Source organism: Pseudooceanicola nitratireducens, assembly GCF_900109195.1.
In the GTDB taxonomy this organism is placed as follows: domain Bacteria; phylum Pseudomonadota; class Alphaproteobacteria; order Rhodobacterales; family Rhodobacteraceae; genus Pseudooceanicola; species Pseudooceanicola nitratireducens.
In genome coordinates, this window is the sequence record NZ_FNZG01000001.1 from 1 (window position 1) to 56,626 (window position 56,626).

General features: G+C 65.3%; 51 protein-coding genes, 1 tRNA gene and 2 rRNA genes (1 of these 54 cut by a window edge). 32 read left to right on the top strand and 22 right to left on the bottom strand.

Annotated features, from left to right (window positions below; all coding sequences use genetic code 11):
- From BMX99_RS00005 to BMX99_RS00015, 3 genes are all read left to right on the top strand, one after another.
- Positions 1-714 (top strand): 23S ribosomal RNA (locus tag BMX99_RS00005); the annotation flags it as partial.
- 99 nt (positions 715-813) lie between these two features.
- Positions 814-928, top strand: a 5S ribosomal RNA gene (gene rrf / locus BMX99_RS00010).
- 160 nt (positions 929-1,088) lie between these two features.
- Positions 1,089-1,165: transfer RNA gene (locus BMX99_RS00015), tRNA-Met, on the top strand.
- A gap of 181 nt (positions 1,166-1,346) precedes the next feature.
- Here BMX99_RS00015 and BMX99_RS00020 read toward each other — a convergent pair.
- The 8 genes from BMX99_RS00020 to BMX99_RS00055 all read right to left on the bottom strand — a co-directional run bounded on the left by BMX99_RS00020 (position 1,347) and on the right by BMX99_RS00055 (position 8,960).
- The gene (locus tag BMX99_RS00020) at positions 1,347-1,760 is read right to left on the bottom strand and encodes a VOC family protein (protein WP_093445765.1); all 414 of its coding nucleotides are present in this window, start codon (positions 1,758-1,760) and stop codon (positions 1,347-1,349) included.
- A 71-nt stretch (positions 1,761-1,831) separates the two neighbouring features.
- A complete protein-coding gene (locus tag BMX99_RS00025; protein ID WP_093445766.1) occupies positions 1,832-3,067 on the bottom strand; it encodes a pyridoxal phosphate-dependent aminotransferase in 1,236 nt (411 codons plus the stop codon).
- Positions 3,068-3,143: 76 nt separating this feature from the next.
- On the bottom strand, positions 3,144-4,316 hold the full coding sequence (locus BMX99_RS00030; protein WP_093445767.1) for a M24 family metallopeptidase: 1,173 nt from the start codon (positions 4,314-4,316) through the stop codon (positions 3,144-3,146).
- Between the two features lies 1 nt (position 4,317).
- On the bottom strand, positions 4,318-5,412 hold the full coding sequence (locus BMX99_RS00035) for a mandelate racemase/muconate lactonizing enzyme family protein (protein ID WP_212632884.1): 1,095 nt from the start codon (positions 5,410-5,412) through the stop codon (positions 4,318-4,320).
- Between the two features lies 1 nt (position 5,413).
- Positions 5,414-6,571 (bottom strand): M20 family metallopeptidase, encoded by a 1,158-nt coding sequence (locus tag BMX99_RS00040; RefSeq protein ID WP_093445769.1) that lies wholly within the window; start codon positions 6,569-6,571, stop codon positions 5,414-5,416.
- 18 nt (positions 6,572-6,589) lie between these two features.
- A complete protein-coding gene (locus BMX99_RS00045; protein ID WP_093445770.1) occupies positions 6,590-7,333 on the bottom strand; it encodes an amino acid ABC transporter ATP-binding protein in 744 nt (247 codons plus the stop codon).
- Positions 7,323-8,072 (bottom strand): amino acid ABC transporter permease, encoded by a 750-nt coding sequence (locus BMX99_RS00050; protein WP_093445771.1) that lies wholly within the window; start codon positions 8,070-8,072, stop codon positions 7,323-7,325. Before BMX99_RS00050 ends, BMX99_RS00045 begins: the two co-directional genes overlap by 11 nt.
- Before the next feature lie 66 nt (positions 8,073-8,138).
- Complete coding sequence (locus tag BMX99_RS00055) at positions 8,139-8,960, bottom strand: ABC transporter substrate-binding protein (protein WP_093445772.1); 822 nt, start codon at positions 8,958-8,960, stop codon at positions 8,139-8,141.
- A 286-nt stretch (positions 8,961-9,246) separates the two neighbouring features.
- Here BMX99_RS00055 and BMX99_RS00060 point away from each other — a divergent pair, with 286 nt between their 5' ends.
- The 9 genes from BMX99_RS00060 (at position 9,247) to BMX99_RS00100 (ending at position 16,301) form a co-directional block, all read left to right on the top strand.
- Complete coding sequence (locus BMX99_RS00060; protein ID WP_093445773.1) at positions 9,247-10,143, top strand: GntR family transcriptional regulator; 897 nt, start codon at positions 9,247-9,249, stop codon at positions 10,141-10,143.
- Positions 10,140-11,336: a glutamine amidotransferase-related protein gene (locus BMX99_RS00065; protein ID WP_093445774.1), complete on the top strand. Its 1,197-nt coding sequence runs from the start codon at positions 10,140-10,142 to the stop codon at positions 11,334-11,336. The genes BMX99_RS00060 and BMX99_RS00065 overlap by 4 nt, the downstream gene beginning before the upstream one ends.
- Positions 11,337-11,361: 25 nt before the next feature.
- Positions 11,362-12,309 carry a 2-hydroxyacid dehydrogenase gene (locus BMX99_RS00070; protein ID WP_093445775.1) on the top strand — a complete coding sequence of 316 codons (948 nt, stop codon included), beginning with the start codon at positions 11,362-11,364 and terminating at the stop codon, positions 12,307-12,309.
- A gap of 120 nt (positions 12,310-12,429) precedes the next feature.
- Positions 12,430-13,503 carry a siderophore-interacting protein gene (locus BMX99_RS00075; protein ID WP_093445776.1) on the top strand — a complete coding sequence of 358 codons (1,074 nt, stop codon included), beginning with the start codon at positions 12,430-12,432 and terminating at the stop codon, positions 13,501-13,503.
- 117 nt (positions 13,504-13,620) lie between these two features.
- The gene (gene rpiB / locus BMX99_RS00080; protein ID WP_093445777.1) at positions 13,621-14,064 is read left to right on the top strand and encodes a ribose 5-phosphate isomerase B; all 444 of its coding nucleotides are present in this window, start codon (positions 13,621-13,623) and stop codon (positions 14,062-14,064) included.
- An 89-nt stretch (positions 14,065-14,153) separates the two neighbouring features.
- Positions 14,154-15,029, top strand: coding sequence for a phosphoserine phosphatase SerB (gene serB / locus BMX99_RS00085; protein ID WP_093445778.1), 876 nt, complete (start codon positions 14,154-14,156; stop codon positions 15,027-15,029).
- 82 nt (positions 15,030-15,111) lie between these two features.
- A complete protein-coding gene (locus BMX99_RS00090) occupies positions 15,112-15,444 on the top strand; it encodes an ArsR/SmtB family transcription factor (RefSeq protein ID WP_093445779.1) in 333 nt (110 codons plus the stop codon).
- Positions 15,441-15,929, top strand: coding sequence for an SRPBCC family protein (locus BMX99_RS00095; protein WP_093445780.1), 489 nt, complete (start codon positions 15,441-15,443; stop codon positions 15,927-15,929). The genes BMX99_RS00090 and BMX99_RS00095 overlap by 4 nt, the downstream gene beginning before the upstream one ends.
- Before the next feature lie 54 nt (positions 15,930-15,983).
- Complete coding sequence (locus BMX99_RS00100; RefSeq protein WP_093445781.1) at positions 15,984-16,301, top strand: YciI family protein; 318 nt, start codon at positions 15,984-15,986, stop codon at positions 16,299-16,301.
- A gap of 142 nt (positions 16,302-16,443) precedes the next feature.
- On the opposite strand, the gene BMX99_RS00105 is transcribed toward BMX99_RS00100, so the two are convergent.
- Positions 16,444-18,786: an aldehyde dehydrogenase family protein gene (locus BMX99_RS00105; protein ID WP_093445782.1), complete on the bottom strand. Its 2,343-nt coding sequence runs from the start codon at positions 18,784-18,786 to the stop codon at positions 16,444-16,446.
- A 105-nt stretch (positions 18,787-18,891) separates the two neighbouring features.
- Entirely contained in the window at positions 18,892-19,905 is a 1,014-nt protein-coding gene (deoC, locus tag BMX99_RS00110) for a deoxyribose-phosphate aldolase (protein WP_093445783.1), read from the bottom strand.
- Between the two features lie 225 nt (positions 19,906-20,130).
- Between deoC and BMX99_RS00115 the strand changes: the two genes are divergently transcribed.
- The 4 genes from BMX99_RS00115 to BMX99_RS00130 are packed head-to-tail and all read left to right on the top strand — an operon-like array spanning position 20,131 to position 24,124.
- Positions 20,131-21,114, top strand: coding sequence for a metal ABC transporter solute-binding protein, Zn/Mn family (locus tag BMX99_RS00115; RefSeq protein WP_093445784.1), 984 nt, complete (start codon positions 20,131-20,133; stop codon positions 21,112-21,114).
- Between the two features lie 14 nt (positions 21,115-21,128).
- Positions 21,129-21,959 carry a metal ABC transporter ATP-binding protein gene (locus BMX99_RS00120; protein ID WP_093448337.1) on the top strand — a complete coding sequence of 277 codons (831 nt, stop codon included), beginning with the start codon at positions 21,129-21,131 and terminating at the stop codon, positions 21,957-21,959.
- 33 nt (positions 21,960-21,992) lie between these two features.
- A complete protein-coding gene (locus BMX99_RS00125) occupies positions 21,993-23,210 on the top strand; it encodes a metal ABC transporter permease (protein ID WP_093445785.1) in 1,218 nt (405 codons plus the stop codon).
- Complete coding sequence (locus BMX99_RS00130) at positions 23,210-24,124, top strand: metal ABC transporter permease (protein ID WP_170848810.1); 915 nt, start codon at positions 23,210-23,212, stop codon at positions 24,122-24,124. The genes BMX99_RS00125 and BMX99_RS00130 overlap by 1 nt, the downstream gene beginning before the upstream one ends.
- Here BMX99_RS00130 and BMX99_RS00135 read toward each other — a convergent pair.
- From BMX99_RS00135 to polA, 4 genes are all read right to left on the bottom strand, one after another.
- On the bottom strand, positions 24,112-24,792 hold the full coding sequence (locus tag BMX99_RS00135) for a 2-dehydro-3-deoxygalactonokinase (RefSeq protein ID WP_093445787.1): 681 nt from the start codon (positions 24,790-24,792) through the stop codon (positions 24,112-24,114). The genes BMX99_RS00130 and BMX99_RS00135 overlap by 13 nt on opposite strands.
- Before the next feature lie 57 nt (positions 24,793-24,849).
- Complete coding sequence (locus BMX99_RS00140) at positions 24,850-26,607, bottom strand: SulP family inorganic anion transporter (protein WP_093445788.1); 1,758 nt, start codon at positions 26,605-26,607, stop codon at positions 24,850-24,852.
- 543 nt (positions 26,608-27,150) lie between these two features.
- The gene (locus BMX99_RS00145) at positions 27,151-27,708 is read right to left on the bottom strand and encodes a hypothetical protein (protein WP_139199372.1); all 558 of its coding nucleotides are present in this window, start codon (positions 27,706-27,708) and stop codon (positions 27,151-27,153) included.
- Complete coding sequence (polA, locus tag BMX99_RS00150) at positions 27,705-30,512, bottom strand: DNA polymerase I (protein WP_093445790.1); 2,808 nt, start codon at positions 30,510-30,512, stop codon at positions 27,705-27,707. Before polA ends, BMX99_RS00145 begins: the two co-directional genes overlap by 4 nt.
- A 170-nt stretch (positions 30,513-30,682) precedes the next feature.
- On the opposite strand from polA, the gene BMX99_RS00155 reads away from it, so the two are divergent.
- Positions 30,683-31,060, top strand: a complete 378-nt coding sequence (locus BMX99_RS00155) for a hypothetical protein (protein WP_139199374.1) — start codon at positions 30,683-30,685, stop codon at positions 31,058-31,060.
- Between the two features lie 18 nt (positions 31,061-31,078).
- Here the strand turns inward: BMX99_RS00155 and BMX99_RS00160 are convergent, their stop codons facing one another.
- On the bottom strand, positions 31,079-31,252 hold the full coding sequence (locus BMX99_RS00160; RefSeq protein WP_093445792.1) for a zinc-finger domain-containing protein: 174 nt from the start codon (positions 31,250-31,252) through the stop codon (positions 31,079-31,081).
- Between the two features lie 349 nt (positions 31,253-31,601).
- Between BMX99_RS00160 and BMX99_RS00165 the strand changes: the two genes are divergently transcribed.
- Complete coding sequence (locus BMX99_RS00165; RefSeq protein WP_093445793.1) at positions 31,602-32,762, top strand: MFS transporter; 1,161 nt, start codon at positions 31,602-31,604, stop codon at positions 32,760-32,762.
- Between the two features lie 143 nt (positions 32,763-32,905).
- Here the strand turns inward: BMX99_RS00165 and BMX99_RS00170 are convergent, their stop codons facing one another.
- From BMX99_RS00170 to BMX99_RS00180, 3 genes are all read right to left on the bottom strand, one after another.
- Positions 32,906-34,384 (bottom strand): NAD-dependent succinate-semialdehyde dehydrogenase, encoded by a 1,479-nt coding sequence (locus tag BMX99_RS00170; RefSeq protein ID WP_093445794.1) that lies wholly within the window; start codon positions 34,382-34,384, stop codon positions 32,906-32,908.
- Between the two features lie 122 nt (positions 34,385-34,506).
- The gene (locus BMX99_RS00175) at positions 34,507-35,496 is read right to left on the bottom strand and encodes a P1 family peptidase (protein ID WP_093445795.1); all 990 of its coding nucleotides are present in this window, start codon (positions 35,494-35,496) and stop codon (positions 34,507-34,509) included.
- 270 nt (positions 35,497-35,766) lie between these two features.
- Positions 35,767-36,324, bottom strand: a complete 558-nt coding sequence (locus BMX99_RS00180) for a hypothetical protein (protein ID WP_093445796.1) — start codon at positions 36,322-36,324, stop codon at positions 35,767-35,769.
- A gap of 171 nt (positions 36,325-36,495) precedes the next feature.
- Here BMX99_RS00180 and BMX99_RS00185 point away from each other — a divergent pair, with 171 nt between their 5' ends.
- From BMX99_RS00185 to BMX99_RS00225, 9 genes are all read left to right on the top strand, one after another.
- Positions 36,496-37,572, top strand: coding sequence for a hypothetical protein (locus BMX99_RS00185; RefSeq protein ID WP_093445797.1), 1,077 nt, complete (start codon positions 36,496-36,498; stop codon positions 37,570-37,572).
- Positions 37,573-37,667: 95 nt separating this feature from the next.
- Positions 37,668-38,789: a hypothetical protein gene (locus tag BMX99_RS00190; RefSeq protein ID WP_409371760.1), complete on the top strand. Its 1,122-nt coding sequence runs from the start codon at positions 37,668-37,670 to the stop codon at positions 38,787-38,789.
- A 53-nt stretch (positions 38,790-38,842) separates the two neighbouring features.
- Positions 38,843-40,783, top strand: coding sequence for an AAA family ATPase (locus tag BMX99_RS00195; protein WP_093445798.1), 1,941 nt, complete (start codon positions 38,843-38,845; stop codon positions 40,781-40,783).
- 47 nt (positions 40,784-40,830) lie between these two features.
- Complete coding sequence (locus BMX99_RS00200) at positions 40,831-41,565, top strand: DUF2971 domain-containing protein (RefSeq protein WP_093445799.1); 735 nt, start codon at positions 40,831-40,833, stop codon at positions 41,563-41,565.
- A complete protein-coding gene (locus BMX99_RS00205) occupies positions 41,562-42,917 on the top strand; it encodes a DUF6638 family protein (protein WP_093445800.1) in 1,356 nt (451 codons plus the stop codon). Before BMX99_RS00200 ends, BMX99_RS00205 begins: the two co-directional genes overlap by 4 nt.
- A 1-nt stretch (position 42,918) precedes the next feature.
- Positions 42,919-43,191 carry a hypothetical protein gene (locus BMX99_RS00210; protein ID WP_093445801.1) on the top strand — a complete coding sequence of 91 codons (273 nt, stop codon included), beginning with the start codon at positions 42,919-42,921 and terminating at the stop codon, positions 43,189-43,191.
- Between the two features lie 11 nt (positions 43,192-43,202).
- Positions 43,203-43,844 carry a DUF1523 family protein gene (locus BMX99_RS00215; RefSeq protein WP_093445802.1) on the top strand — a complete coding sequence of 214 codons (642 nt, stop codon included), beginning with the start codon at positions 43,203-43,205 and terminating at the stop codon, positions 43,842-43,844.
- 558 nt (positions 43,845-44,402) lie between these two features.
- Positions 44,403-45,197 (top strand): hypothetical protein, encoded by a 795-nt coding sequence (locus BMX99_RS00220; protein WP_139199376.1) that lies wholly within the window; start codon positions 44,403-44,405, stop codon positions 45,195-45,197.
- Positions 45,198-45,230: 33 nt separating this feature from the next.
- Positions 45,231-45,524 carry a hypothetical protein gene (locus BMX99_RS00225; protein WP_093445804.1) on the top strand — a complete coding sequence of 98 codons (294 nt, stop codon included), beginning with the start codon at positions 45,231-45,233 and terminating at the stop codon, positions 45,522-45,524.
- A gap of 280 nt (positions 45,525-45,804) precedes the next feature.
- Here the strand turns inward: BMX99_RS00225 and BMX99_RS00230 are convergent, their stop codons facing one another.
- On the bottom strand, positions 45,805-46,080 hold the full coding sequence (locus BMX99_RS00230) for a hypothetical protein (RefSeq protein WP_093445805.1): 276 nt from the start codon (positions 46,078-46,080) through the stop codon (positions 45,805-45,807).
- A gap of 228 nt (positions 46,081-46,308) precedes the next feature.
- Complete coding sequence (locus BMX99_RS00235) at positions 46,309-47,118, bottom strand: division plane positioning ATPase MipZ (protein WP_093445806.1); 810 nt, start codon at positions 47,116-47,118, stop codon at positions 46,309-46,311.
- A gap of 242 nt (positions 47,119-47,360) precedes the next feature.
- Between BMX99_RS00235 and mutL the strand changes: the two genes are divergently transcribed.
- The 3 genes from mutL (at position 47,361) to BMX99_RS00250 (ending at position 53,140) form a co-directional block, all read left to right on the top strand.
- The gene (gene mutL / locus BMX99_RS00240) at positions 47,361-49,265 is read left to right on the top strand and encodes a DNA mismatch repair endonuclease MutL (RefSeq protein ID WP_093445807.1); all 1,905 of its coding nucleotides are present in this window, start codon (positions 47,361-47,363) and stop codon (positions 49,263-49,265) included.
- Positions 49,262-50,512 (top strand): DNA recombination protein RmuC, encoded by a 1,251-nt coding sequence (locus BMX99_RS00245; RefSeq protein WP_093445808.1) that lies wholly within the window; start codon positions 49,262-49,264, stop codon positions 50,510-50,512. Before mutL ends, BMX99_RS00245 begins: the two co-directional genes overlap by 4 nt.
- Before the next feature lie 174 nt (positions 50,513-50,686).
- Positions 50,687-53,140 (top strand): DEAD/DEAH box helicase, encoded by a 2,454-nt coding sequence (locus BMX99_RS00250; RefSeq protein WP_093445809.1) that lies wholly within the window; start codon positions 50,687-50,689, stop codon positions 53,138-53,140.
- 230 nt (positions 53,141-53,370) lie between these two features.
- Here the strand turns inward: BMX99_RS00250 and BMX99_RS00255 are convergent, their stop codons facing one another.
- Together BMX99_RS00255 and BMX99_RS00260 are read right to left on the bottom strand one after the other, a co-directional pair.
- Positions 53,371-54,048 (bottom strand): ChrR family anti-sigma-E factor, encoded by a 678-nt coding sequence (locus tag BMX99_RS00255; RefSeq protein WP_093445810.1) that lies wholly within the window; start codon positions 54,046-54,048, stop codon positions 53,371-53,373.
- Positions 54,049-54,055: 7 nt separating this feature from the next.
- Positions 54,056-54,562: a sigma-70 family RNA polymerase sigma factor gene (locus tag BMX99_RS00260; protein ID WP_212632897.1), complete on the bottom strand. Its 507-nt coding sequence runs from the start codon at positions 54,560-54,562 to the stop codon at positions 54,056-54,058.
- 383 nt (positions 54,563-54,945) lie between these two features.
- On the opposite strand from BMX99_RS00260, the gene BMX99_RS00265 reads away from it, so the two are divergent.
- The gene (locus BMX99_RS00265; RefSeq protein WP_093445812.1) at positions 54,946-56,289 is read left to right on the top strand and encodes an NAD(P)/FAD-dependent oxidoreductase; all 1,344 of its coding nucleotides are present in this window, start codon (positions 54,946-54,948) and stop codon (positions 56,287-56,289) included.
- On the top strand, positions 56,289-56,626 hold the start of the coding sequence (locus BMX99_RS00270) for a DUF1365 domain-containing protein (protein ID WP_093445813.1). It continues 439 nt past the right edge of the window; only the first 338 of its 777 coding nucleotides appear in the window; it begins with the start codon at positions 56,289-56,291; the stop codon falls past the right edge of the window. Before BMX99_RS00265 ends, BMX99_RS00270 begins: the two co-directional genes overlap by 1 nt.

Sequence of the window (56,626 nt, forward strand, 5' to 3'; positions counted from 1 at the left end):
ACCACCCTTGTTCTGCTTGATGTCTAACCGCGATCCCTTATCGGGTTCCGGGACCCTGTGTGGCGGGTAGTTTGACTGGGGCGGTCGCCTCCTAAAGCGTAACGGAGGCGCGCGAAGGTTGGCTCAGAGCGGTCGGAAATCGCTCGTTGAGTGCAATGGCATAAGCCAGCCTGACTGCGAGACTGACAAGTCGAGCAGAGTCGAAAGACGGCCATAGTGATCCGGTGGTCCCAAGTGGGAGGGCCATCGCTCAACGGATAAAAGGTACGCCGGGGATAACAGGCTGATACTGCCCAAGAGTCCATATCGACGGCAGTGTTTGGCACCTCGATGTCGGCTCATCTCATCCTGGGGCTGGAGCAGGTCCCAAGGGTACGGCTGTTCGCCGTTTAAAGAGGTACGTGAGCTGGGTTTAGAACGTCGTGAGACAGTTCGGTCCCTATCTGCCGTGGGTGTAGGATACTTGAGAGGAGTTGCCCCTAGTACGAGAGGACCGGGGTGAACGGACCACTGGTGGACCTGTTGTCGTGCCAACGGCAGTGCAGGGTAGCTATGTCCGGACAGGATAACCGCTGAAGGCATCTAAGCGGGAAGCCCCCCTCAAAACAAGGTATCCCTGAGGGCCGTGGTAGACCACCACGTCGATAGGATGGAGATGTAAGTGCGGTAACGCATTCAGTTGACCATTACTAATTGCCCGATAGGCTTGATTTGATCCAGTAGTAGCCAGGCTAACACCAACTACTCCTGATAAATCAGAAGCATACACACCATTGTGTATCAGAGACTTGGACAACATGGGTTCTTTCTTGGTCTGGTGGTCATAGCACAAGCGAAACACCCGATCCCATCCCGAACTCGGCCGTTAAGCGCTGTCGCGCCAATGGTACTGCGTCTTAAGACGTGGGAGAGTAGGTCACCGCCAGACCTAGTAAGAACCCAAAACGATTTCTCTCTTTCGATGCGCCCCTCGGGGCACAAACAAGCCCTAATCGTTACCGGATCAAGGGCTGACACGGCCAAGAACACACCTGTTCGACGCCAACCGGGCTCAAATAGCGCTCTGCGCGGTAGCCCAACAAAAGTGTCGCGGGATGGAGCAGCCCGGTAGCTCGTCAGGCTCATAACCTGAAGGTCGTAGGTTCAAATCCTACTCCCGCAACCAACACCAAAAAACACACCAAACCAAACCGCAGGCAAACCAGCCCACGCGGTCATCCCCATGCCCAATCCACGCGAAGATCGCAGAAGACGCAAAGCGACTTCAAGCGATGAGCACGGCGTACGAAATAGCCCCCGCCCAGATTGGGCGGGGGCTTTTGTGTTTGTCGAAAAGACCTGTCGGATCAGGAGGCAAACAACCCGTCGAAGTCCGCAAAGCCTTTGATTTCAATCGGGTTGCCCGAGGGATCAAAGAAGAACATCGTCCGCTGTTCCCCAGGCTCGCCTTCGAACCGGATCACCGGCGGGATGTCGAAGGAAATACCCTTCTCGGCCAGGCGATCTGCCAGCGCCAGCCAGGCGTCCAGAGGCAGCACGATCCCCATATGGGGCATCATCACCATGTGATCGCCCACCTTCCCGGTGCGCGTGGTCTTGAAGGGCTCGCCCAGGTGCAGCGACAGCTGGTGGCCGAAAAAGTCGAAATCGACCCAGGTGTCGGTCGAACGGCCTTCTTCACAGCCAAGCACATCGCCATAAAAGGCGCGTGCCTCATCCAGGTCGGTGACGTGAATGGCAAGGTGGAACAGCGATTTCATATCGGGATCTCCGGTTTGTCGAAATGTGCCGCCGGTCCCGCCGGACCGCGCGGCATTAGGTCAGGCGCCTGTCACAGCGCGGTTTCTTCCACCGGCGTCGCGGCCGGTGTCAGGGTCAATCTGGCGACGGTAGCGGCGATGCGGTCCACCGCTTCGCTTAGCAGGGCGTCGTCCACGGCATAGGCCAGCCGCAGGTAGCCGGGCGTTCCGAAGGCTGTCCCCGGAACTACGCCCACATGGGCCTCGGACACAAGGTATGCGCCGACGTCCACGTCGCTTTCCAGCACCGTGCCATCTGCACGCGTGGCGCCGATCAGCCCGCTGCAATCCGCGAACACATAGAAGGCCCCCGGCGGCACGTCCGAAGACAGGCCCGGGATCCTGGCAATCGCCGCCAGCAGCAGGTCGCGCCGGGCCTTCAGGCTGGCGCGCCAGTCGGACATGAACCCAAGGTCGCCATCCAGCGCGGCAATCGCCGCCGCCTGAGAAATGGTCGAGGCGTTCGAGGTGCTTTGCGATTGCAGGATGTCCATCGCCTTGATCAGGGCCTCCGGTCCCGTCGCATAGCCCAGACGCCAGCCGGTCATGGAATAGCCCTTGGACACGCCGTTGATCGTCAGGATCCGGTCGGCCAGGTCTGGCAGGGCAGAGGCCGGCGCGACAAAGGGATCTTCCTGCACCATGTGTTCATAGATGTCGTCGGCCATGATCAGCGCGTCGTGATCCGCCAGAACGCGACCAAGCGCCTGAAGCTCTGCCTGGGAATACACCGCGCCGGTCGGGTTGTTGGGCGAATTCAGGATCACCCACTTGGTGCGGGGCGTCAGCGCTTGGGCCAGGGCCTCGGGCGTCAGTTTCCAGCCCGCGTCGGGTGTGGTCTGCACGATCACCGGCACGCCGCCGGTCAGCCGCACCATGTCGGGATAGCTGACCCAGTAGGGCGCAGGCACAAGAACCTCGTCCCCGGCATCGATCGTAGCCAAGAGCGCGTTGAAGATCAGCTGTTTGGCCCCGGCCCCGGCGATGATCCGCGACACCGGCACGTCGATCCCGTTCTCGCGGGCGAACTTGCGGGCAATCGCGGCCTTCAGCTCGGCCGTGCCGGAGACGGCGGTGTATTTCGTCTGACCGGCGCAGATCGCGGCGATCCCGGCCTCGCAGACGTGGGACGGCGTGGCAAAGTCCAGCTCTCCCTCGCCCAGGTTGATGACGGAATGGCCCTCGGCGGACAGGCGGCGAAGGGTGTCGGAAATGGCGGCCGTCGGCGATGCCCCGACGACGGACATCCGCGTGGCGAGATAGGTCATGGATGGTCTTTCTGTTCGATTGGCGGGCAGGGGCTGCCCGGAGGGGGCCGGAGTGAACCGGCCCCGAAGCGGCGCATCACCCGGCAACCTGCAAAAGGTCGCGCGAAACAGACCCAAGCTGTTCATAGCCGGTTTCGGTGATCACGATGGTTTCGGACACGCCGACGGTGAACTGGCCATAGATCCGCAGGGCGGGCGGCAGGTGGAAGGCCATGCCGGGCTGTAGTTCGGTCGTGACGCCGGCGTTCAGCGACAGGATCGACCCTTCGCCCCAGTCGGGCGCAAAGGAGATACCGGTGGAATAGCCCAGGCGCTTGCGGAAGTTGTCGGTATAGCCCGCCTTGTCGATGACCTTCTGGCAGGCCAGGTGCGGCACTTCGCAGGTCACGCCCGGACGGATTTCGTCCAGCGCGACCGACAGCGCCTCTTGGCAGACCTTCATCATGTCCTGGGCAACCTGCGGCACCGGCCCCACCCAGGCCGAGCGCATGAGCGCGGCGTGATAGCGGTCGTGCACCGCGGCCATTTCAAGGAAGGCCGGATCGTTCGAGGACAGCGGCGTCCGCCGCCAGGTGCCATGGGGAATGCCGGTGCGGTGCGCGGTGGACACCAGCGGCTCCATCCCCATGTATTCCGACCCGGCCGCGATCGAGGCCTGCAGCATCGCCGCAACCAGGTCGTTGTCGGTGGCCCCGGCCTTCACCGCGGCAAGACCTGCAGTCATCCCGGCATCGACATAGGACGCGGCCTTGCGCAGTTTCTCGACCTCGGCGGGCGATTTCACGGCGCGCCCGGCCTCGACGATGCCGGCGCCGTCTTCGATCGCACCAAGCGCGTCGAGCATGGTTTCATAGACCGCGATCGGCAGGAACCAGCCCCGCTTGTCGATGGCGACGCGACGGCCCTTCAGCCCCATGCGGTCCAGCACACGCATCAGTGCGGCAATCGGATCCTCGGCGTCCTGGTAGACCTCGGCGTCGGGAATGAAGGTATTGGCGATGAAGTTGAAATACTCCAGCTGCCGGATGACAAAGACCGGATCGCCCTCTGCCGGAAGGATCAGCGCCTGGAAGGTGTAGTAACCGGGCGTCTGCTGACCGGTCAGGTAAAAGATGTTCTCGGGGCCGGTGATGACCAGCGCATCCAGCCCGGCCTTGGCCAGACGGGCGCGGGCCCCGGCCTGTCGTGCCTCGTATTCGGCCTTGGGAAAGGCGGATTCCTGTCCCTGTACGACACCTGCGGTTTCCATGTCAGTTCTCCATCATGTGCGGCGCGCGCCGCGTATCGAAAGGCAGCCCCAGTCCCGGGGCGTCGGGCAGGACGATCTGTCCTGCGGTGTAGGTCAGCCCCTGGGCGGGGTCGTCGATCAGCCCGTCCGCGCCGTAAAGCTCGGCCGCGACCGGCCGGGTCGCGAGGGCAAGATGCGCGGCGGCGGCCGTGGCCAGCCCGCCTTCGTTCATCTGGCCGATCATGTAGGGAAGGCCCCGGGCCTCGAAGGCCTGAACGGCGGCCAGCGCCGGGGTGATCCCCCCGGTCTTGATCAGCTTGAGATGCGCCCAAAGCCTGCCATTTGCCGCCTCGAACCCCTCGACCGCGCGGGCCACGTCAGACGGGCCTGCCATGCTTTCGTCCAGCATCAGCGGCATCGGAGCCCCCGCCGCCAGCGCGATCAGCGCGTCCCAGTCGCCCGGGGCTATGGGCTGTTCAACATACTTCAGATCCAGCGGGGCCAGCCGGTCCAGCCGGTCTGCGGCCAGTTCCACGGGCCAGCTTCCGTTGGCATCGATGGCCAGCACAAGGTCAGGGCCGAAGTGGTCGCGCAACAGCTGCAACCGGGCCAGGTCGGCGTCGAAATCCGCCCCGAACCGCAGCTTGAGGTCCGTGAAACCGCGCGCAACATAGGTCTTGGCCTGGGCCAGCATCTGGTCATCGCTGGACAGGAACAGCGTCTGGTTGCTGCCCCGGCTCAGCGGCACGGGCCGACCGGCCAGAAGATGCGCCAGTGGCAGGCCCTTCTGCCGCGCCTCAAGATCCCAAAGTGCGCAATCCACCAGCGCCCGCACCGGCGCGGGGGCGGCGCTGTCCATCAGGCCGCGGCGCAGATCGGCAGGTGTCTTGCCCCAGTCAAGGCGGGCCACCAGGTCCTGCGCAGCTGCGATCAGGACCTCGGCGGGATAGCCGTTCAGATAGGCGCAGTTCAGCCGCACCTCGGCCACGGCCATCGGCGCGCCAAGCGGTCCAAGCCGCAGGTACAGCGCGTCCAGCCCGGCAATCGCGCCTGAACTGGCGGTGTGCAGCGTCAGACCCTGATAGTGCAGCGACGCGCGGTGAAACCCGGTCTCCACCTCAGTTCCCCAGAACCTGTTGCGCGATGTCGCCATAGATCTTGGCCGAGACGATGAATTCGTCGCGCGGCACATATTCGTCGGGCTTGTGCGCCACCCGGATGTCGCCCGCGCCGATGACGGTGCCGGTGGCCCCGGCGTCGATGAAATGCACCAGGTCGCAGGCCCCCTGGAACCCGAAGGGTCCCGCGTCGCTTTGCCCCGAGGCGCGGCAGGCCGCGAGAGAGATCTGCACGATCTCGGCCTCTTCGGCGGTTTCCGTGGCGCCGCCCGTGGTGGCGTTCTTGCCGGTGATCTCGCAACGCAGGTTCAGATCCTTGCGGGCGCTGTCCAGCAGGGCCTCGATCTCGGCCATGGCGGTGTCGTCGGTTTCGCCCGGGATCAACCGCCGATCCAGCAGCAGTTCGCAGGCGTCTGGGATCACGTTGTCCGCATGGCCGCCGCTGATCCGGGTGACCGTCAGGCTGGGATTGCCGACCAGCGGATGGCTGCGTTGCGACAGCACATCGTCGTGGTAGGCGGCGATCCGGGGCATCAGCAGACCGGCGGCGAAGATGGCGTTTTCCCCAAGGTGCGGGCTGCCCGAATGGGCGGCGCGACCCAGTACCCGCACGCGCGGCCGGAACGACCCCTTGTGCGCAGAAAAGACCGTGTTGCCCGTGGGTTCGCCCACGACGACCATGTCGATGTCCTGCTTGCGGGCGCAGTAGTACTTGGCCCCTTCGCTGGCGACTTCTTCGTCGCCGGTAAAGACGCCCATCAGGGTGCCGGACCAGTTTCCCCGGTCCTCGGCCATCAGGCGCAGCGCTTCCAGCATCGCGGCCAGCGGGCCCTTGCAGTCGCAGCTGCCGCGCCCGTAAAGGTTCCCGGCCCGCTCTGTGAGCGTGAAGGGGTCGCTTTGCCAGCCATCACCCGCCGGAACCGTGTCCATATGGGTGTTGAAGGCAAAGACCGGGCCGGGTCCGTTGGCCAGGACCGCTTCGGCATTGAAGCGGCCCGGGGCGTATTCTTCCAGCCGGACCTGGAACCCAAGCGGGGCCAGCCAGTCTCGGATGTATTCGGCCACCGCCTTTTCGCCGCCCGGCGGGTTTTCCGACGGAATGGCGACAAGATCGGTCAGGGTGGTCAGAAGCCGGGTCGGCTGAGGCTGGGCAATCATCTTGGGGGTCCGGTTGGCTTAGTGCAGGATCTGCGACAGGAATTTCTGCGCACGTTCATTGGCGCGGCCGCCGAAGAATTCTTCGGTCGCAGCATCTTCGAGGATGCAGCCATCCTCCATAAAGACGATGCGGTCGGCGGCGCGGCGGGCAAATCCCATCTCGTGGGTGACGCAGACGGTGGTCATGCCCTCGTTCGACAGCTCGGTCATGACGTCCAGAACCTCGCGGATCATCTCGGGATCCAGGGCCGAGGTCGGTTCGTCGTACAGCATGATCTTGGGCCGCATGGCCAGCGCCCGGGCAATGGCCACGCGCTGCTGCTGACCGCCCGAAAGCTCGTCCGGGAAATGGTCAGCTCGCTCGGGGATATGCACCTTGCGCAGCAGCTCCAGCCCCAGGTCATGGGCGTCCGCCTTGCTCATCCCCAGCACCTTCATCGGGGCCAGCATGATGTTCTCGACCGCGCTGAGGTGTTGGAACAGCTCGAAGTTCTGGAAGACCATGCCGATGTCGCGGCGCAGCTTGTCCGCCCCGCGAAGATCGCCCGAAACCTCGTGACCTTCGAAGACGACCGACCCCTTGCTGGGCGGCTCAAGCAGGTTGATGCAGCGCAGCAGGGTGGACTTGCCGGACCCGGACGGCCCGATCAGAACCACGGTTTCCTTCTTCTTGACCCGCAGGTTGCAGCCCTTGAGCACGGTGAGGTCGTCGAATGTCTTGTACACGTCGACCAGTTCCAGGATCTTTTCTTCAGCGGACATTGTCGCCTCCTGCGGTCTGGATGGATGTGAGGATGCGGCGGGCGACGGCACGGGGGCCACGGTCACCGGCGGCACGGCGGCGGCGCAGCTTGGGATCCAGCGCGGATTCCATTGCGCCCTGCGCCATCATGAAGATCGTCGTCAGGCCAAGGTAGTAGATCCCGGCGGCGGTCAGCGCCTCGAAGTAACGGAAGTCGGCGGATGCGGTCTGGTTGGCGACCAGCAGCAGGTCCTGCACGGCGATCACCGACACCAGGGCCGAAGTCTTGAGCATCCCGATCATCTGGTTGCCCATGGGCGGCAGCACGATCCGGGCGGCCTGGGGCATGATGATCCAGCGCAGGATCGACAGCCGCGACATACCAAGTGCCTGGCCCGCGACCCGCTGGCCCTTTTTCACCGACTGCAGACCAGAGCGGATGATTTCCGCCATATAGGCCCCTTCGTTCAGCGAAAGCGCGATGACCCCGGACCAGAAGGCGTTGAAACGAATATCGAAACTGGGCAGCACATTGTAGATGAAGATGATCTGGAACAGCACCGGCGTACCGCGGAACAGCCACAAGTACAGCACCGTCAGCACCCGCACCGGGGCAAAACGAACCTGCTGGGCCAGGGCGATGATAAAGCCGGCAAGCACGCCGAAGAACAGCGACACCAGGGTGATCAGCAGGGTGATCCAGGCACCGTTCAGAAAGGATTGAGAGGTCAGATACTGGACGACCAGGTCTAGGGACATGTGCCACCGCCTTTGTCTTGAGGAGGTGCCCCGCCGACGCCTGGTCGCCGGGGCGGAAGGGTCAGGTTATTTGAAGATCGACACCGAAGCGGGCAGGTTCCACTTGGCCACCAGCGCGTCATAGGTGCCATCGGCCACGATTTCGTCCAGCGCGGCGGCAACGGCGTCCTTCACTTCGGTCTCGCCCTTGCGGAAGGCCATGCCGACGCGGGTGTTCTGTTCGAATTCCTCGCCGACGACTTCATAGGTGTCCGCCACCTTTTCCAGCAGCATCACGGCACCGGGGGTGCTGTCATAGATCGCATCGGCGCGGCCCTGGCGCAGGGTCAGCGCGCTGTCCTGGGCGGTCGGCAGGGTCATCACGTTGATGCCGTCCTTGCCGGCCGCGGTGCAGCGTTCGTCATCGGCGCGCGCCTGGCTTTCCTGGATGCCGCCCAGGGTCACCGCGATGGTCATGCCGCACAGCGAATCGTCACGCCCGGTGATGCCCTTGGGGTTGCCCGCCTGGACCACGACACGGTTGCCGATCTGCATGTATTCCAGGAAATCCACCTGCTCGGACCGGGCCGGGTTGATGTACATGGCCGAGTTGATGAAATCGATCCGGTCGCCCTGCAGCGCGGGGATCAGACCTTTGAATTCCATGTTCTTGGCGACCGGCTCGGCCCCCAGTTTTTCTGCAAGTGCAGCCATCATGTCGATGTCGAAACCGGTCAGTTCGCCATCGCGAGAAAATTCGAAGGGCGCGAAGGTCGCCGCGACGCCATAGGTCAGCTTGCCGCTTTCGATCAGGCCCGAGGACGGCAGATCCGCCGCCATGGCCGAGGTTGCAACAAGGCTTGCCAGCGCGCCGGCAAGGAAGTGGGAAACAGGTCGTTTGGTAGGCATGGGAGGGCTCCTGTTGAAAGATTTTGCTTATAGCATTGTTCAAGCGTACATCATTTGTACAACGAAAGCGGATTGGGGCGATTTTGTCCGGCGGCGGCGTCCATCGAGAACTTTTGCCTAAAAATGTGGCTTGTCGCCCCGATATGCGCCGATATGCAAGAAAATCAGGCGGGAATTTGGGATTCTGACGCGAAGTAGCAGCGAATTTTGGGGCCGTCGCTTTTCATCTTGCCCTCGTTTCATTGTTTCGTTTGTATTGTGATGTACAATTCGAAAGCCCGAACAGATGTCCTCTGCCAGCCAGGCCAGGCACGCGCTTGCCAACCAGATCCTTGATCTCGTGATCGAATCCCGGTTCGAACCGGGGCACCATCTGCGTGAACAGCAGCTGGCCGAGATCCTGGGCGTGTCCCGCACCCCGATTCGTGCCGCGCTGGCGCTGCTGGCGGAAAAAGGCGCGTTGGAGGCGATCAAGAACAAGGGCTACTTTCTGCGCCTGCGAACGGATCAGCTGACCCGGGTCGAGGTCGAAACGCCGCTGTCCTCGACTCAGCGCATCTACACCCGGATCATGCAGGATCGCATCGCCCAGGACCTGCCCGAGGAGGTCTCTCTGGCTGATCTGGGTCGCCGCTATGACATGGACCGCAGCACCCTGCGCAACGTCATGGCCGAGCTTGAGCGCGACGGCCTGGTCACCCGGGGTCCCGGTCGCAACTGGTCCTTCATGCCGACCATGGGGGACATGGAATCGCAGAAGGCCAGCTATGAATTCCGCCGCCTGATCGAACCCCAGGGTCTTCTGATGCCCAGCTTCCGTGCGGATATGGCGGTGGTGGATCGGATGCGGCTGCAGCACCTTTATTTCCACGATCATCCCAGCCTGAACGCCGGCATGGGCAAGCAGCTGTTCGAACTGGACGCGGCCTTTCATGAAGGCATCGCCGAGTTTTCGGGCAATCCCTTCCTGCTTCAGGCGATCCAGCATCAGAACCGTCTGCGCCGCCTGCTGGAGTTCGCAAGCTACCAGAATCGCAGCCGAATCCGGGAATGGTGCCGGGAACACATCCAGATCCTTGACGCCATCGCCAAGGGCCGCCTGTCTGAAGCGTCCGAGCTGATGACCCGCCATCTGGGCGGCGCGGAACAGGCCAGCACGGCACAGGCGTCCCGCTCCAAATGACGCTTTGGCTGGTAGAACACGACACGGTCCACCCGGCCGAGGACATGATGCTGGCCGCTGCGCTGGCCGATGCGCTTGGGGCCGGGGTGGTGACCCTGGACACGGGCGGCGGCGGACTGGGTGCCTATGAGGCGCGCCAGCACGTGACCGACGTAGGGCTTGGCCTCAATGGGCTGTTCTGGATCGAATGGTACAGCAATGCTTCGGCCAAGGGGCCTTTGCCGCCCGGTGTCATCGCCACCTGGGCGCAGGGCGACTGGGTCGTGCCGGTCAATCCGGCGGTCTCGGCGCAGGCCGACATGGCGCGGCGTCTTGCCGATCGCGCGGAACAGTTGGACCAACCGGTCCAGCACGTGATCATCGAACAGGGGCAAGACGGATGGCATGTCGCCGGGGATTGTCCCGCCGATTTTCCCAAGCATTGGCAAAGGGATGCCTATGGCCGCCCCGTCGCGGATCCACCTGTTCACCACGCAACTCAGGCCAATATCCTGATCGTCGGATCGGAACACAGGCAGCGCCAGACCTATCCGGCGGTCCTTGCCGCGCTTGGCGATGCCGCCGACGCGCTTGGTCTGACACTGACCCTGCGCTTCTGGGACCCGGCCGAGGCATCGCCCAACAGCCTTCCCGATGATCTGCGCGACCTTGATGGCATCGTGCTGCCCGGCGGGGCCGACATGGACCAGGTGGCCGGTCAGATCCGCGTGGCTCGCGCCGCGATTGCCGCGGACATCCCGCTTTTGGGGCTGTGCCTGGGCATGCAGACGCTGACTACCGCCGTCGCGCAGATGCGCGCGGGCTTCAACGATGCCAACATGGAAGAAGCCGCGCCCGACGCCGAAACCAAGGTCTTCCGCCGCCTGGCCCAATCCGAAGTGACGGGCGGCTTTCGGATCGGCCGGGGCCGGGCGCATCCGGTTGCGGGCACGCGGCTGGCCGCTATCCTGGGCGAGGCCGAGGTGCAGGTCCCGGTGAATCACCGCTATGTGCTGGACCCGGTGTTGCACGACTCCCTGCGCCGCGCCGGTCTGGTCATCTCGGCCTGGCAAGAGGGAGCGACGCTGGCCGATGCGGTCGAACTGCCCGATCAGCGCTTTTGCATCGGGCTGCAGGGCCATCCGGAGCTTCTGACCCGCCGGCACCGGCCCCATCCGCTTTTCACCGCCTTTCTCAAGGCGCTCGACCTCTGACTGCAAAGACCCAAGGAACCCCCTGATGACCTCTTCCCTGATCGCCCTTGTCACCCGCCTGTCCGACGAGGCCGAGGCGCAATGGCTGGACCTTCTGCGTGCCGCCCTGCCTGGCGAAACGGTGCTGTCGCTGCGCGCCATGACCGCGGAACAGCGCGACCAGGCCGATATCGCCGTGGTTGCCAATCCCGACCCGAACGATCTGAAAAGCCTGCCGAATATCGCCTGGGTGCACAGCCTTTGGGCGGGGGTTGAACGGCTTGTCGCGGAACTGCCGGGCTTTGACCGCCCGATCGTGCGCCTGGTCGATCCGCAGCTGGCCCGCAACATGTCCGAGGCCGCGCTGGCCTGGACCTTCTACCTGTTCCGCGACATGCCCGCCTATGCCCGTCAGCAAGAGCAGAAGATCTGGAACGCGCTGCCCTATCGCCGGGCCAGCGATGTCACCGTCGGGATCCTCGGGCTGGGCGAGCTGGGCAGCGCCTCGGCCGATCGGATCCGGGCGCAGGATTTCAACGTCACCGGCTGGAGCCGCAGCCAGAAGGACCTGCCCGGTGTCACCTGCCGCTCGGGCGAGGCAGGGCTGACCCAGGTGCTGGAGGAAAGCGACATCATCCTGTGCCTGCTGCCGCTGACCGCGGCGACGCGCGGCCTTCTGAACGCCGAACGGCTGGGGCAGATGAAACAGGGCGCGGGGCTGATCAATTTTGCCCGGGGTCCGATCATCGACAGCGACGCGCTGATCGCTGCGCTGGACAGCGGCCATCTGGGGCACGCGGTGCTGGACGTCTTTGACCAGGAACCGCTGCCCGAGTCCTCATCGCTGTGGTCGCATCCCGGCATCACCGTGCTGCCGCATATCTCGGGCCCGACCGACCCCAGGTCCGGTGCGGCCATCGTAGCGGGCAACATCCGCGCCTACCGCGACACCGGCGCGCTGCCCGATCACGTGGATCTGACCGTCGGCTATTGACCCGACCCCCGGGGGCGGTTGCCTTTCCGCCCCCGCATCCATAAAGCAGACCCCAGCCAAACCGGGCCCCGGCCGCGCGTTAGCCATCCGACATGCTTCCTTTCCGATCCGAGAGAGACCATGGGCTATCGCTATGACCCGGTGCAGACCCCCGCACCCCCGCGCTATGATCACCGTGCCGAGGCCCAGTTCGACATGGGCGTCACCGGTGACCTGCTGACCCGTGTCGCCACCTACATGCGCGAGGCGGACGTGCAGCTGGCCGAATTCCCGGGCCAGCTGTCGCTGACCCTGGCCCAAGGCGATGTGGTGCTGAGCACCAGCGACGAAGTGCTGGACATGCAGATCGCCGCGCTGGACGCGATCGCCCTGCAGCTTGTGCGCGACTACATGGCCTATGTGCTGGATTTCCTGCTGCCGGGCCTGGCGGCCAAGGCCGTCTGGAAGGGCGAGATCCGGCGCAACACCACGCCGCTGAACTTTGCCACCGCGCAGGTGGTCAGCTGCACCCGCGTCGCGCCCAGGTTCCTGCGGATCACCCTGGCCTGCGACGACACCCTGCGGCTGGCCGAGGGGCGGGGCATGCATTTTTCGCTTCTCCTGCCGCCCGAGGGTCGCGCGCCCGTCTGGCCCCGCCTGGATGACAGCGGCCGAACGGTCTGGGCCGATGGGGCGGATCTGCTGCACCGCGCCGCCTATACCTTTGTCGATCTCGACCCCGTGGCCGGGCGTTTCACCTTTGACATCTTCGAACATGAAGGCGGTCACACAACCGAATGGGCCCGCCGCGCCCAGGCCGGCGACATCGTCGGCATCACCGGCCCGGGCAGCGGAGATTTCCCCGCAGGGCGCGACGTGCTGATGGCCGGGGACGAAACCGCGCTGCCGGCGCTGCGCCGGATCCTGGAACATTCGCCCGCGGATCGCCGTGGCGATGTGCTGATCGAGGTCGGTCATCCCGAAGACATCCTTGATCTGCCCCATCCGCCGGGCATCCGCCTGCACTGGGTCGTGCGGGCGCGGGGCGAAACGCTTTGGGATCGGTTGTCGGTCATGGACGCGCCCGAGGGGCCGGATCGTCATGTCTGGGTCGCGGGCGAACAGGACCTGGTGCGCAAGGCCCGCGCCCGGTTCCGCCGGGAGCAGGGCGTCGGGGCCTCGGAAGGGTATTTCGCCAACTACTGGGCGTCCTGAGATCGCGCCCAGAGGGTCTGTGCCCAAAGCCTCCACGCCCCTTATTCATTTGACCCCCCGGATCCTGCGTGCTGTAAGCCCGCCGAACGCACGTCCACCGGGAATGGGGAATTCATCATGTCAGCCAACAAACGTGTCGTCCTGTCCAGCGATCATGCCGCGATCGAGCTGCGCCAGGCCATCGCCAAGCACATCACCGATCTGGGCTGGGACGCGGTCGACATTGGCCCGACCACGCCGGAAAGCACCCATTATCCTCTGCATGGCCGCGCTGCTGCGGAACGCGTCGCCTCGGGCGATTGCGCGCTTGGGATCATCCTGTGCGGCACCGGGCAGGGCATCATGATGGCCGCCAACAAGGTCGAGGGCATCCGCTGCGGCGTCTGTTCCGACACCTTCTCGGCCAAGATGATCCGCGCCCACAACAATGCGCAGATCCTGTCGATTGGCGCGCGCGTCGTGGGCGACAGTCTGGCGCTTGAGATCGTCGAGGCCTTCCTGGCCACCGAATTCGAAGGCGGCCGCCATGCCACCCGCGTGGACATGATCGAAGGGGCTTGATCGGCCCCTCTGATACACACGACCAAGGCACGGGCTGGCCCTTTCGGCTGTCCCGTGCTTAATGGCCCCGACATCGAAAGGGGCCGCCCATGTATATCGCCACACTGATTGCCAAAACCCTGGATCCCGCCGCCGTCGAGGCGCTGCGCAACGCCTGGGGGGGCGGCACGGTCACCTGGCTGGCCCCGGATCACGCGGCCGAATTTCCCCTGTCCGAAGTGCCTGGCAATTTTCGCGACATCTGGTCCGATCTTCAGGCAATTCAGATTGATCTGAACATCCAGCCCGCCGAGGGCCGGAAGAAGAAGATGCTGCTGGCCGATATGGACAGCACCATGATCCAGCAGGAATGTATCGACGAACTGGCCGAAGAGGCCGGGGTGGGCGAGCGCGTCAAAGACATCACCGCCCGCGCCATGAATGGCGAATTGGATTTCGAAGGCGCGCTGACCGAACGGGTCGGCCTTCTGAAGGGCCTGCCCGAGGCGGTGATCCAGCAGGTCATCGACACGCGCATCACCCTGATGCCCGGCGGGCCCGAGCTTTTGGCGACGATGAAGGCCAATGGGGCCTATTGCGCGCTGGTCTCGGGCGGGTTCACCGCCTTTACCGCAAAGATCGCCGAAACGCTTGGCTTTGACGAAAACCGCGCCAACACGCTGATCGCCGAAGGCGGCACCCTGACCGGGGGCGTCGGCCGCCCGATCCTGGGGCGCGAGGCCAAGGTGCAGGCCCTGGAAGAGATCACTGCGCGCCTGGGTATCACCGAAGGCGAGGTGATCGCCGTGGGGGACGGGGCCAATGATCTGGGCATGCTGACCCGCGCCGGGGCCGGTGTGGCGCTGCACGCCAAGCCGACGGTGGCCGCGCAATGCGAGATCCGGGTGAACCACGGCGATCTGAGCGCGCTGCTCTATCTGCAGGGCTATACGAAGGCCGAGTTCGTCGGCTCCTTGGCCGGTTAACCGGCCTTCCTCGCGGCGCAATAATTCGCGCATGCGTTAATTAACATTTGCGTTAATAAAAGAATCGGGCCAGCCTGTGGGTATGACACAGCTGACCCGAACCTTTGCCGCCTTGTCCGATCCGACCCGTCTGAGCCTGGTCGAAACCCTGATCGCCTCGGGGGAGCTGCCCGCAGGGGCGCTGGCGGCGCAGGCCACGATTTCCGCACCCGCCATATCGCGCCACCTGAAGGTACTGCGCGAAGCCGGGGTGGTGCGGCAGCGGATCGAGGGCACGCATCGGTTCTATTCCGTCGATGCCGGGGCCCTGGCGCGGATCAACAGCTGGACGATGGATCACCGCAGCTTCTGGGGCAAAAGCCTGGACCGGCTGGACGGGATGCTTGCGCTTGACCCCGAGGGAGAGGACCAATGAAGGATACGGAAACTGCAGATGTGGAGTTGATCCGCGACTATGCCGTGGCGCTGACCCGGTTGTGGCGGGCGGTGACGGAGCCGGTGCAGATCCTGCAATGGTTCGGCCCCGAGGGCGTCTATCTGGACGACTGCCAGATGGATTTCCGTACCACCGGCCCCTGGAGCTGCACGATGCGCGGCAAGGACAGCGGATCGCGATTCAAGGTCTCGGGGCAGATCACCCATGTCAGCCCGCCCGAAGGCGGGCGTGGGTCCGTCGGCTTTACCTGGGCCTGGCACGATGAGGACGACCGGCGCGGGCCGGAAAGCCATGTGAGCTTTGCGGTGGAGGAAACCGCAAGCGGCGCGCGCCTGACCCTGACGCATCGCGACCTGGCCAGCGCCGAGGCCGCGCAGGACCACACCCGCGGCTGGCTGTCGACCCTGCGGAAGATGGATTTCTTCCTAGACCCGCAGGCCTCGCTTGTCCCGACGACCCGCTGAGTTCTGACCCGGATTTCAAGCCCCACTTTCACACCTGAGCCCAAGGAGGCCACCATGCCCAAGTATCTGTTCATCTACCACGCCGACGCCCCGATGAAGCCCGAACCCGGCCAGGAGCAGGAGGCCATGGCCGCCTGGGGCCGCTGGATGGAAAAGGTCGGCCCGAACCTTGTCGATCCCGGTGAGCCGGTGGGCATTTCGAAATCGGTCGGCCCTGATGGCGTGTCCGACAAGGTGGTGAATGCCGCCTTCGGCTATTCCATTGTCGAGGCCGACAGCATCGAAGCCGCCTGCGAGCTGGCGAAGGGCAACCCGATGATCGACGGCGGCGGATCCGTCGAAGTGGCCGAGATTATGCCGATCGAGATGTGATCGGGGTGGGGGTGCTTATGACCCCATGACGTAGTGCATCTGGTTTCGGTTGTGAGGGGGCTGTCTGCCCCCTCTGCCGCCCCGGGGGCGGCATTCACCCCCGAGGATATTTGTGAAAACCAAAGAGTGTGAGTCTTTTGGGTTATTCGCCGTAGGGCACCCAGACGGTCTTGACCTCGGTTGCCTGGTCGAGGAAGGCGCGGCCCTCGCCCTCTGCGCCCATCCAGTCGCGGGCGCGGGCATTGTTGACCCATGTGCGCTTGAGGTTGCCGGCGCTTTGGCCTTCGATGATCTCTGACAGGTCGGTGGAAGAGAAACTCCAGACCGCATCGAGGTCGAGATGCGCGGCGAGGGTGGGGGCGAGTTCGGCATGCGCTCCGGTGACGATGTTCACCACCCCGCCGGGCACGTCCGAGGTGTCGAGCACCTGATAGAAGTCGGTCGCGGCGAGGGGGTAGGCCTCGGACGGGACCAGCACCACGCGGTTGCCCATGGCGATCGCCGGGGCCATGACCGACACCAGCCCCAGCAGCGGCACGTCATCGGGGCAGAGCGCGCCGATCACGCCGACGGGTTCGCGCACGGCCAGGGCCATTCCGCGGATCGGCACCGACCGTAGGTCGCCCGCGTATTTGTCGGCCCAGGCCCCATAGGTGAACAGCCGTGACACGGCCTCGGCCACCTCGGCCTTGCCGGTCTTCGCGCCGGTCATCGTGTCGATGCGGGCGGCGAATTCAGACGCGCGCGCCTCCAGGTTCTCGGCGATGTAGTAGAGGATCTGCGCCCGCAGATGCGCGGTGGTGCCAGACCAGGATTTCGCGCCCTGCGCGGCCTCCACCGCGTTGCGGATGTCCTTGCGGTTGCCGATGCCCACATGGCCGATCAGCTGGCCGCGCGGACCATAGACCGCCTTGGAATAGCCGCCGTCGGGGCGCGCCTGCTTGCCCCCGACATAAAGCTTTGCCGTGCGGTCCAGCGCATCGCCGACCTCGTCCGGCTTGCCGGTCTTCGGTTCGATCCGCGCCAGCGGCTTGGTCTTGCCCGCGGGTTTCAGATAGGCCGACAGCCCCTCCCATCCGCCTTCGCGGCCAAAGCCCGATTCCCGCACGCCGCCGAACCCGGCCGCCGCGTCGAACATATTGGTGCCGTTGATCCAGACCACGCCCGCGACCAGTTTCGGCGCCATCCCGAGCGCAAGGTTCACATTCTCGGTCCAGACCGAGGCCGCGAGCCCATAGCGCGTATTGTTGGCCAGCTGCACGGCCTCTTCCGGGGTGCGGAAGGTGCAGGACACCAGAACGGGGCCAAAGATCTCCTCCTGCATCAGCCGGTCGGCGGGGGCGAGGCCGGTGATCAGCGTTGGCGGATAGTAACAGCCCTCGGGGATCGCGCAGGCCGCGCGATAGACTTCACCGCCTGAGCCGTCCACCAGCCCGCGGATCGCCTCCAGCTGCACGGGGTCGACCACGGCACCGACGTCGATGCTCTTGTCCAGCGGATTGCCGACGCGCAGCTTGTCCATGCGGGCCTTCAGCTTGGCATGGAACCGCTCCGCCACGCCCTCCTGCACCAGCAGGCGCGACCCGGCACAGCAGACCTGGCCCTGGTTGAACCAGATCGCATCGACCAGCCCTTCGACCGCCGAATCCAGATCGGCATCGTCAAAGACCACATAGGGTCCCTTGCCGCCCAGCTCCAGCGTCAGGGATTTGCCCTGACCCGCCGTGGCGACACGGATCTTCCGCCCCACCTCGGTCGAGCCGGTGAAGGCCACTTTGTCCACGTCCTCATGGGTCACGATCATCTCGCCCACGCGGCCATCGCCGGTGACGATGTTGATGACCCCCTTGGGCACACCCGCCTGGCGGCAGATGTCGGCAAAACACAACGCGGTCAGAGAGGTATATTCCGCCGGTTTCAGCACCACGGTATTGCCCGCCGCAATCGCCGGCGCGACCTTCCAGGCCAGCATCAGCAGGGGGAAGTTCCAGGGGATCACCTGACCACAGACACCGACCGGCTCCATTCCCGGGGCCTCGCGCTCCATCAGCTGGGCCAGGCCGGCGTGGTAATAGAAATGCCGCGCCACCAGCGGCACGTCGATGTCGCGCGCCTCGCGGATCGGCTTGCCGTTGTCCATCGTTTCCAGCACGGCCAGCAGGCGTGCATGTTTCTGCACCAGCCGGGCCAGCGCATACAGAACCCGCGCGCGCCCCTTGCCGCCCAGCTTCGCCCATTTCGGCTGTGCCTTGCGGGCCGCGGCCACCGCTGCCTCCACATCCGCCGCCGTGCCTTGGGTCACATGGGCCAGCACCTCGCCCGTCGCGGGATTGCGGCTTTCAAAGGTCTCACCGACCTCGGTCCAGGCCCCGTCGATGAAATGGCCAAAGCGGTCGCCCTGGTCCACAAGCCAGGCCAGCGCATCGCCCGCTGCCTCGGGGGCCGGACCATAATCCATCGACTCGAAGATCTCTTTCACGCTCATCGGGGGGCCTCACTCTCGGTCAGCACATGATAGTCACAAGACAGGTCAGGCCATCCTAGTGCGCCCGTAATCCCCATCATCTTGCCGGAAATACTCAAAAAATCCTCAGCTTGTCGCATGACGCCACCCTGCGGAATAGGCTCCGGTCACGTGATGTTCCAGCTGCCGCTCGATATCACCCAGAAGCGACGAGGCCCCAAAGCGGAACAGATCAGGCTGCAGCCAGCGATCGCCCAGCTCTTCTTTCATCAAGGACAGATAGACCAGCGCATCCTTGGCCTTGGAAATCCCGCCCGCGGGCTTGTAGCCGACGCGATAGCCGGTGCGCTCGTGATAGTCGCGGATCGCGCGGATCATCACCAGGCTGACGGGCAGGGTGGCGTTCACGCTCTCCTTGCCGGTCGAGGTCTTGATGAAATCCGCCCCCGCCATCATGCACACCAGCGAGGCGCGGGCGACATTGCGCAGCGATCCCAGCTCACCCGTCGCCAGGATCGCCTTTACATGCGCCTCGCCACAGGCGGCGCGGAAGGCGCGCATCTCGTCATACAGCGCCTGCCAGTTGCCGGTCAGCACGTGGCGGCGGGAAATCACGATGTCGATCTCCTCGGCCCCGGCGGCGACGCTTTCGCCGATCTCGGCCAGGCGCAGGTGGAACGGCGACAGACCAGCGGGGAAGCCGGTCGACACTGCCGCGACCGGCACGTCAGAGCCGGACAAGGCCCCGACCGCCGCCGGCACCATGTCGTGGTAGACGCAGACCGCGCCGGTGGTGATCTGCTCCATGCCAAGCGCGTCCAAGATGTCCGCGCGCACCGGGTTCAGGGCCTTGGCACACAGCCGCCGCACCCTCCCCTCGGTGTCGTCGCCCGCCAGGGTGGTCAGGTCGATGCAGGTGATCGCCCGCAGCAGCCAGGCCGCCTGGTAATCCTTCTTCACCGACCGCCGACCGGGCAGCGTGGCGCAGCGGCGCTCGATCGCGGACCGGTTGGCCTCGGCCCCCAGCACCCAGTCCAGGTCCAGCGCCTGCCCGGGATTTCGCGCATCCGTCGTCTGGGGCAGCTGGGCAGCCTGCGTGTCATGCGCGCCCTGCTCGGTTGTCTCTACCTTGGTCTGCATCCGCTCCTCCGGGGCTTCATGGCGGTTCGGGCGCAGGGTGTCATGCGCCCAACCCCTTGGCAAGCGCGCCGCGAGGGCAGCCAATGCAGCAAAAATCCGCACATCTTCACCGCCAGTTGCGAATGGATGGGGGTCTAGTTGAGAATCGTTCGCATTCCGCTTGACAAAGTTGCGAACCGTTCTCAATTTCCCGAAGAAACCGCGACCCAGAAGGACCCGACCGCGATGACACCGACCCGACGCAGGCTGCTGACCACCGGCCTTGCCGCTGGCGCGACGCTGGGCCTTGGCCCTGTGCTGAAGGCACCCGCCCTCCGGGCGCAGAACCGGCTGAACGTCGTCGCCACCACCGGCATGATCGCCGATGCCGCGCGGTTCATCCTGGGCGACGCGGGCGAGGTGCGCGCGCTCATGGGGCCCGGGGTCGATCCCCATGCCTTCCGCCAGACCCGCAGCGATATCGTGGCCATGACGCGGGCCGACCTGACGCTCTGGCACGGGCTCTACCTCGAGGCGCAGATGGAGGAATTCCTGCTGAACCTCGCCCGGCGCCGCAGTGTCGTGCCCGTCGCAGACCGGATCGACCCGGCGCTTCTGCTGAGCCATCCGGATTATGACGGCCGCTTCGACCCCCACGTCTGGATGGCCCCCGAAATCTGGAGCCACGTGGTCGCCTCGATCGCGGACGCCCTGCAAGAGGCGCAGCCCGACCTCGCCCCCACGTTCGAGGCCCGCGCGACCGAGTATCGCGACACTGTTGCCGCCCTGCATGCCTATGCCAGTGACGTCCTCTCGACCGTGCCCGAGGACAGCCGCGTGCTGGTCACCGCCCATGATGCCTTCAGCTATTTCGGCCGTGCCTACGGCTTCGAGGTCCTGGGCATCCAGGGGATCTCGACCGAGAGCGAGGCAGGCCTGAACCGCATTCGCGACCTTGTCGACACGCTGGTCACCCGCAGGATCGGGGCCGTCTTTGTGGAAACCTCGGTGTCGGACCGCAACATGCGCGCGCTGATCGAAGGGGCCGCCGCCCGGGGACACAAGGTCACCATCGGCGGAGAGCTGTATTCCGACGCCATGGGCGAGCCGGGCACCTATGAGGGCACCTATCCCGGCATGATCGACCACAACGTCACCACCATCGCCCGCGCGCTGGGCGGCACCGCGCCCGAGAAGGGCCGCATCGGTCAGCTGGGGGCCGCAGGATGACCCAGGCCGCCGCCATGATGTCCCCCCTGCCGTCCGAGCAGGCCAGCGCGGCCGTGCCCCTGCCGCTGAAAGTGCGCGGCATGACCGTGTCCTATGGTGCGACCCCTGCGGTCTTTTCAGCCGACATGGACATCGCGCCGGGGGCCATGACCGCGATCATCGGCCCGAACGGCGCAGGCAAATCGACGCTGCTGAAGGCGACGCTGGGGATCATCCCGCGCCTCTCGGGCCAGGTTGAGGTCTTCGGCCAGCCGCTGGACCGGGTCCGGGCGCGGATCGCTTATGTGCCGCAGCGCGCCAGCGTCGACTGGGATTTCCCGACCCGCGCGCTCGACGTGGTCGAAATGGGGCTTTATCGCCAGCTGGGGCTTCTGGGCCGGCTGACCCGCCAGCACCGCAGCCTTGCGCGGGACTGTCTGGACCGGGTGGGCATGGCGGATTTCGCCGGCCGCCAGATCGGCCAGCTTTCGGGCGGTCAGCAGCAGCGTGTCTTCCTGGCCCGGGCGCTGGCCCAGGGCGCGGATCTTTACATGCTGGATGAACCCTTTGCGGGCGTCGATGCAGCCACGGAAAAGGCCATCATCGACGTGCTGAAATCCCTGAAGGACGAGGGGCGCACCATTCTGGCCGTGCATCACGACCTGTCGACCGTGCCGGATTACTTCGACAATGTCTTCATCATCAACCGCAGCCCGGTGGCCGCGGGCCCTGTCGCCACGGCCTTTACCGAAACCGCCCTGCAAAGCGCCTATGGCGGGCGGCTGGCCACGGGGCTGCTGGATCAGCTGTTCCCCTCGGCCGGGCCCGCGCCCATGCCACAGCCCTTCCCCACGCTGGACGCGTGAGGGGCGTAAAGGGCAAGGCATGAGGGCAAGCGGATGATGGATCTGGGCTATAACACCCTTCTGGTCGCCACCGGCGCGGGCCTTCTGGGCATCGCGGCGGGGGTGACGGGGGCTTTTCTGTACCTGCGCAAACGCTCGCTTGTCAGCGACGCGATCAGCCATGCGACGCTGCCCGGCGTGGCGCTGGCCTTTATCTTCATGGTCGCCCTTGGTGGCGAGGGGCGCAACCTGGTGGGGCTTCTGGGCGGTGCGGCGCTGTCGTCGCTGGCGGGCCTTGCAGTGGTGCAATGGCTGACCCGCCGCACCCGCCTGGGCGAGGATGCGGCGATCGGCGCGGTGCTGTCGGTCTTCTTCGGCTTTGGCATAGTGCTTCTGACGGTGATCCAGACCCTGGGCGCGGGCCGTCAGGCGGGGTTGGAGACCTTCCTGCTGGGCTCGACCGCCGGGATGCTGCGCGCCGATGCCATCGTGATCGCGGTCGGGGGCGCGCTGACGCTGCTGGCCTGCCTGCTGCTGCGCCGGCCCATGACCATGGTGTCCTTCGATGCGGAATATGCCGCGACCCAGGGGCTGGTCCCCGCACGGGTGGACATGGGCATGATGGCGCTGGCGCTGGCCGTCACCACCATCGGGCTGAAGATCGTCGGGCTGATCCTGATCGTCGCCCTGTTGATCCTTCCTGCCGTCGCCGCGCGCTTCTGGACCGAACGGGCCGAGGTCGTGGCGCTTCTGGCGGGGGTCATGGGCGGGCTGGCCGGGGCCTCGGGGGCGGTGCTGTCGGCGCTGGCCCCGGATCTGCCGACCGGGCCGATCATCGTTCTGGTGGCGGCGGCGCTGTTCACCTTGTCGCTGGTGTTTGCGCCCGAACGCGGCGTGCTGGCCGGGGCCATCGCCTATATGCGGTTCCGCCGTCAGGTGCACATGCGGCAGGGGTTGCTGGCGCTGGCCCATGGGCACCGCGTGCACGAAAGCTATTCCCGCCGTCTTCTGGGCCGCGCCGGGCTGATCCGCGCTGATGGCGTGGTGACCGATCAGGGCCGCAGGCTGGCGGCCTGGGCGGCCCGCGACGAACGGCGCTGGTCCTACCTGCGCAGCCGCCCCGAGGGCGCGGCGCTGGCCGCGCGCTATGACGGGCTGACCCCGATCGAGGATCTGGTGACCCCGGATCAGCTGCGCGCGCTGGATGACGCGATTGCTTCGGACGGGGCGGGGCCCCAGGCCAGGGGCCGGGTGCCCGAGGGGAGAAGCTGATGGGATCGGAATTCGTTGCCCTGTCGCTGCCGCCGATCCTGATCGGGTGCCTGGCCGCCGTGGCCTGCGCCCTGCCGGGGAACTTCCTGCTGCTGCGGCGTCAGGCGCTGATCGGCGATGCGATTTCCCACGTGGTCCTTCCGGGCATCGTCGTGGCCTTCCTGCTGACCGGCATGGTCAGCACCTGGCCGATGATGCTGGGGGCCGCCGGGGCCGCGCTTGTTGCCGTGGCGCTGATCCAGATCGTGCAGCGCGTCGGACGGATCGAGCCGGGCGCCGCCATGGGCGTCGTCTTTACCACGATGTTTGCCGGAGGGGTGCTTCTGCTGGAGCAATCCGACACCTCGAACGTGCACCTGGACGTGCAGCACGCGCTTTATGGCAATCTGGAAAGCCTGATCTGGCTGGATGCCACCGGCTGGCACAGCCTTCTGGATCCCGAGGCGCTGGCCTGGCTGCCGCCGGAGCTGACCCGCATGGCCGTGGTCGCCGCTTTGGTGGCGCTGTTCATCGCCGCGCTTTGGCGGCCCTTGGCGATTTCGACCTTCGACGAAGGGTTCGCCCGCACCATTGGCATCCCGGTAACCCTGCTGGGGCTGGCGCTTGTGGTGGTTTCGGCCATGGCGGCGGTGGCGGCCTTCGATGCGGTAGGGTCGATCATCGTGATCGCCATGTTCATCTGTCCGCCCGCCGCCGCGCGGCTGATGACCGACCGGCTGGCGACGCAGGTCTGGATCAGCGCCGGGCTGGCGCTGGTCTCGGCCGTGCTGGGCTATGTTCTGGCGGGCTACGGGCCGCTGTGGCTGGGGGCGGATGACGCTGTCAGCGCCGCGGGCATGATCGCCACGGTCTCGGGGCTGATCCTGGGCGGTGCGGCGCTGTTCGGGCCGAAGCGGCGCGGTCAGTCGGGCTGAGTGAAGCGGGTGGCCAGGGCCTCGAACCCCTTTTGCAGAAGCGCGGTGTGATCGGTCAGGATGACCGGCACATGGGCCGCCTGAAGCGCGCGGGCGTAATCGCCGACCAAGGGGCCATCCCCGATCAGCACGGCCTGCTGGCCCAGCCAGAGTGTGCGCGACGCGCCCACGTCGGCCCCGGCCAGCGCGGCGCGGATCTGTGCCGGGCGGGTCAGATCACCCAGCAGGGTCAGCAGCTTTTCCGGCCGGTCCAGCGCTGCGTCCAGAACCTTGCGCGTGTCCCCGGCCTGCTCGTCCGGCCCTGACGCGCCGGCCTCGCCCTGCGACAGGGCCAGGGCAAGCGCGGGGGCCGCAGAGGTGGTCAGGTGGATGACCTCGCGGGCCGAGAGCGTCGCCCAATGGGTCGCCGCCGCGCCGCAGTGGATCGCGATGCCGTCCCAATGCGGGTTGAGGTGCTGAAAGCCCAGCAGCGCCAGCCGGGCCTGCGCGCCAAGCGCCCCGAGGGGGCCAAGCGCGATGTGATCGCCCGCGGTTTCGGGCGGCAGCAATTCGGCGGGCATGGGCAGCGGTGTCAGCGCATCATCGACAAGGATCCGCAGCGGGGCCTCTGCGCTGCCCCAGGATCCGGGCGATCCGGCAATCCGTCCATTCCAGGTTGTCGTAGTCATGGGCGCGACATAGGGCGCGCCGCCGCATCGGTCAATGCGGCGACGGCCTGCATCGGATCACTCGGCCACGGCGCGGGGGCTGGGGCGGGCGGTCAGGGTCGCATGGGCGTCGTATTGCGACAGGAAGACCTCTCCGCTGAGGTCGGTCAGGAAATGCGTCCGCTTGAGCCGGTCCATCACCGGGCCCTTGACCTCGGACAGGTGCAGCTTGATCCCCATGTCGGTCAGGCGGGTGTTGATCGCCTCGAGGCTTTCCAGCGCGGACATGTCGATGTCGTTTACGGCCGAGCACATCAGCACCACGTGTTCGATCGGTTCGTCACAGGTGACGCGGTCATACAGAAGATCCTGCAGGAAATGCGCATTGGCGAAATACAGGCTTTCGTCGATGCGGATCGTGACCACGCGGGGATCGGTCTGCACGTCGTGGCGGGTGATGTTGCGGAAGTGCTGCGTGTTGGGAACCAGCCCGACCTCGGCCACATGGGGGCGCGACGTGCGGTATAGGAACAGCAGGATCGACAGGGCGACGCCGGCCGAGACGCCGACCTCGACCCCGATGCCGAGGGTCAGCAGGATCGTGGCGCTGACGGCGGCGAAATCCACCCGGCTGTAGGCCCAGGTCTTTTTCAGGATCGACAGGTCCACCAGCGACAACACGGCGACGATGATGGTCGCGGCCAGCACGGCCTTGGGCAGGAAGAACAGAAGCGGCGTCAGCAGAAGCGCGGCCAGGCCGATGCCCACGGCGGTGAAGGCCCCGGCGGCAGGGGTTTCCGCGCCCGCGTCGAAGTTCACGACCGAGCGGGCAAAGCCGCCGGTGACCGGGTAGCCGCCGCTGAGGGCGGCCGCGACATTGGAGGCCCCGAGGCCGATCAGCTCCTGATCGGGGGCGATGCGCTGGCGGCGTTTCGCGGCCAGGGTCTGGGCGACCGAGACGGATTCCACGAAGCCGATGATCGAGATCAGAAGCGCCGAGAGGAACAGCTGCCCCCAGAGGTCGGCCGAGAAGGCCGGCAGGGTCAGCGGTGGCAGACCCATGGGGACGTCACCCACGATGGCCACGCCGCGCGCGTCCAGCCCGAAGGTCCAGACCAGCAGCACCGAGACCGCCACGGCCATCACCGGCCCGGCCTTGGCCAGAAGATCCGCCAGCCGGGGCTTCAGCCCAAGCGCCAGCAACCGCGGCTTCAGCCCCTTGCGGACCCAGAAGAGGAACCCGAGGGAGGCCAGCCCGATCACCAGTGTATAGGGGTTGGTCTGGCCCAGATGCGCCAGCAGGCTGCCGATCAGCGCGACCAGGTTGTGGCCCTCGGCCGAGATGCCGAAGATATGTTTCAGCTGAGAAGTAGCGATCAGCAGCCCCGAGGCGGTGATGAAGCCGGCAATGACCGGGTGCGACAGGAAATTCGCCAGGAATCCGAGGCGGAAGAGCCCCATGGCCAGCAGCATCAGCCCCGACAGGAAGGCCAGCGTGATGGCGGCGGCGATGTATTCCGGCGTGCCCTGCGCGGCGAGCTTGCCAACCGCGGCGGCGGTCATCAGCGAGACCACGGCCACCGGCCCGACCGCCAGCGCCCGCGAGGTGCCGAAGATCGCATAGGCGACCAGCGGCAGGATCGAGGCATAGAGCCCCATCTCGGGCGGCAGCCCGGCCAGCAGAGCATAGGCGAGCGACTGGGGGATGAGCATGATGGTGACGATCACCGCCGCCACCATGTCCGAGGTCAGCGTGTCGCGGGAATAGTCGCGGGACCAGTCAAGGATGGGAAGATAGCGCCGGAGCGCGGCGGGGGAGAGGTTTGGCTGTTTCACGGGGCAGGGTCCTGAAATCGGGAAGCCACGGCGGGCGTTGGATTACATATATTATAATGTGAATGTGTTTTTCAAGTCCTGGTTTTGCAGTGGTGTGCCGAGATGCGGAGTGGCCGCGTGATGCGGGGGAGTGTAGTGCGGAGGGGGAGGGCCCGGAGGGGCATCGAGCCCCGCCGGGCCCTGGCCTGCGGCGCGAGTATTTTTGGCAAGATGATGGGGATGGGCGCGCAGTGAGGGAGCTGCGCCCGGATCGTGGAGGCCGCAGGGCCTGTGGTCAGTTTTGGGCGAGCGTTGCGAGGGCTGCAGCGTTATGGGGGGGCGAGGCGGTGGATACCCAGGAGGGCCAGAGATTTGGTGAGTTCTCCGTACATTGCGCCGTCGGGGCGGCGCGTGCTGACCGTATTGAGAAAGGTAACAGCGTCAAGGTCCGCAGTGGGCAGGGGGTGCGGACGGAAGGGGGCGGCGGCTGTGGGGCAGGGTCAGGGCCTCGGTTGCGCGAGTAAGGGAGTTACGCCCGGATCGGGCATGCCGCGGGGCCTGTGGTCAGTTCTGGGCGAGCGATGCGAGGGTCGCAGCGCTATGGGGGGCGAGGCGGTAGATGCCCTGGAAGGCCAGAGGTTTGGTGATCTTTCCGTCCCTCACGCCATCGGGGCGGCGGGTGCCGCGTGCGTTGAGGAAGGTGAAAGCGTCGAGATCCGCAGCGGGCAGGGGCCGCGGGCGGAAGGGGCCGAGGCTGTCGGTCAGGGTCAGCGCCTCGGTCGCGCAGGTCGGGCAGAGCGCGCCGAAGAAGGCGGGTGCAGGCCAGCCGGAGCGGGCGATCCAGCGCTCGGTCACGGCCATGTCGAGGTGGGGGGCGAAGTCGCGGGGGTGGATGTCGGGTTCATCCGTGATCGTTTCGACCGTCGCCGCCCCGAGCAGCAGAAGCTGGCCGCCGGCGACGGTCACTGGATAGAGCCGGTCGCCCGGCTGCACCTTGGCGCGGCGAAAACTGGGCAGCCCGAGATGCGGGCCGCCGAAGAAGCAGGTGAAGCCCACGCCCTGCGGCACAAGTCCAAGCGCCTTCACCCGGTGAGCCGAGAGATAGACGCTGAATGCACTCAATGCGCCTGGGCCCAATTGTCGCCCTGGCCTGCGTCGACCACCAGCGGCACGTCGATCTTGACCGCCGGGGCGGCGGCGCTTTCCATGACCTTGCGGGCGGCTTCGGTCACGGCATCGACCGCGGTTTCATCGACCTCGAAGACCAGTTCGTCGTGCACCTGCAGCAGCATCTTGGCGGGCAGGTCGGCAATGGCCGCAGGCATGCGCACCATGGCGCGGCGGATGATGTCGGCGGCCGTGCCCTGGATCGGCGCGTTGATCGCGGCGCGTTTGGCAAAGCCGGCGCGCGGCCCCTTGGCGGCGATTTCCGGCGTGTGGATGCGACGCCCGAAAAGGGTCTGGACGTAGCCATGGGTCTTGGCGAAGTCCGTCGTCGCCTCCATGTAGTCGCGGATGCCGGGGAAACGTTCGAAATAGCGGTCGATGAAGCCCTGGGCCTCGGCCCGGGGGATGCGCAGGTTGCGCGCAAGGCCAAAGCCCGAGATGCCGTAGATCACGCCGAAGTTGATCGCCTTGGCCTGGCGGCGCACGTCCGGCGTCATCTCATCCAGCGGCACGCCGAACATTTCCGACGCGGTGGCGGCGTGAATGTCCTGGCCGTCCTCGAAGGCCTGTTTTAGCGCCGGAATGTCGGCGATATGGGCCAGAATGCGCAGTTCGATCTGGGAATAGTCGAGCGAGAGCAGCTTGCGCCCTTGCGGTGCGACGAAGGCCTCGCGGATGCGGCGGCCTTCTTCGGAGCGGACGGGAATGTTCTGCAGGTTCGGATCGGTCGAGGCCAGGCGTCCGGTGTTCGCCCCGGTCTGCACGTAAGAGGTATGCACGCGCCCCGTTTCCGGGTTGATGTGGTCCTGCAGCGCGTCGGTATAGGTCGATTTCAGTTTTGACAGCTGGCGCCAGTCCAGCACGCGGGCGGGCAGGTCGTGTTCGGTGGCCAGATCTTCGAGGATGTCGGCCCCGGTGGCATAGGCCCCGGTCTTGCCCTTCTTGCCGCCCTCAAGCCCCATCTTGTCGAACAGGATCTCGCCCAGCTGCTTGGGCGAGCCGACGTTGAAGGATTCCCCCGCCAGCTCGTGGATCTCGGCCTCGAGCGCGGCCATCTTCTGGGCGAAGGCATTGGACATGCGCGACAGCGTATCGCGGTCGACCTGGATGCCGTGCATCTCCATCTGCGCCAGCACGGGCGAGAGCGGGCGTTCCAGCGTTTCGTAGACCGTGGTGACCTTCTTGGTATGCAGCTGAGGTTTCAGCACCTGCCACAGGCGCAGGGTGATGTCCGCATCCTCGGCCGCATAGCGGGTGGCCTGGTCGACGGGGACCATGTCGAAGGTGATCATCGACTTGCCCGAGCCCAGCAGATCCTTGATCGGGATCGGCGTATGGCCAAGATATTGTTCCGACAGCGCGTCCATCCCGTGGCCATGCAGACCCGCGTTCAGGGCGTAGGAGATCAGCATGGTGTCATCGAAGGGCGCGACCGAGATCCCGTAGCGTTTCAGGATCTTGGCGTCGTATTTCATGTTCTGCCCGATCTTGAGGATCGCATCGTCCTCGAGCACGGGTTTCAACATATCCAGCGCGATCTTCTCGGCCATCTGGCCGGGGGCGCGGTCTTCGGTCGCGAACAGGCCTTCGCCTTCGGAGGCGAGGTGGTTGAGCGGAATGTAACACGCCTGCCCGGGATCGGTGGCGAGGCAGATGCCGACCAGATCGGCCTTCATTTCATCCAGGCCGGTGGTTTCGGTGTCGACGGCCACGTAGCCGCGTTCGCGGATGCGATCGATCCAGGTGGCCAGCTGATCGGCCGTGGTGACGGTTTCATAGCTTTCGGGATCGATGGCGGGCATTTCGACGGGGGCGGGGCCCTCGTCGGTCCCTGACGTGACCGCCTCGGGGGCGGCGGGCGCCTCGACCCCCATCTGGTCCGCGATCCGCTTGGTCAGGGTGCGGAACTCCATCTCGTTGAGGAAGTTCAGCAGGGTTTCGGGGTTGGGGTCGCGCACCTCGAGATCGTCCAGCGTGAAGTCCAGCGGCGTGTTGCAGTCGAGCTGCACGAGCCGCTTGGACAGTTCGATCTGGGCGCGGTTGTCGATCAGGGTCTGGCGGCGCTTGGGCTGCTTGATCTCTTCCGCGCGGTCCAGAAGGGTTTCCAGATCGCCGTATTCGTTGATCAGAAGCGCCGCGGTCTTGATGCCGATGCCCGGCGCGCCCGGCACGTTGTCGACCGAGTCGCCGGCCAGCGCCTGAACGTCCACCACGCGGTCGGGCCCGACGCCGAACTTGGCCTCGACCCCTTCGACGTCGATGCGGATGTTCTTCATAGCGTCCAGCATCTCGACCCCGCCGCCGACCAGCTGCATCAGGTCCTTGTCGGAACTGATGATCGTCACCCGTCCGCCCGCGTCGCGCGCCTGGCACGAGAGGGTCGCGATGATGTCATCGGCCTCGTAGCCCTCAAGCTCCTTGCAGGCGATGTTGAAGGCTTCGGTGGCAGTGCGGGTCAGCGGGATCTGGGGGCGCAGATCCTCGGGCATCGCCTCGCGGTTGGCCTTGTAGAGGTCGTACATATCGTTGCGGAAGGTGTGCGAGCCCTTGTCGAAGATCACCGCCACATGGGTCGGCGCATCGGGGCCGGTGTTCCCTTCGACATAGCGGTGCAGCATGTTGCAGAACCCGGACACGGCGCCGATCGGCAGCCCGTCGGATTTCCGCGTCAGCGGCGGCAGCGCATGATAGGCGCGGAAGATGAAGGCCGATCCGTCGATCAGGTGCAGGTGACACCCCTTGCCGAAATGTTGTGTCATGTTAGCCTCCGCGCGATATCGTCCTGATGGGTTCTGCCATGTTCCGTGCTCTGCTGCCAGCCGCTCTTTTCCTGCTTTGGGTGGGGTCCGGACATGCCGCCGCGCAAAGCCTTGTGGAAGGGGGCGCGCACACGGCCGGGCAAGAAAAGATGCCGCCCTGTGAAAACACCATGGCAGGGGACAATTGCGCCCGTGTGCTGGCCTGTATCGGCGGTGACGGCCTTTGGTTCGACGGACAGGCGCGCGGTTGGGGCAAGGGCATCATCCTTGGAGCCATGTCCGACGGCACGCCCTGCACCGGCAGCTGGCGCTACCGCGAGGGGGTGAACATCGCCACCGCCTCGCTGTCCTGCGAGGACGGAACCAAGGGCAAGGTGATCTATTATTCGCAGGACAATGTGACCGGCACGGGGATCGGGCGCGGGTTGGATTCGCGGCTGCGCGGCCTGCGTGTCTGGTCCGGTCACAACGTGCTGGAGTTCCTGACGCCAAAGGACGGGCCCGGGGCCCTGCTGCCCTGCACTGGTGAGCCGATCCCGATCAGCTAAGGGTGGTTTGCCGGGGCCTTAGCCCTCGTGGCCCTTCAGCACGTATTTCGCGTCGCAATAGCCACATTCGACGAAATTGTCGTCCTCGGGGATATGCAGCCAGACACGCGGATGGCCAAGCGCCCCTTCGCCACCGTCACAGGCGACCTTGCGGGTTTCAACGATCTTGGTTTCCGGGGCCTCGAGGCTCATCTGGCTATCCTTCGTCAGGGCCCTCGCGGCATTCCGCGACAGGGCATGGCTGCTGCGCGGCAATATGGGCGAAACCACTTGGCGCGGCAAGGGTGTAGGCCATCAGGTCACAGGGGCAGATCACAGGGGCAGATCGCTGCTAGGATCGGCCGGGACCCTGCGCAGATCAGATCGCGTATACGGATTCTGTGGTGACACTACGGGCCCGCCCCGATCCCGCATCAATACAATGCGGGACCCCTTCCGCCCGCCAACCACCACCCGCCGCACGACCGGTCATGCAGCCGCTGCGCCGCGCGCAACCCGCCATCACCCTTGCCAAACCGCCCGCAAGGGGCCACGCAGGGCCATGACCCGCGACACGACACCCTTCGGGCTGATCGCCCTGCTGCTTCTGGCCGGCATGACGGCGGCGGCGCAATTCGCCAAGATCTCGGCGATCTTCCCGATGCTGGCCCAGACCTATCCGAAGGCGGGGGCCTCGCTTGGGTTTCTCGTCTCGATCATCTCTCTGACCGGGGTGCTGACGGGGCTGGTCGCGGGCATGCTGGTGGCGCGCATCGGCTTTCGCCGCGTGGTGCTTTTGGCACTGGTGCTGGGCGCGCTGGTCTCGGGCATTCAGGCCCTGCTGCCGCCCTTCGGCTGGATGCTGGTCACCCGCGCGATCGAGGGCATCAGCCACATCGCCCTGGTCGTCGCCCTGCCGACCCTGATCGCGCGGCTCGCCGCAGTCCGGCATCGGCCCTACGTCATGACGCTCTGGGGCAGCTACTTCGGGGTGACCTTCGCCCTGACCGCCTGGGCCGGCGTGCCGCTGGCGCAGGCCCATGGCCCCCAGGCCCTGTTCCTTCTGCATGGCGCGCTCATGCTGGCCCTTGCTGCCGCGCTAGCACGTGCGCTGCCCTCGGGGCTGATCGACAGCGCGCCGCCGCCCTGGCCGGGGCTGCGTGGGCTACTGGCGCGCCATGTCACGATCTATGCCTCTCCGCGCATCGCCGCGCCCGCGCTTGGCTGGCTGTTCTACACGCTGACCTTCGTGGCGATCCTGACGGTGATCCCGCCCTATCTGCCCCAGGCCACCCGCGCGACGCTGACCTTCTGGATGCCGCTTGCGGGGCTGATCACCTCTCTGACCCTCGGGGCACAGCTGTTGCGGATCCTGCCAGCGGTCACGATCATCCTGATCGGCCTGGCCTGCGCGTCGCTGGCCGCGCTGGCGATGTGGGCCGCCCCCTCGGCCTTCCTGCCGCCGATCGCGCTTTTTGCCGCGCTCGGGCTGGTGCAGGGGGCCAGCTTTACGGCGATCCCGCAGCTCAACCCCGACCCGAATGACCAGGCCCTGGCCAATGGCGCGCTGGCGCAGATGGGCAACCTGGGCAACCTCTTGGGCACGCCGATCCTTCTGGCGATGGCCACCCCCATGGGCCATTCGGGCGTGATCCTCTTTGCGCTGCTCGCCTATGCCGGCTGCGCGGCGGTGCACCTGCACGCCGCCGCCCGCCGGCGCTGAGCCCATCAAAAAAGGCGCGGCCCCCTCGGACCGCGCCCCCCTCTTTGGTTTTCACAAATATCCTCGGGGGTGCCATGACGGCCCCCGGGCCGGCGTGGCGAAGGGGGCAGACAGCCCCCTTTGCCCGACCTGTGCCAAAAGGCTCAGACGCTCATGCAGACGTACTTCATCTCCAGGTAATCCTCGATTCCGTGGTGCGATCCCTCGCGCCCCAGGCCCGACTGCTTGACGCCGCCAAAGGGCGCCACCTCGGTCGAGATGATGCCGGTGTTCACGCCGACGATGCCGTATTCCAGCGCCTCGGCCACCTTGTACACGCGGCTCAGATCCTTGGCGTAGAAGTAGGAGGCCAGCCCGAAGATCGTGTCATTGGCCATCGCGATCACGTCGTCCACGTCGTCGAACTTGAACAGCGGCGCCATGGGGCCAAAGGTTTCGTCCCGGGCGACCTGCATGTCCTGGGTGACACCGGTCAGGATGGTCGGCGGCAGGTAATGGCCCGCGCCCTCCATCGGCTGGCCGTCGCCCAGGATGACCTTGGCCCCCTTGGCTTTGGCATCGGCGATATGTTCCTGCACCTTGTCGATGGCGTCGGCGTTGATCAGCGGGCCCAGGTCCGTGCCCTCGGCCAGGCCGTCGCCGACCTTCATCTTTTCGACCTTGGCCTTCAGGCGCTTGGCGAATTCGTCATAGACGCCCGCCTGCACGTAGATCCGGTTGGCGCAGACACAGGTCTGGCCGTTGTTGCGGAACTTGCACATGATCGCGCCATCGACAGCCGCATCCAGATCGGCGTCGTCAAAGACGATGAAGGGCGCGTTGCCGCCCAGCTCCATGCTGCATTTCATGACCTGATCGGCGGCCTGTTTCAGCAGGATGCGCCCCACCTCGGTGGACCCGGTGAAGGTCAGCTTGCGCACCTTGGGGTTCTCGCAGAACTCTTTCCCCGCGTCCGAGGACCGCGACGAGGTCACGATGGAAAACACGCCCTTGGGGATGCCCGCGCGTTCCGCCAGAACGCCCATGACCAGCGCCGAAAGCGGCGTTTCCTTGGCCGGACGGCCGACAAAGGAACAGCCTGCTGCAAGCGCCGGCGCGGCCTTGCGGGTGATCATCGCATTGGGGAAGTTCCACGGCGTGATCGAGGCGGCGACGCCGATCGGCTGCTTCATCACCATGATGCGCTTGTCGCGCTGGTGGCCGGGGATGGTTTCGCCGTAGATCCGCTTGGCCTCTTCCCCGAAGAATTCGATGAAAGACGCGCCATAGGCGATCTCTCCCTTGGCTTCGGCCAGGGGTTTGCCCTGTTCGGCGGTCAGGATGGTGCCCAGGTCGTCCTGGTTTTCCATCATCAGGTCGAACCACTTGCGCAGCACGGCGGCGCGTTCCTTGCCGGTCCAGGATGCCCAGTCCTTCTGCGCCACATAGGCCTTGTCGATTGCCTCGGCGATCTGTTCGCGGCTGAGGTCGGCGACCTTGGCGATCACGTCGCCCCGCGCCGGGTTGGTCACGTCGAACGTGCCTTCGTCGCCCTGCACCCATTCGCCGCCCAGATAGGCGGCCTCGACCAGAAGCGACGGGTCTTTCAGCAGGGATTTCAGATCGGTGTGTTGGTCCAGCATGTGGTCCTCCTTCGGGTTGGGCCCGGCCGCATATCGGCTTGGAGCAGGACCGGAAGGGTCCCTCGGGCCGTCGTCTTGACGTTGACAGAGCACTTAGCGTGCGCCCTGTCCAGTGCCAGCCATCAGCCGAAGCGTGCCGACCAGGCAGGGAAGGGATCGCCCTCGGCCGCGCGGGCGGCATGCACCCCGCGTGCCACGGCCCGCGCCATGCAGATCGCGGCCGCATGGCCCAGCAAAAGCGTATCGGCCACCGGGTCGGCCAGCGCCTGCGCGCCGGTGGCGGCGGCAAAGATCAGGTCACCGTCCATCGGCGTATGGCTGGGCACAAGCGACCGGGCATAGCCGTCATGCGCCGCCGTGGCCATGCGCGTGCATTGCGCCTGGGTCAGCTGCGCGTCTGTGGCGACGATGCCGATGGTGGTGTTCTGGTGGCTGCCCAGCTTGGTCATGGGCAGATGCGGATCGGGATGGGCCTGTGCCACGCCCAGCCCGCCGAATTCCGCGCCCAGCTCCCAGGGGGCGGCCCAGAATTCCGGCCCGTCGCCCACGATGGCCGAGCCAAGCGCATTCACCGCCACCAGCGCCCCCACGGTCACGCCATTGGGCAGCACGACCGAGGCCGAGCCAAGCCCACCCTTCAGGTTGGCCGTGGTCGCCCCAGTGCCCGCGCCAGCGGTGCCCAGGGCGAAATCTTCGCCCGCGGCATCCAGCGCGCTGCGGCCCAGGCCCTTGTAGGGGTTTTCGGCCCAGCCCTTGTCGCCGCCATTGATCAGATCGAACAGGATCGCCCCCGGCACGATCGGCACATGCATGCCGCCGACGGCAAAGCCGCGCCCCATCTCTCGCAACCGGTCCACCACGCCCGAGGCCGCGTCGAGCCCAAAGGCAGACCCGCCCGAAAGCACCAGCGCATCCACCTGTTCGACCGTCTTGTCCGGGGCCAGAAGATCGGTTTCCCGCGTGCCCGGCGCACCGCCCATCACATGCACCCCGGCGGTAAAGGGCGCATCGGCCACAAGCACGGTGGTGCCGGTGCGGACCTTGTGGTCCTCGGCATTGCCGACCCGCAGGCCGGGGACATCGGTGATCAGATTGCGGGACCCGGGTTTCATGCTGTCTCCTGTGGCGGTGCGCGCCTTGGCGGGTGGCCGGGTCCGATCTGGATCCGGCCCTGTCGCGGAGGGCGGCTGTCATGGCGCAGCATTTCCCCGCGCCGTCACGGGCGCAACCCGCAAATGCGCAGATCTGGCGGTGCAGCGCGGCGAAGGGATTGATGTGACGGCACTATGGCGCGGAAAACCGGCAGTGCCTTGGGGCGTTGAGACCCCGGGGGCAGGGCGGGCAGGCGCGGCCACCCGCGCCTGCAGTCTTGGCCTGCAGTCTTACTGGCCGAAGTTGCTGAGCGCCTTGAAATCCATCGTGCCCAGCACCGACAGCAGCTGATCGGTGTCATCGCCCTCGGCCTTCACGAGGATGCGGTTGTTGATCAGCCCCTGCACGGTGCCATCCTCGATCGCGAACTTCTGACGGCCGATGCGTTCGACCTTCATGCCCATGGCCGCCGCATTCGCGATCATCGCGCCCATGGCGGCGATCATCGGGTTGTCGGCCATGATGGTGACGGTGAAACTGTCGGATCCGTTGGTGTAATCCGCCTCGGCCCCGACGCCGCCACCCATCATGCCAAGCGTGGCCCCGATTTCGGTGTTGGGCTCCATCGTCCAGCCCTCGGGCGGGGCGGGTAGATAGACCGACAGGGCGTCGGTCTTCATGCTCAGCATCAGCTGCTTGGCATAATCCAGTTCTTCTATCGCGTATTGCAGATCGCCGTCGTTATAGGCCTCGATCGCGCTTTGCAGCGTGTCGGTCACGTCATCCGCCCGGGCGGCCAGGGCCAGCGCGGACAGGATGCAGGCGGTGATCAAAATGATCTTTCTCATGAAATCCTCCTTGGGCGGCCGCTGAAAATCCACGGGCCGTTGCCCGCAGTCTGCACTCCGGGGCGCGCGCGCTCAAGTCAGGTTTCCCGCACCTGCCTTTTGCCGTGACGCCACTGGGAAAATCGCGTTAACCTACCCATATAGGTAGGGCATTCATTAACGGAGACACCCATGTCCGATTTCGACGCACAGGTTCGCGAAAGCCAGGAACAGGTCGCGGCCGCGCAAAGCAAGATCGCCGAACTGAGCAGCCGGATCGAGATGGCCCGCCAGAAGATGGAAACCGGCACCGACATCAGCGTCGACATCGAGAATGCGACGCTGGACGACGTGCACGCCCAGACCGAGGTGATGAACGCCAACATCGCCGAACTGATCATGGGCCTGGATGATGTCACTGCCGCCTTTTCCAAGGATTTCGACGACATGCGGTCCAAGACCGGCTGGGAAAGCTTTGTCGGCATCTTCTCGGGGGCGAAGGCGGATTCGATGCGGCAGGAACGGATCCGCACGGCATCCATCGACGACAAGCTGCAGGACCTGATCGCCAAATCGGACGTGATCACCAAGCTGCTGGAAGGCCAGCTGGCGGTGCTGAACGAACAGAAGGAAAAGGTCGAAACCAACCTGACCGCCACGCTGGACGACCGGGAATTCACCGTGCAGTCGCTGGAAGACGTGCGTGGTCAGATCCTGGCCATGGACCCGAAGATCATCGATCTTGAGAACCGGATTGCCGTCGAACAGGACGCCGCCGCCCGCACCAAGCTGGAAACCGAACTGGCCGATCTGAACAAGGCCTACAACGCGCTGGTGCAGGACGAACAGGTCAAACTGGCGAAATCCCAGACGCTTGAGCGGTACATCGAAAAGGGCAAGTCCTGGGTGGACAGCCTGCAGAACCAGGCGGCGACGCAGATGGTGCTGATCAACAAGCTGCAGACGGACACCAAGCAGCGCGTGGTGCTGTACGATGCGCTGACCAAGTCGCTGAAGACTGCCCAGCAGCAGGACGTCGCCCACAAGATCAACGAGATCGGCACCGAGACGGACAAGCAGGCGCAGCAGGCCATGGCCCAGATCGGGGCTGCGACCAATGCCCGGATGGCCGATATGCTGGAAGCCCACGAAGACCACATGGTCTTTGCCCGCAAGGTGCTGGAGGAAAAGGCCAAGGCCGACGAACGTTTTGCCCGGCGGTTCCAGAAGATCGTCGAGAAGCATGACAAGAACCTTTACGGTGCCTGACGCCTGCCCGCCGCTCGTCCGGCCGGACGCCCCGGCGTCCCCCCGGCCTCGCTTCTGCGGTGCCCATGCCAGAGGGTGATCCCGTGACCGACCCCGTGCAAACGCCCGCAAACGATCACGTCGGCCTCTCCGACACCTATGCCTCGCGCCGGTATTTCCGCAAGTTCGAGGGGATCATGGGCCACCTGGCCCGTGTCGCCGGCGTGATGGAGGGCGAGGCGTCCCTGTCGCGCCGGGAGGCCGAGGTGCTGACCCGGCATCTGAGCGCCCTGACCTTCACCTTCCGGGCCCTGTCGATGAAATACCTTCTGACCGGGCGCGACACGGGGCGGTTCTTCGGATCCCTCACCATCGACAACCACGAAAGCGGCTTTCCCGCCGCGCAGGAGCTTCTGGTCATGGCCAATGACGCGCAGCAGGCCGAACGCCACCTGCGCGAGATGCCCGACGCGGATGCCTTGAAGCGCGACATGCTGGCCCGGATCATCGGCGACCTGGAGGTGCCGACTAAGCTGCAGTTCGCCCTGTCGCAGCGCCTGTATTACGAGGAATTGTCGAAGGGCAATCTGTTCTGGGCACGCAACGACCCCGAGGCGATCTGGCTGGGCGAGCTGGACCCAAAGCGCCGCCAGTACCTGTTGCACTGGTCGGTCTATGACAGTCAGCTGAACCTGCCGGTGATCTACCTGATGGAGGTCGAGGATACCGACCCGACCGCGCTGCCCCGCGACGAACGGCGTTGGCCCGAGGTGCAGGCGCATCTGATGGCGCAGTCCCTGGGTGGGCTGAAGCTGTTGACCATCGCCAAGGGCTTTGACGAGGATTTTGACGAGCTGCATCCCAAGCGGCTGCGTCGCTTCCACATCGGCCCGATGTATTCCCACGCCTACACACGCCAGTCCGGCCCGATCCGCGACGTGCTGGAACAGGCGGGATCCGCCGAGGGCGAGGATTGGGCGCTGGCCTGGACCGACGAGGTCCTGGTGTCCGAGCGTGTCCGGACCGAGCGCGCCGGCTGGTTCGGCACCAATGAGCGCGAGATCTTCGCCATCGATCCGCTGTCCGGCGGGCCCGAGACCGGGGCCACGGAGCGGACCCGCGCGATCATCCTGCCCGAACGCCCCTACCAGGTGCTGGCCGAGCGCAATCCGGCGGGCTTTGCGCCGATCCGCAAATTCGTGGTGGGCCGGCCGGGCCGTGTCCTGAGCTATCGCTGAGCGGAGGCCGGGCGGGTGAGTATTTTTGGCAAGATGATGCAGGGGAGGGCGCGATGAGCCTGACGTCGGACGTGATGGAGCTGCGGGAAGAGGAGATCGCCAAGCATCTTGAGGCGGCGCTGGGGTTCCTGGACGGGTTCGATCATGCCCCCCGGGTGGCCAGGGCGACGACGTCCGTGAGGGCGGAGGACAGATCGCCGGGGCTGGGCGCGCGGCGGCGGTTCCGCTCGACAACGCCGGGGTTGGTGACCCGCAGGGAGGACCGCCCAGAGGGGGTGCATCTGATCGACCGGGTGGGTGATTGCGACGGGGCGGATCCGCTGATCTCGACCCGGCAGGCGGCGATGCTTCAGGCCTTGCGGCGGGCGCTGGCCGTGGGGCTGGCCCTGGGTGAAGGCTATGCCGAGCAGACCGGGCTGAAGGATCTGAAAAGGCGCAACCTTGAGGGGGCCTTGGCGGCCGATCGCCGGACGGAGTTTGCAGAGCTTCTGGCGGCCGAGGCGCTGATCGTCCTGCACAGCAGCGCCAATGCGCTGGCCTGGCTACTGGCCGATCACGCGGGCGAGGTGCAGGTCGAGGTCGGCGAGGTCGAGGAATTCCTGACCGACAATGCGTCGCTGGCCCTGCACGGGGCGCTTTGGCAGCTGGATCAGGCGCTGGCGACCCATGCCGTCGGTGACGAGGAAAAGCTGGTGCCCACGGTGATCGCCTGGGCCGAGGCGCTGATGGAGAAGTCCGCCCGCCGGGCCGAGGGGCTGGCGCGGGTCGCGCCGTTTGCCAATGCCTCCTACCGGGTCGAGGCGGATGACCTGACTCTGCGCGGCTTCACCCCGGCCACGCGCAGCGGCGGCGGCACACTGACCATGAGCTTCAAGAAGCCGCACGAGGTCGTCGGCAACCACATCGCCAAGTATCAGGCTTTGAGGCTGGCCAAGATGTTGATGGCCTATGATTTCGACCGGCGGCTGAACCCCTTTGCGGACCTGGGCGGGTTCATCTTTACCTTCATGGGGGACGGCAAGCCGGGGACGGGCAAGACGACGCTGATCCAGATGATGGCGGGGCTTCTGAACGATTACTGTGGCAACGCAGGCTATCCTTTCCGGTATCAGAACTTTGGCATCGACAATATCGACAGCTATCAGGGCAAGTCGGGGCAGAACGCCAAGGCGTTCATCCAGAACGTGCTGGACCCGTCGGTCATCGGTTTCGGGACCATAGACGACATCGACCAGATCGCGGGCAAGCGGGGCGACCGCCAGTCCAGCGCCGGGCAGCAGGAGGTCACCGCCGTCTTCATGGAGGCCTTTGCCGGGGCCAATACCGTGGTGCGCGGCAATTGCACCTTTGGCATGTTCTCGAATTATCCCGAAAACGTGGATGATGCGTTAAGACAGAGGGCCGGGGCGCGGTTTCTGGTCGATGGCCCCCAGACGCGCGAGGATTACATCGACATCCTGGCCCTGCTGATGGGCCAGCGGCACGACATCCCCCTGGGCGATCACGATCTTTTTGCCGCGCAGGAGATCAAGCGCGCCGTCGCCGCCAGTTTCGACGCTCATGCACGCCCCAAGGAGGCCGGTCTGGTCGACGTCTATGACGCGGTCGCGGCGCGGGTTGGGCCATTGGACACGATTGCCAAGCTGGGGACCTATCTGAAGGCGATTCAGGAGGCGGATAAACGCTTTACCGGCCGCGCGATCAAGAACATCACCGACGCGGTGAAGGTCCGCGCGATGGATTTCGAACTGCCCGATGAGTGGATGGAGCAGCCGGATCTGTTCCTGTTCAAACCCTATGACGAGAAGGCGGCGATGATCGAGGATCTGCGCCAGCCGATTACGGTGGAGATGGTCGTGCAGGAGATCAACCGCTACGCGGATTCTGAGTTCCGCTATGCGGATAAGTCGGATGAGGTGGCGATCGAGGCGATGGTGCGCGACTTCGGGCGGCAGGAAGAGGCCAAGAAGCGGTATCTGGAGGGGAAGGGGTGAAGCAAGGCAATAATTCGAGGGATTACATTCGCGCCCAAGATCCAGAGATGAAATGGCTGAATGTAAGCCGAGACGGATTTCAGCGACTATACTACTTTACGAGTTCCGAACATGCCATTTCCAATATTGAACACCAGCGATTGAAGGTGTCCGAATTCTCGAAATGCAACGATATATTCGAGGCAGGGTGCGTCGCTGGCGATGAAAAGAGTTTCCGCAAGAACCATCGGAAATGGCGAGAAGAGTTAGACAGCGAAATCGGACTCGTCTGTTTCTCAAAAACTTGGCGCAATCCTGTTATGTGGGCGCACTATGCTGCATCCGGCGCGGGTGTGTGCATGGTCTTCGACGTTCGGTCTGATCACCTGCATAAGGTGATATACGAGCCTTCTCGGAAAGTACTTGCGGAAGGTGATAATCTTCCGAAGCTATCAAATCGGACAAAAGTTGAAGACTTATGCTCGATTAAGTCAAGCAAATGGCGTTATGAGCAAGAATACCGACTTTTTGTTCATTTGAGGAACGAAGCGGTGTACTGCAGTGTGGAACGGCGACGTGAATGTTGTGGTGCACGCAACATTGATTGCCTTCCATTCATAAGGTTTGGGGTAGGGCTTAAATTGGCTGGGGTGTTGGTTGGCAGTAGGTCGCGCAAAAACCCTTCTGATTTTATAGGCTTGAATTCGCCAGTCAAAGCCATTCGAACACGTCCGGGCTTCAATACTTACGACATAGTTCTGCAAAGAAGCCGCAAACTGCAGGATTGGAGCGGTTCCCAATGAACCGCCTCATCCGCCTCGGCCTCATGTTCGGCAATCTGATCCCGGTGACCTCTCCCGCGCTGGTTGACCGCTACAACCGCGCGCTGGAGCATCTGACCGGCAAGACCACCACCCTCACCGATTTCCACATAGACATCTCGGGCTTCTCGCCTGAAGTGGGCGAAGAGCTGGACGACCCGCTCTACCTGAATGAAAACGGCTGCAACCGGCAGTTCATCCTGCTGACGACCGCGCAGAAGACCGCGCCGCTGCTGAATGCCAGCTTCTCGACCTCGCGCCATATCCTGCGGCAGTTCATCGAGACGAACGAGGCGCAGCTGTTTGCCCTGACCGCCCGGGATGCGGTGGCCGGAGAGCTTCTGAATTCGGTCTTCAGTGTCACCAATCCGGCGCGGCTGAACGACATCCGCAAGATCGAGATCGAGGCCGATACCACCACCGGGCTGGTGCGCGATGCGGAGAAGCTGGGGCAACTGTCGGACCGGTTCCTGGGCGAGGAAGACGGCTGGTTCGACGATGTGCTGATCGGAGAGATGATCTCCATGGCCAAGCGCACGGGCGATGTGACGCGCAATCCGGTGCGGCTGAAACAGATGGTGTTCGAACAGGAAAACTTCTGGACGGCGCATTTCGGCGGGACCTATCTGTTCCGCTCGACCCCGCCGACTGCGATCACCGAGACGGCGGCGCGGCTGGAGGGGGCGGGGCTGGGCGACGTGATCGAAAAGCGCGACACCAACCGGATCGCGCGCTTCCTGGCCGACAACGCCTTGGTCGAGCCGATCATCAAGGCACGCGGCATCGACGGCACGGCGATCCTGCGCCAGAAGATGGATTTCATCGTGGTCGACGCGGCGCATCAGGCCGATGTGGACCTGACCGGGGCGACAAGGCGCGACATCCGCCGCCTGGCACGCCGCCATGCCGACGATCTGCCGCCCGAATACCACGCCCTGCGCCAGCTGGTTGCCTGGGCCGAGGACGGCGCGCGCTGGCCCCGGATTTCCAGCGATCATCCGGCCTATTTCTACAATCTGCGCGCCAGCGATCACGCCGATGCGGATCTGGTGAACATGCTGCTGGCGGAACTGGCCCCGAAGGATGTGCGCCAGCTGTTCATCTGCCACAAGGCGCTGTTCTATCGCGCCTATGCGGGTTGGTCCGAGACCAAGAAAAGCTATGTGGCGGATATGCTGGCGCGGGAATACGCGGTGGACAAGGCGGGCACGCGCGCGGCACTCTTCGGGCATGAGCCGGGGATGGAGGAAAGCCCCGCGCCGCCGCCCCCGCCCCGCGACGACATGATCGCCCGGGTCGGCCCCTGGGGCGCGGTGCGGCGGGAAAGGAGCTGAGATGATCGCACTTGCACGGCTTTTGCTGGTCCTTCTGGTCGGGCTGACGGTGGTCTATGTCTCGGTCTCGCTGTGGTCGCGCGGGGTGCGCAAGGGCAAGCTGCGGCGCGCCTATGACGCGGGCGACCGGGAATACGGAGAGGACCGGGACCTTTACGTGCGCAGGGGGCTGGAGGATTACGACGACAGCTTCCGTCGCAAACTGATCCTGTTGGTCTATATAGTTCCCCTGGCTGTCATCGCCTATATCATCTACGTCGTGAACTACTCCTGAGAGGCGGATAAATGGCATATATCAAATGGGCCTTCCGGGCCGTCGTCGCGCTGTTTGTCGTGGCCTTCCTGCATTACACGCTGCCGCAGCATGACATCGTGCGGATTTCGGACACCTATGAAAAGCGGGTGGATTTCGGCGAGAATTCGATCTTCTGGGCCAAGGAAGACACCGGCAATGCGACCGGCACGGTGAACCGCGACGTCTTCTTCATCCAGACGATCAAGAAGAACGGCAAGCCGCTGGTCTATCGCAACGAGGACACCGGCTGGGGCTGGCCGCCCTATTTCAAGTTCGACACCTCGAACCTGCAGACCGAGGCGAGCGATCTGCGGTCCACCAGCGAGAACCCGAAGTGGGTGATGGTCACGCATTACGGCTGGCGGATCGAATTCCAGTCGATCTTTCCCAATGCCATCGCGGTCAAGCAGGTCGCGGATCCCGACATGACGATCATTCCCTGGCTGAACATCATCATCCTGGTGCTGCTGTTTGCCGTGTTCTGGGCGATCCGCGTCCGCTGGCTGCGGTTCTGGGATCGTCGTATCGATCCGATCGTCGAGGGCGTGGACGAGGGCTGGGACAATCTGGCTGACAGCGCCCGCGAGGGGCGCGGCCGCTTCTCCCGCTGGCTGGCCAGCTGGAGGCGCTGAGGCGGGCCCTGGGGCAAGCCCCTGACGGTAAATGTTGAGAAAATCCTTCTGTTGGCCGTAGAGCGGCCAACATTACCTTCAAACAGCATCTTTACCTACTCACGAGGGGAGAAAAAGATGCTGGACCACTCGAAAATATCTTCAACAGAATTTCCGCCTCTCGAGAGGCACCTGCCGCGGGATTTTCCGGGCCTGGACCTGAACTTCTGCCGCAACCCCACTTGCGCCAGCTTTGGGATGCATCCCGATCCCTTCAAGCGCACGACAGACTCCGACCCGGCACCTGGTAGCGTCCTGCGTGGCACGGTTTCCGGTGCCATGCATGAGGAGTATTTCAAATGCCCGACCTGCAACAAGACGTCCCGGCTCAGGAAGAATCGAGCGATCCCAGAAGGATACAGGCGTCTGAAGTATTTGCCAGAGCACGATCCGACAGCTCCGTCCTGTCGGTCGGAAGGCTGCTTCGCGCATGGCATGTCGGGCGAGGCGAACCAAGGGTTCTACTGGCGGTTCGGCAAGACCGCGAAGGGAGATCCACGGTATAAGTGTCGCCTTTGATTGAAGACATTTTCTGTCGGCAAGCCAGCGCGACGCCATCGGCGCAGCGATAAGAACCGGGTGATCTTCCAGATGCTCTGCAACGACATCTCCCTGTCGAATATCAGCAAGATCACTGGAACCTCCTACCGGGGTCTCTACGGCAAGATCGACTTCTTCCATGAGCAGATCCAGGGCTTCGTCGCGCAGGGGGAGGATTTCTCCCAGGTCGATTTCCACGAGGTCGGATCGCTCTTCGCGACCGACAGTCAGACGCTGATACTGAACTGGCCGACGAAGCAGAAGCGCACTCCGGTGGCCGTGCAGCACCTCTGCACGGCCCACAACCGGTCCGGTTTCATCGTGGAGGCCGCGCTCCAGTTCGACCCATCTCTGTCGATGGAGGATGCCGAAGCGCGAGCCCTGGAAGCTGGCGAGGCGGACATCTCTAACGCCTTCCGACAGTTCGTCCGGGTCTGGACGAAGACGGAGTTCGAGGGCTGGCTACGGAAGCTGCGTAAGCAGAAGCGGGTGAAGACCACGGACCTCTACCAACTGCCGCACCAAGGCGCGCTCGTGCGCTACGACATCCTCCAGTATGCCCACGCGCTGCGTGTGCAGGAGATGCTTGCGCACACGGATGCACCTCTCCTGCTTGCCATGGATGACGACAAGGGTCTCCAGCAGGCCTTCCAAGCGGTATTTGTGCAGGAAATCCGGTCACGCCGTGCGGACATCGCCGTCGTGAGCTTCGACAAGGGCATGACGCACGACATGCGGCTGAAGCAGTTCAAGAACGGACGGGCGCTGCTATAGAGGCTGTCTGGGATATCGCTTTAGCAGATCCAGATGCTGTCGAACGAAGACTATGCCGATCTCGTCGATCAGGCGCTGGCCGCGGCGATGGGGAGCTCCGCCAAGAAGATTGGTGAGTTCCCGTTCCCTAGGAAACCCGAGCCACACAAAGTCGTGCGCGTGCCGACATGGCGGTCGGAGCTATCAGATATGTCCGCCCCCCGCCTTGTTCGCAAAGCGACGCTGCGCGGTGTGGATGCTTACTTTCACAAGATCCGGTCGAATGTGCGGTTCGCGTCGCGCCCCGCAATTTCGAGCGGGAACACAGGGCACACCTGGGACGAGTAGTAACTCTACAAGCCCGAACTGCTTGCGAAAATCGTCCAGATCTACCGCTTCTTCCATAACTGGTGCGACCCCGGCGCGGACGGCAAAACGCCCGCAATGCGATTGGGTCCTGCACGCGGGCGCATCTATGAGCTGGATTTCGTGTGAAGGCTTTAGTGAAAGGCTTTTGCGTTTGGATCTCAGGTTATCGAATGTCGCAGTTCTCGAGCAAGAGTATACCAGCAAATGTGTCAGAGATCTTGCCGTGAACATAGAACTTCTGGTCGGTCTTCGCGTCGATCTATCGTTGCACGACCTTCTCGTCAAAGACCCTGCACTGAACATTGGGAAGCATCCCACCTGCGCCAAAATCGGCCAGGAAGTGCTTTGAAAAATAGGCTCTGCTTAGGTTGTTGAAGGGCAATCTCGCTGCGAAAGCTTCGCCTTGGTAGTCCCTTTCAAAACGAGCCGCATTGGTCGCGACGATCTTCGAGAGATCGCTGTTGTCATAGATGACGCCCGCGTAGGAGGCAGTCGCGAGTAGGTTCGCAGCGAGGATCGAGACGATGGGCTTCATAAGAGATGCTGGGCTCGTGGGCTACTGCCTTGGAAGTAGAAAACTTTCACCGCGATCAAAAAGAAAAGGACGCCCAAAGCGAAAAATGGGCGCTCGTCAACATCTACCGTCAGGGGCTTGGCCCTGGGGCCCTGCCGTTTGGTGGGGCCGAGAGGGCGGGACGCCTCCGGCGGGAGTATTTTTGGCAAGATGATGCAGGCGGGGTGGCGCGCCTGAGATCCAGGGGGGTCAGAAGGTGACGTCGACTCCGGGCAGGTCCAGCGCCTTGATCAGGTCGCGAAGCTCTTGCCGGGCGGCGACGTTCGAGATGTTGAGCTGCTGGACGCCGATGTCCTTGAGGTCGAGCAGGGTCAGCCCGCGCGGGAAGAGTTCGCGGAAGATGACGCGTTCGTTGAAGCCGGGCGCGACGCGGAATCCGATCCGCTTGGACAGCTTGTTGATCGCCTTTTCCATCTTGGCTTTGTTGACCATCTGCTGGGCCCCGAGGCGGTTGCGCAGCACCACCCAGTCGATCGGTTTCAGCCCGGCCTGGGCGCGCAGCTGGCGGGCGTTCCAGACCATTTCCGAATAGACCGAGGGGCCGAGGATGCGTTCGCCGTCATTGTCGATATGCGCCAGCAGGTCGAAATCGACGAAGCTGTCGTTGAGCGGCGTGATCAGCGTATCGGCCAGGGAATGCGCCACCTGGCTGAGGCGGGTGTGGGACCCGGGGCAGTCGATCAGGATGAAATCGGCGTGGGTTTCCAGTTCGGACACGGCGGCCGAGAGCCGGTGATCATAGGGGTTTTCGCCGGGCTGCAGGGCGGATTTCTCGATTTCGGGCAGGTCGATGTAGCTGGGCGAGGGCAGGTCGATGCCTTCCTTGGCCAGGAAGCGGGTGCGGTTGTCGACGTAGCGGCCAAGCGTCTTCTGCCGCAGGTCGAGGTCGAGCGTCGCGATCTTGTGCCCCATCCGGGCCAGCGCGGTCGCCACATGCATCGAGACGGTGGATTTGCCCGCGCCGCCCTTTTCGTTACCCACAACGATGATATGCGCCATGCCGCGACCTTTCCGCCTGTGACCCTCTGCCCGGCTATCCGCCGTTTTGCTTGCGGACACTATATGTTGCGGGTGACCCCGATGAAAGGGGCGATGAAAGGCGCGGCCAGCTGACGGGTCATTTTGCCGGGAAACGTGGCCTGCAGGGCGCAAGGCGGGGATCGTTGGCGCGTTAAGGTTAATGTGCAAAGCGGCGCGCGACCCCATGGTCGAATCGCGGGGTGCGTGCTAGGTCTGGGGGCATGTTGCGACCTGACCCCAAGATAAGCGAAAACCTACCTGTGATCCGCCAGCTGGACGAGGCGGCGATCAACCGGATCGCGGCCGGTGAGGTGGTGGAACGCCCGGCCTCGGCCGTGAAGGAGCTGGTGGAAAACGCGCTGGATGCCGGGGCGACGCGCATCGAAGTGACGATTGCCGACGGGGGCAAGGGGCTGATCCGGGTCAAGGACGACGGCTGTGGCATCCCCGAGGATGCGCTGCCGCTGGCGCTGTCACGGCATGCGACGTCGAAGATCGACGGGTCGGACCTGCTGAACATCCACACCTTCGGGTTTCGCGGTGAGGCGCTGCCCTCGCTTGGGGCGGTCGGGCGGCTGAAGATCACCTCGCGCACGGCGGGGGGGCAGGCGGCCGAGATCGCCGTCAGCGGCGGGCGGAGTGAGCCGGTGCGTCCCGCAGCGCTGTCGGGCGGCACTGTGGTCGAGCTGCGCGATCTGTTCTACGCCACGCCCGCGCGGCTGAAGTTCCTGCGCACCGACCGGGCCGAAGGTCAGGCGGTGACGGACACGATCAAGCGGCTCGCCATGGCCGAGCCCTATGTCGGCTTTACCCTGCGCGACGTCACCGGTGGCGGTGAGGGGCGCGTGACCTTCCGCGCGGACCCGGAATCGGGCGACATGTTCGACGCGTTGCATGGGCGGCTGGCCTCGATCCTGGGGAAGGAGTTCGCCGAGAACGCCCTGCGCATCGACGCCGAACGGGAAGGGCTGCACATGACCGGCTATGCCGCGCTGCCGACCTATTCGCGTGGGGCGGCGGTGGCGCAGTTCCTGTTCGTCAACGGCCGGCCGGTGCGGGACAAGCTGCTGACCGGTGCCTTGCGGGCGGCCTATATGGACGTGCTGTCGCGCGACCGGCATCCGGCGGCGGCGCTGTTCATCGACTGCGATCCCACGCTGGTCGACGTCAACGTCCATCCCGCGAAATCCGAAGTGCGTTTCCGCGACCCCGGTGTGGCGCGGGGGCTGATCGTGTCGGGCCTGCGTCATGCGCTGGCCGAGGCGGGGCACCGGGCGTCGACCACGGTGGCTGGGGCAACGCTTGGGGCGATGCGGGCTGAACCGATCGGTCCAGCGCGGGTCTACCAGATGGATCGCCCCTCGGGCGAGGCGCGGGCGACGGCCTATCATGGGCAGGCCTTGGCGGCGGACCAGGGCGGGTTCAGCGGCTGGACTGATCGGTCCAACTCGCCTGCGGCGGTCTTTGAAGGTTTTGCCGACCAGCCCTCGGCCCGGTACGAGCCCGAGCTGCCCGAGCGCCGCCCGGAAGACCCCCGGCTGGAGAGCTTCCCGCTTGGGGCTGCCCGGGCGCAGGTCCATGAGAATTACATCGTCGCCCAGACCGACCGCGGCATGGTTCTGGTCGATCAGCACGCGGCGCACGAACGGCTGGTCTATGAAAAACTGAAGCATCAGATGGCGGAAAACGGGGTCGCCGCGCAGGCGCTTCTGATCCCCGAAATCGTCGAACTCAGCGCCGGGGATTGTGCCAGGCTTGAAGAATTCGCCGAGGATCTTCAGGCGCTTGGCCTGACGATCGAGCCGTTCGGCGGCGGTGCCGTCGCGGTGCGCGAAACCCCCGCCATCCTGGGCGAAGTGGATGCCAAAGCGCTGGTGCTGGACATTCTGGACGAACTGGCCGATGCGGGCGACAGCACGACGCTGAAGGCACGGATCGACGCGATCCTGTCGCGGGTGGCCTGCCACGGGTCGATCCGGTCGGGCCGCCGCATGCGGGTCGAGGAAATGAACGCCCTCCTGCGCGAGATGGAGGCGACGCCGATGTCCGGCCAGTGCAACCATGGACGCCCCACCTATGTGGAGCTGAAACTGTCTGATATTGAACGGCTTTTCGGACGCACCTGATGCAGATCGGCACGATGACCCTTGACCTGAACGACCCCGTTTCCCTGGCCCTGCTGATCGCCGCGGCCCTTGGCCTGCTGATCGTGATCCTGCTGATCGCCGCCCTGCGCGGGGTCAGCCGCGCCGCCCAGGCGTCCGAGCCGCTGATCTACCAGATGGACCAGATGGGCCGCGCCGTTGATGCGCTTGGCCGGGGGCAGGAGCAGCTGACCGGGGGGTTGACGGCCGTGTCGAATGCCCAGGCCAACACCCAGGCGCAGGTCATCCAGTCGATGGAAACCCGCCTAGCCGCCGTTCAGCAGCAGATGACCGACCGGCTGCACGACAACTCGATGAAGACCGCCCGCGCCCTGTCGGACATGCAGGAACGCATGAACAAGCAGCTGCAGGGCGGGTCGGAACGCACCACGAAAAGCCTGACGGAACTGCAGGCGCGGCTGGCCACGATCGACCGCGCGCAGGAGAATATCACCAAGCTGTCGGGCGATGTGCTGTCGCTGCAGGACATCCTGTCGAACAAGCAGACGCGCGGGGCCTTTGGGGAAATCCAGCTGACCGACATCGTGTCCAAGGCCCTGCCCAAGGACAGCTATGCGCTGCAGCAGACCCTGTCGAACGGCAAGCGCGCCGATTGCCTGATCCATCTGCCCAACCCGCCGGGCCCGATCGTGATCGACGCGAAATTCCCGCTCGAGGCCTATGAGTCGCTGCGCAATGCCGCCACCGACGCTGAAGTGCGCGCCGCCGCGCAGGCGTTCAAGACCTCGGTCCGGGCGCATATCAAGGCGATTTCGGAAAAATACATCCTCGAAGGCGAGACGGCCGATGGCGCGCTGATGTTCCTGCCGTCCGAGGCGGTCTATGCTGAACTGCACGCCAACTTCGCCGACATCGTGCGCGAAGGCTTCAACGCAAGGGTCTGGATCGTGTCGCCCACGACCTGCATGGCGACGCTGAACACGATGCGCGCCATCCTGAAGGACGCGCGGATGCGCGAACAGGCCGGGGCCATTCGCAACACCTTGAAATTGCTGCATCGCGACGTGGAACTCGTGGTGGAGCGGGTGCAGAAGCTGGACACCCATTTCGACCAGGCGCGCAAGGATATCGAAGGCATCGGCACCGCCGCCGAACGCGCCGGCAAACGCGCCGCGCGGCTGGACAACTTCGACTTCGAGGAACTGGCCCCCGAGGCCGGGGTCAGCGATGCCAGCGCCGCCGTGGCGCGGCTGACGCGGCGCGACTAACACAGGCCAGACACAGGCCAGACACAGGGTGATAGGCACGCGCCAAAGGGTGGCGCGTTAGCCACACCGCAGAAAACCATATACAGAAGGCGCAAGCTGGGGTAGAGGGTCGCTTTCTTCTCCTGTCCAGGCCGCGCCAATCCCCGCCCTGGCCAACCCAGAACGGTTTTCCCCATGATCCAGACCTTGTCGGATGCGCTGGCCGAGCGCGGCTATGAGACTTTGACCGCCGTCCAGCAGGCGGTCACCGACCCCGAGCTTGCGGGCTCGGACCTGCTGGTTTCGGCCCAGACCGGATCGGGCAAGACCGTGGGTTTCGGCCTGGCGATCGGCCCGACCCTGCTGGATGACGCGGGCCTTCTGGGCCCGGCCGCCACGCCGCTGGCGCTGATCGTTGCGCCGACGCGGGAACTGGCGTTCCAGGTGATGCGCGAATTGGGCTGGCTTTATGCCAAGACCGGGGCGCGGGTGACATCCTGCGTGGGTGGCATGGACATGCGCGACGAACGCCGCGCCCTGGATCGCGGCGCGCATATCGTTGTGGGCACGCCGGGCCGTCTGCGTGACCATATCCAGCGCGGGTCGCTGGATCTAAGCACCATTCGCGCCGTTGTCCTGGACGAGGCCGACGAGATGCTGGACCTGGGCTTCCGCGAGGATCTGGAATTCATGCTGGGCGAGGCCCCCGAGGATCGCCGCACGCTGCTGTTCTCGGCCACCGTTCCGCCGATGATCGCCAAGCTGGCGCAGCAGTTCCAGCGCGACGCCGTCCGCGTCTCGACGATTTCCGACCGTGAACAGCATGCCGACATTTCCTATCAGGCGCTGCGCGTGGCCCAGGCGGATGTGGAAAGCGCCATCATCAACGTGCTGCGCTTTCACGAGGCGCAGAATGCGATCGTCTTTGCCAACACCCGCGCCATGGTGAACCGGCTGGCCGCGCGTTTTGCCAACCGGGGCTTCCAGGTGGTCAGCCTGTCGGGCGAATTGTCCCAGACCGAACGGACCCATGCGCTTCAGGCGATGCGCGATGGTCGGGCGCGGGTCTGCGTGGCGACGGATGTGGCCGCCCGCGGCATCGACCTGCCCAACCTTGAACTGGTGATCCATGCCGAACTGCCCTCGAACACCGAGGGGCTGTTGCACCGGTCTGGCCGGACGGGGCGTGCGGGGCGCAAGGGGATCTCGGCGTTGATCGTGCCGCCCAAGGCCACCAAGAAGGCCGAGCGTCTGTTGAAATTCGCCCGCGTCACCGCCGAATGGACCGTCGCGCCCGATGCCGATCAGATCAACGCCAAGGACGAGGAACGCCTGCTGAACGATCCCGTCTGGTCCGACGAGGTGACGAGCGACGAAAGCGCCTTTGCCGACCGTCTGCTGGCGATGCACGAACCGCAGATCATCGCGGCGGCCTACCTGCGGCTGTATCGCGCCAAGCATTCCGCCCCCGAGGAGCTGTCGGACCCCGACACCCGCGCCCCCGCCAAGGATCGGGAGCCCTTTGGCCCCTCGACCTGGTTCGCGCTGAGCGTGGGCCGCAACGACCGGGCCGAGCCGCGCTGGCTTCTGCCGCTGCTGTGTCGGGCCGGTGGTCTGGACAAGACCGCCATCGGCGCGATCCGCGTGCAGCAGGACGAAACCTATGTCGAGCTGGCCGAGGCCAGCGTGCCCGAATTCGAGGCGAAGTTGGGTGAAGGCGGCGTTCTGGAAGACGGTGTTTCCGCCCGCCGGATGGAGGGCGCGCCCGAGTTCCGCCGCGCCCCAGGCACCGCCCTGGCCGGCCGCGCGCCGAAGCCCGCGCATCGCAAGGGCCCGCGCGAGGATCGCGAAGATCGCGGCCCGCGTCGTGAGCGGCCAGCAGATCGCAATCAGGACCATGACCGTCGTCCGCCCCGGGCCGAGCGGTCCGCCGAGGGTGATCGTCCGGCGAAACCCTATAAAAAGCGTGCCCCGCGCGAAGACCGGTCCGAGGGCGGCTGGTCCGACCGCAAGGGATCCGGTGAGCGCCGGTCGCACGACGGGGATCGCGGCTTCAAGGGCGGCGACCGTGGGGATGCGAAGACGTCCGATTTCAAGAAACGGGATTTCAAGGATCGCGACAGCAAGGGTGGCGATTTCAAGAAGCGCGACTTCAAACCGCGTGACGGCGATCGCCCGGATCGCGGCGGCTTTGGCGCCCGGTCTGAAGGTCGTTTCGAAGACCGTCCCCGCAAGGATCGCGGCGACAAGCCCGCCCGTTCGGATCGCCCGGCCGATCGCGGGTCGGACGCGCCCCGCGCGGCCAAGTCTTCGAAAGCGGTCTGGAACCTGTCGGATCCCTCGGCCTCGGGCCGGGGTGGCAAGGTCCGGGGGGACCGCGCCGAGGGGGGCAAACCCGCGAAGGGCCCGCGCAAGGACAAGTCCGGCTTTGGTGCCGGCTTTGGCAAGGACGACCGCAAGGGCGGCGGCTTCGGGGGCAAGGGCGGAAAACCGGCTGGCAAGTTTGCCGGGAAGCCGGGGGGCAAGCCCAGTGGTAAGCCCGGTGGTAAACCCGGTGGCAAGTTCGAAGGCCGTCCCGGCGGGAAACCGGCCGGCAAGGGTGCCCCGCGCAAGGGCGGCAACCAGCCGCCGCGCCGTCCCAAGAGCTGACGTTTCGCGGATCTGAAAGCGAAAAGACCGGGGTGCAGCGCCCCGGTCTTTTTTGTTTGCCCGGTTCTTTTTGCCCGGCCTGACTGTGAGCACCTCCCCGTCGGATGCGCCTGCGGCGGGCGGGGGAAGGGGGCCTTGCCCCCCTCTTGAGCGTGCCGCTCAATTCACCCCCCAGAGTATTTTCGGCAAGATGATGGGGATCGGGGTGGATCCCGGTCAATTTGCCTGTGTCAGATCCGCAGGAAGGGCTGCGCCAGGCGGGGCAGCCAGGAGCGGAAGCGCAGGGGCGCATCGGTGGCGGCGAGGCAGATGCAGTCCCGGCCGGTTTCCGCGACGGGCATATGTTCCAGATCCTCGTCGGCGATTTCCACGTCGCCCCGGGCGAAATGGTCGGTTTCATCCGAGAAGGCGCCCTGAAGCACCATCGTCAGTTCGGTGCCGCGGTGGCCGTGATCGGGCACGGCGGATCCCGCCGGGATGAAGAGAAGCCGGGCCGAGGCCGCGCGGGAGGTGGGCAGGATCGCCTGTTTCACGCCGCCGCCTACGGGACGCCAGCGGATCGCGTCGATGTCACCGCCGACGTAAGAGCGCAGGGGCTCGGGCAGGGTATGGGGGCCTGTGGGGGCGGGCGGCACGGGCTGGTGGTCTGAGGCGTCGCGATCCGCAGGCACGGTGTCGAGCCGTGCGAGGCAGGCCCCGAAGCTGCCGGGCGAGAGGTCGGTTTCAGCGGCCCCGGCGCAGCTGTCTTCCAGCATGGCCCCGCCGAGCGCCTCGTAGGCGGCCAGGGCGGCGCGGCAGTCGTCGCACATCGAGATATGGCTGGCCACGACCAGGTTGAACGCCTCGGGCAGGGTGCCGGCGGCATATCCCATCAGAAGCTGTTCGGTCAGGTGGTGCTTGATACTCATCGTCGTTTTACCCCATGGCATGGCGCAGCTTGTCCAGCGCCAGCCGTATCCGTGATTTGATCGTCCCGAGCGGGAGGCCCGTCGCCTCGGCTATTTCCTTGTGCGACAGATCGCCAAAATAGGCGCGTTCAATCAGGTCCCTCTGTTTCGCGGGCAGGGCCTTCAGGGCCGCACCCAGTTGTTCCGTTTCCTGTTGCAATGCGACGCTGTCTTCCTGCGTCGCATCCGGTTCCGGGCCCCAACCCAGATCCTCGGGTTCCGGCCTGCGGTCGCGCCGGGCCACGTCGATCCGGCGGTTCCGCGCGATGGTGAAGACCCAGGTCGCCACCGTGGCGCGCGCCGGGTCGTACAGATGTGCCTTGCGCCAGACCGTGACCATCACGTCCTGAGCGCAATCCTCGGCCAGCTGCCCCTCGGTCCCGGACTTCATCAGGAAGCCCTTCACCCGGGGGGCGAAATGCGCAAACAACCGTGCAAAGGCCTCGCGGTCCTTGTGGTCGCGGATCAGGAGCATGTCCTCGACCCAGGCCGCGGCCTCTTGCGCCCTGCGGTCTGCGGATTTGTCCCGCCCCTGGTCCTGTCCTGGCGTCGACGCGCTCATGCTGCGGCCCTGTCCCTTCTGGGTGCTCATCTGCGGTGCGGCGCGCCGGGGCGCGGCCGTTCCCGCCTTTTTGGTAGCACGCAAGTCTCTTTCGGGCGACCCCGACGGATCAGGGCCTGCAGGCAAAGAGGCTGGGGCGGTGTGCTGCAACATGCCCTGTTTACGCGCGGGTCGCGGGGCCGGATCACCGGGCGGGCAGATTTTTCAGGAAAAAACTTTCGAAAACCGTGATGAAAAGAAATCCGGAACCATCTGCCCGGCGTAACCCTTGGGAAATCAGACACAAAGGGCCGTTCATGCCATTCGAAGAATCTTTTTCCCGCCGCAGGGTGGCCATCATCGGCGGCGGAATTTCCGGCATGGGGGCCGCGCGGATGCTGTCGCAGGACCATTCCGTCACCCTGATCGAGGCCGCGCCCCGCCTGGGCGGTCATGCCCGCACCATCACTGCAGGCAAGCGCGGGGATCAGCCTGTCGACACCGGGTTCATCGTCTTCAACTATGCCAATTATCCGCTGCTGACCCAGATGTTCGAGGACCTCGACGTGCCGGTGGCGAAAAGCGACATGAGCTTCGGGGCCTCGGTGCGGGCCAGTGTCTGGGGGGGGCGGCTGGAGTACGGGCTGGCCGATATGCGCGCCGTCTTTGCCCAGTGGCGCAACGCGGGCGATCCGCGATATCTGAAGATGCTGCGCGACGTGATGCGGTTCAACGCCCGTGCGCTGGATGTGGCGCAGGACAGCAGTCTGACCATCGGCGGGCTGCTGGAGCAACTGGGCACGGGCGACTGGTTCCGCGACTATTATCTTCTGCCGCTTTCCGCCGCGATCTGGTCGACGCCCAAGCAGAAGATCTTGGATTTTCCCGCCGACGCGATGATCCGCTTTTTCGAGAACCACGCATTGCTGAGCCATACGGGCCAGCACCAGTGGTACACGGTTCAGGGCGGGTCGATCGAATATGTCCGCAGGCTCGAGGCCACGATGCGCCGCGATGGCGTGGATATCCGCCTGGGCACGCCGGTGCAGGCGGTGCGGCGCGGCATGGCCGGGCCCGAGGTCCGGCTGGACGGCCACGGATGGGAGGCCTTTGACGAAATCATCCTGGCGACCCATTCCGATGACACGCTTTCCCTGCTGTCCGACCCCTCGGTCGAGGAACAGGCCGCCCTAGGCGCGATCCGCTATCAGCCCAATACCGTGACGCTGCATTCGGATGACAGCGTCATGCCGCGCCACCGTCGCGCCTGGGCGTCGTGGAATTACCGCGAGGGGCAGAATGCAGAAGGGCAGGGCGAGGGCGGTGATGCGCTGGACCTGACCTATTGGATGAACCGCCTGCAGCCGATCCCGGCCGATGATCCGCTGTTCGTCACCCTGAACGCCACGCGCCAGATCGACGAGGCCCGGATCTTTGACGAGGTCACGCTGCGCCATCCGGTCTACGACACCGCCGCGCTGGCGGCGCAGAAGGACATGGCGCGGCTGAACGGCCGCAACAACACCTGGTTCTGCGGGGCCTGGATGCGGAACGGTTTCCACGAAGACGGGCTGGCCAGCGCGGCGGATGTGGTCGAGCGTCTGCGCGCGGCGGCGCGGCCCATTCCTGTACCCGTGCAGGTGCCGCTGGTGGCCGAGTGATGATCTGGTCGCCGCCATATCTGGTCTCGGGCCACACCTGGCACGGGCGCAAGGGGCCGGTGAAGAACGCCTTCCGCTATGGGGTCGACTACGTGTTGATCGACGCCGAGGCTGAGCAGGCGGGGCCGGGGCTGTTCGCGCGAAACCGGGGCGGCTTTGCCTCGGTCCAGGACCGGGACCATGGCGGCGACCCAGGCAAGGGGCGCGGGCCCGTCTGGGTGCGAGAGGTCCTTGCAACCCACGGCATGCCCGCACCCGCGAAGATCCTTCTGCTGACGCAGCCTCGGATCCTGGGCCATGTCTTCAACCCGGTGTCCTTCTGGTTCTGCCTGGACGA

Coding starts and splice junctions, on each gene's coding strand:
- BMX99_RS00200 (WP_093445799.1), top strand. CDS start 40,831: ATGAAATGGCTGAATGTAAGCCGAGACGGATTTCAGCGACTATACTAC.
- BMX99_RS00030 (WP_093445767.1), bottom strand. CDS start 4,316: ATGGAAACCGCAGGTGTCGTACAGGGACAGGAATCCGCCTTTCCCAAG.
- BMX99_RS00260 (WP_212632897.1), bottom strand. CDS start 54,562: ATGCTCCTGATCCGCGACCACAAGGACCGCGAGGCCTTTGCACGGTTG.
- BMX99_RS00235 (WP_093445806.1), bottom strand. CDS start 47,118: ATGGCGCATATCATCGTTGTGGGTAACGAAAAGGGCGGCGCGGGCAAA.
- BMX99_RS00075 (WP_093445776.1), top strand. CDS start 12,430: ATGGGCTATCGCTATGACCCGGTGCAGACCCCCGCACCCCCGCGCTAT.
- BMX99_RS00125 (WP_093445785.1), top strand. CDS start 21,993: ATGATGGATCTGGGCTATAACACCCTTCTGGTCGCCACCGGCGCGGGC.
- BMX99_RS00120 (WP_093448337.1), top strand. CDS start 21,129: ATGATGTCCCCCCTGCCGTCCGAGCAGGCCAGCGCGGCCGTGCCCCTG.
- BMX99_RS00045 (WP_093445770.1), bottom strand. CDS start 7,333: ATGTCCGCTGAAGAAAAGATCCTGGAACTGGTCGACGTGTACAAGACA.
- BMX99_RS00185 (WP_093445797.1), top strand. CDS start 36,496: ATGTCCGATTTCGACGCACAGGTTCGCGAAAGCCAGGAACAGGTCGCG.
- BMX99_RS00175 (WP_093445795.1), bottom strand. CDS start 35,496: ATGAAACCCGGGTCCCGCAATCTGATCACCGATGTCCCCGGCCTGCGG.
- BMX99_RS00100 (WP_093445781.1), top strand. CDS start 15,984: ATGCCCAAGTATCTGTTCATCTACCACGCCGACGCCCCGATGAAGCCC.
- BMX99_RS00155 (WP_139199374.1), top strand. CDS start 30,683: ATGGCAGGGGACAATTGCGCCCGTGTGCTGGCCTGTATCGGCGGTGAC.
- BMX99_RS00105 (WP_093445782.1), bottom strand. CDS start 18,786: ATGAGCGTGAAAGAGATCTTCGAGTCGATGGATTATGGTCCGGCCCCC.
- BMX99_RS00060 (WP_093445773.1), top strand. CDS start 9,247: ATGTCCTCTGCCAGCCAGGCCAGGCACGCGCTTGCCAACCAGATCCTT.
- polA (WP_093445790.1), bottom strand. CDS start 30,512: ATGACACAACATTTCGGCAAGGGGTGTCACCTGCACCTGATCGACGGA.
- BMX99_RS00210 (WP_093445801.1), top strand. CDS start 42,919: ATGATCGCACTTGCACGGCTTTTGCTGGTCCTTCTGGTCGGGCTGACG.
- BMX99_RS00180 (WP_093445796.1), bottom strand. CDS start 36,324: ATGAGAAAGATCATTTTGATCACCGCCTGCATCCTGTCCGCGCTGGCC.
- rpiB (WP_093445777.1), top strand. CDS start 13,621: ATGTCAGCCAACAAACGTGTCGTCCTGTCCAGCGATCATGCCGCGATC.
- BMX99_RS00215 (WP_093445802.1), top strand. CDS start 43,203: ATGGCATATATCAAATGGGCCTTCCGGGCCGTCGTCGCGCTGTTTGTC.
- BMX99_RS00205 (WP_093445800.1), top strand. CDS start 41,562: ATGAACCGCCTCATCCGCCTCGGCCTCATGTTCGGCAATCTGATCCCG.
- BMX99_RS00025 (WP_093445766.1), bottom strand. CDS start 3,067: ATGACCTATCTCGCCACGCGGATGTCCGTCGTCGGGGCATCGCCGACG.
- serB (WP_093445778.1), top strand. CDS start 14,154: ATGTATATCGCCACACTGATTGCCAAAACCCTGGATCCCGCCGCCGTC.
- BMX99_RS00115 (WP_093445784.1), top strand. CDS start 20,131: ATGACACCGACCCGACGCAGGCTGCTGACCACCGGCCTTGCCGCTGGC.
- BMX99_RS00070 (WP_093445775.1), top strand. CDS start 11,362: ATGACCTCTTCCCTGATCGCCCTTGTCACCCGCCTGTCCGACGAGGCC.
- BMX99_RS00135 (WP_093445787.1), bottom strand. CDS start 24,792: ATGACTACGACAACCTGGAATGGACGGATTGCCGGATCGCCCGGATCC.
- BMX99_RS00265 (WP_093445812.1), top strand. CDS start 54,946: ATGCCATTCGAAGAATCTTTTTCCCGCCGCAGGGTGGCCATCATCGGC.
- deoC (WP_093445783.1), bottom strand. CDS start 19,905: ATGCAGACCAAGGTAGAGACAACCGAGCAGGGCGCGCATGACACGCAG.
- BMX99_RS00160 (WP_093445792.1), bottom strand. CDS start 31,252: ATGAGCCTCGAGGCCCCGGAAACCAAGATCGTTGAAACCCGCAAGGTC.
- BMX99_RS00055 (WP_093445772.1), bottom strand. CDS start 8,960: ATGCCTACCAAACGACCTGTTTCCCACTTCCTTGCCGGCGCGCTGGCA.
- BMX99_RS00255 (WP_093445810.1), bottom strand. CDS start 54,048: ATGAGTATCAAGCACCACCTGACCGAACAGCTTCTGATGGGATATGCC.
- mutL (WP_093445807.1), top strand. CDS start 47,361: ATGTTGCGACCTGACCCCAAGATAAGCGAAAACCTACCTGTGATCCGC.
- BMX99_RS00090 (WP_093445779.1), top strand. CDS start 15,112: ATGACACAGCTGACCCGAACCTTTGCCGCCTTGTCCGATCCGACCCGT.
- BMX99_RS00040 (WP_093445769.1), bottom strand. CDS start 6,571: ATGATTGCCCAGCCTCAGCCGACCCGGCTTCTGACCACCCTGACCGAT.
- BMX99_RS00250 (WP_093445809.1), top strand. CDS start 50,687: ATGATCCAGACCTTGTCGGATGCGCTGGCCGAGCGCGGCTATGAGACT.
- BMX99_RS00020 (WP_093445765.1), bottom strand. CDS start 1,760: ATGAAATCGCTGTTCCACCTTGCCATTCACGTCACCGACCTGGATGAG.
- BMX99_RS00165 (WP_093445793.1), top strand. CDS start 31,602: ATGACCCGCGACACGACACCCTTCGGGCTGATCGCCCTGCTGCTTCTG.
- BMX99_RS00065 (WP_093445774.1), top strand. CDS start 10,140: ATGACGCTTTGGCTGGTAGAACACGACACGGTCCACCCGGCCGAGGAC.
- BMX99_RS00195 (WP_093445798.1), top strand. CDS start 38,843: ATGAGCCTGACGTCGGACGTGATGGAGCTGCGGGAAGAGGAGATCGCC.
- BMX99_RS00170 (WP_093445794.1), bottom strand. CDS start 34,384: ATGCTGGACCAACACACCGATCTGAAATCCCTGCTGAAAGACCCGTCG.
- BMX99_RS00230 (WP_093445805.1), bottom strand. CDS start 46,080: ATGAAGCCCATCGTCTCGATCCTCGCTGCGAACCTACTCGCGACTGCC.
- BMX99_RS00095 (WP_093445780.1), top strand. CDS start 15,441: ATGAAGGATACGGAAACTGCAGATGTGGAGTTGATCCGCGACTATGCC.
- BMX99_RS00225 (WP_093445804.1), top strand. CDS start 45,231: ATGCTGTCGAACGAAGACTATGCCGATCTCGTCGATCAGGCGCTGGCC.
- BMX99_RS00130 (WP_170848810.1), top strand. CDS start 23,210: ATGGGATCGGAATTCGTTGCCCTGTCGCTGCCGCCGATCCTGATCGGG.
- BMX99_RS00050 (WP_093445771.1), bottom strand. CDS start 8,072: ATGTCCCTAGACCTGGTCGTCCAGTATCTGACCTCTCAATCCTTTCTG.